General features: G+C 62.8%; 58 protein-coding genes and 1 tRNA gene (2 of these 59 cut by a window edge). 29 read left to right on the top strand and 30 right to left on the bottom strand.

What is annotated here, in order from left to right; all coding sequences use genetic code 11:
• Together AC4GYV_RS03135 and AC4GYV_RS03130 are read left to right on the top strand one after the other, a co-directional pair.
• A protein-coding gene (locus tag AC4GYV_RS03135) for a PQQ-dependent catabolism-associated beta-propeller protein (RefSeq protein ID WP_491099202.1) crosses the window boundary here: on the top strand, positions 1-303 show its 3' portion. The gene continues 597 nt to the left of window position 1, outside the view; only the last 303 of its 900 coding nucleotides appear in the window; the start codon falls outside the window, past its left edge; it ends in the stop codon at positions 301-303.
• Positions 300-1,094: a quinoprotein dehydrogenase-associated putative ABC transporter substrate-binding protein gene (locus AC4GYV_RS03130; protein WP_491099201.1), complete on the top strand. Its 795-nt coding sequence runs from the start codon at positions 300-302 to the stop codon at positions 1,092-1,094. Before AC4GYV_RS03135 ends, AC4GYV_RS03130 begins: the two co-directional genes overlap by 4 nt.
• A 49-nt stretch (positions 1,095-1,143) precedes the next feature.
• On the opposite strand, the gene AC4GYV_RS03125 is transcribed toward AC4GYV_RS03130, so the two are convergent.
• Positions 1,144-1,218, bottom strand: a tRNA-Val gene (locus tag AC4GYV_RS03125).
• Positions 1,219-1,292: 74 nt separating this feature from the next.
• Complete coding sequence (gene cpdR / locus AC4GYV_RS03120; RefSeq protein WP_491099200.1) at positions 1,293-1,670, bottom strand: cell cycle two-component system response regulator CpdR; 378 nt, start codon at positions 1,668-1,670, stop codon at positions 1,293-1,295.
• 11 nt (positions 1,671-1,681) lie between these two features.
• On the opposite strand from cpdR, the gene AC4GYV_RS03115 reads away from it, so the two are divergent.
• The gene (locus tag AC4GYV_RS03115) at positions 1,682-2,614 is read left to right on the top strand and encodes an N-formylglutamate amidohydrolase (RefSeq protein ID WP_491099199.1); all 933 of its coding nucleotides are present in this window, start codon (positions 1,682-1,684) and stop codon (positions 2,612-2,614) included.
• A gap of 9 nt (positions 2,615-2,623) precedes the next feature.
• Here AC4GYV_RS03115 and AC4GYV_RS03110 read toward each other — a convergent pair whose 3' ends face one another.
• Entirely contained in the window at positions 2,624-3,415 is a 792-nt protein-coding gene (locus AC4GYV_RS03110; RefSeq protein ID WP_491099198.1) for a SapC family protein, read from the bottom strand.
• Positions 3,416-3,805: 390 nt separating this feature from the next.
• On the opposite strand from AC4GYV_RS03110, the gene AC4GYV_RS03105 reads away from it, so the two are divergent.
• From AC4GYV_RS03105 to yghU, 3 genes are all read left to right on the top strand, one after another.
• Entirely contained in the window at positions 3,806-4,051 is a 246-nt protein-coding gene (locus AC4GYV_RS03105) for a hypothetical protein (RefSeq protein WP_491099197.1), read from the top strand.
• A 130-nt stretch (positions 4,052-4,181) separates the two neighbouring features.
• The gene (locus AC4GYV_RS03100) at positions 4,182-5,498 is read left to right on the top strand and encodes a DEAD/DEAH box helicase (RefSeq protein ID WP_491099196.1); all 1,317 of its coding nucleotides are present in this window, start codon (positions 4,182-4,184) and stop codon (positions 5,496-5,498) included.
• 70 nt (positions 5,499-5,568) lie between these two features.
• Positions 5,569-6,477, top strand: coding sequence for a glutathione-dependent disulfide-bond oxidoreductase (gene yghU / locus AC4GYV_RS03095; RefSeq protein ID WP_491099195.1), 909 nt, complete (start codon positions 5,569-5,571; stop codon positions 6,475-6,477).
• Here the strand turns inward: yghU and AC4GYV_RS03090 are convergent.
• The 3 genes from AC4GYV_RS03090 to tgt are packed head-to-tail and all read right to left on the bottom strand — an operon-like array spanning position 6,458 to position 10,587.
• Positions 6,458-7,939, bottom strand: a complete 1,482-nt coding sequence (locus AC4GYV_RS03090) for a glycosyltransferase family 39 protein (protein WP_491099194.1) — start codon at positions 7,937-7,939, stop codon at positions 6,458-6,460. The genes yghU and AC4GYV_RS03090 overlap by 20 nt on opposite strands.
• Entirely contained in the window at positions 7,936-9,423 is a 1,488-nt protein-coding gene (locus AC4GYV_RS03085; protein WP_491099193.1) for an ArnT family glycosyltransferase, read from the bottom strand. Before AC4GYV_RS03085 ends, AC4GYV_RS03090 begins: the two co-directional genes overlap by 4 nt.
• A gap of 36 nt (positions 9,424-9,459) precedes the next feature.
• The gene (gene tgt, locus AC4GYV_RS03080) at positions 9,460-10,587 is read right to left on the bottom strand and encodes a tRNA guanosine(34) transglycosylase Tgt (protein WP_491100376.1); all 1,128 of its coding nucleotides are present in this window, start codon (positions 10,585-10,587) and stop codon (positions 9,460-9,462) included.
• Positions 10,588-10,815: 228 nt separating this feature from the next.
• Between tgt and AC4GYV_RS03075 the strand changes: the two genes are divergently transcribed.
• Positions 10,816-11,079 carry a hypothetical protein gene (locus tag AC4GYV_RS03075; protein ID WP_491099192.1) on the top strand — a complete coding sequence of 88 codons (264 nt, stop codon included), beginning with the start codon at positions 10,816-10,818 and terminating at the stop codon, positions 11,077-11,079.
• On the opposite strand, the gene queA is transcribed toward AC4GYV_RS03075, so the two are convergent.
• From queA to AC4GYV_RS03035, 8 genes are all read right to left on the bottom strand, one after another.
• Positions 11,076-12,104, bottom strand: a complete 1,029-nt coding sequence (queA, locus tag AC4GYV_RS03070; RefSeq protein WP_491099191.1) for a tRNA preQ1(34) S-adenosylmethionine ribosyltransferase-isomerase QueA — start codon at positions 12,102-12,104, stop codon at positions 11,076-11,078. The genes AC4GYV_RS03075 and queA overlap by 4 nt on opposite strands.
• Before the next feature lie 10 nt (positions 12,105-12,114).
• Positions 12,115-12,720 (bottom strand): peptidylprolyl isomerase, encoded by a 606-nt coding sequence (locus tag AC4GYV_RS03065; RefSeq protein WP_491099190.1) that lies wholly within the window; start codon positions 12,718-12,720, stop codon positions 12,115-12,117.
• A gap of 46 nt (positions 12,721-12,766) precedes the next feature.
• The gene (gene coaD, locus AC4GYV_RS03060) at positions 12,767-13,273 is read right to left on the bottom strand and encodes a pantetheine-phosphate adenylyltransferase (protein WP_491099189.1); all 507 of its coding nucleotides are present in this window, start codon (positions 13,271-13,273) and stop codon (positions 12,767-12,769) included.
• On the bottom strand, positions 13,273-14,187 hold the full coding sequence (locus AC4GYV_RS03055; RefSeq protein WP_491099188.1) for a polyprenyl synthetase family protein: 915 nt from the start codon (positions 14,185-14,187) through the stop codon (positions 13,273-13,275). The genes coaD and AC4GYV_RS03055 overlap by 1 nt, the downstream gene beginning before the upstream one ends.
• A complete protein-coding gene (locus AC4GYV_RS03050; protein WP_491099187.1) occupies positions 14,177-14,425 on the bottom strand; it encodes an exodeoxyribonuclease VII small subunit in 249 nt (82 codons plus the stop codon). The genes AC4GYV_RS03055 and AC4GYV_RS03050 overlap by 11 nt, the downstream gene beginning before the upstream one ends.
• Before the next feature lie 42 nt (positions 14,426-14,467).
• Entirely contained in the window at positions 14,468-15,172 is a 705-nt protein-coding gene (locus tag AC4GYV_RS03045) for a DUF1013 domain-containing protein (protein ID WP_491099186.1), read from the bottom strand.
• A 99-nt stretch (positions 15,173-15,271) separates the two neighbouring features.
• Positions 15,272-15,892, bottom strand: a complete 621-nt coding sequence (locus AC4GYV_RS03040; RefSeq protein ID WP_491099185.1) for a glutathione S-transferase family protein — start codon at positions 15,890-15,892, stop codon at positions 15,272-15,274.
• Positions 15,889-16,866: an NAD(P)H-quinone oxidoreductase gene (locus tag AC4GYV_RS03035; protein WP_491100375.1), complete on the bottom strand. Its 978-nt coding sequence runs from the start codon at positions 16,864-16,866 to the stop codon at positions 15,889-15,891. Before AC4GYV_RS03035 ends, AC4GYV_RS03040 begins: the two co-directional genes overlap by 4 nt.
• A gap of 70 nt (positions 16,867-16,936) precedes the next feature.
• On the opposite strand from AC4GYV_RS03035, the gene AC4GYV_RS03030 reads away from it, so the two are divergent.
• From AC4GYV_RS03030 to AC4GYV_RS03010, 5 genes are all read left to right on the top strand, one after another.
• Entirely contained in the window at positions 16,937-17,137 is a 201-nt protein-coding gene (locus tag AC4GYV_RS03030; protein ID WP_491099184.1) for a DUF1192 domain-containing protein, read from the top strand.
• A gap of 147 nt (positions 17,138-17,284) precedes the next feature.
• A complete protein-coding gene (clpA, locus tag AC4GYV_RS03025) occupies positions 17,285-19,627 on the top strand; it encodes an ATP-dependent Clp protease ATP-binding subunit ClpA (RefSeq protein ID WP_491099183.1) in 2,343 nt (780 codons plus the stop codon).
• A 128-nt stretch (positions 19,628-19,755) separates the two neighbouring features.
• Entirely contained in the window at positions 19,756-20,094 is a 339-nt protein-coding gene (locus AC4GYV_RS03020; RefSeq protein ID WP_491099182.1) for a hypothetical protein, read from the top strand.
• Positions 20,095-20,180: 86 nt separating this feature from the next.
• Complete coding sequence (locus tag AC4GYV_RS03015) at positions 20,181-20,690, top strand: YybH family protein (RefSeq protein ID WP_491099181.1); 510 nt, start codon at positions 20,181-20,183, stop codon at positions 20,688-20,690.
• A 644-nt stretch (positions 20,691-21,334) separates the two neighbouring features.
• Positions 21,335-22,786, top strand: coding sequence for a helicase HerA domain-containing protein (locus AC4GYV_RS03010; RefSeq protein ID WP_491099180.1), 1,452 nt, complete (start codon positions 21,335-21,337; stop codon positions 22,784-22,786).
• Positions 22,787-22,788: 2 nt separating this feature from the next.
• Here the strand turns inward: AC4GYV_RS03010 and AC4GYV_RS03005 are convergent, their stop codons facing one another.
• The 3 genes from AC4GYV_RS03005 to AC4GYV_RS02995 form a co-directional block, all read right to left on the bottom strand.
• Positions 22,789-23,112: a hypothetical protein gene (locus tag AC4GYV_RS03005; RefSeq protein ID WP_491099179.1), complete on the bottom strand. Its 324-nt coding sequence runs from the start codon at positions 23,110-23,112 to the stop codon at positions 22,789-22,791.
• A 74-nt stretch (positions 23,113-23,186) separates the two neighbouring features.
• Complete coding sequence (locus tag AC4GYV_RS03000) at positions 23,187-24,065, bottom strand: aldo/keto reductase family oxidoreductase (RefSeq protein ID WP_491099178.1); 879 nt, start codon at positions 24,063-24,065, stop codon at positions 23,187-23,189.
• Positions 24,066-24,158: 93 nt separating this feature from the next.
• Positions 24,159-25,481, bottom strand: a complete 1,323-nt coding sequence (locus AC4GYV_RS02995; protein WP_491099177.1) for a serine hydrolase domain-containing protein — start codon at positions 25,479-25,481, stop codon at positions 24,159-24,161.
• An 89-nt stretch (positions 25,482-25,570) separates the two neighbouring features.
• On the opposite strand from AC4GYV_RS02995, the gene AC4GYV_RS02990 reads away from it, so the two are divergent.
• The 5 genes from AC4GYV_RS02990 (at position 25,571) to AC4GYV_RS02970 (ending at position 30,916) form a co-directional block, all read left to right on the top strand.
• Positions 25,571-27,229: a M28 family metallopeptidase gene (locus tag AC4GYV_RS02990; protein WP_491099176.1), complete on the top strand. Its 1,659-nt coding sequence runs from the start codon at positions 25,571-25,573 to the stop codon at positions 27,227-27,229.
• The gene (locus tag AC4GYV_RS02985) at positions 27,226-27,738 is read left to right on the top strand and encodes a CinA family protein (protein WP_491099175.1); all 513 of its coding nucleotides are present in this window, start codon (positions 27,226-27,228) and stop codon (positions 27,736-27,738) included. The genes AC4GYV_RS02990 and AC4GYV_RS02985 overlap by 4 nt, the downstream gene beginning before the upstream one ends.
• A 32-nt stretch (positions 27,739-27,770) precedes the next feature.
• Positions 27,771-28,418 carry a glutathione S-transferase family protein gene (locus tag AC4GYV_RS02980; protein WP_491099174.1) on the top strand — a complete coding sequence of 216 codons (648 nt, stop codon included), beginning with the start codon at positions 27,771-27,773 and terminating at the stop codon, positions 28,416-28,418.
• Between the two features lie 77 nt (positions 28,419-28,495).
• Positions 28,496-29,371 carry a dienelactone hydrolase family protein gene (locus tag AC4GYV_RS02975; RefSeq protein WP_491099173.1) on the top strand — a complete coding sequence of 292 codons (876 nt, stop codon included), beginning with the start codon at positions 28,496-28,498 and terminating at the stop codon, positions 29,369-29,371.
• Positions 29,372-29,443: 72 nt separating this feature from the next.
• Positions 29,444-30,916 (top strand): sensor histidine kinase, encoded by a 1,473-nt coding sequence (locus AC4GYV_RS02970; RefSeq protein ID WP_491099172.1) that lies wholly within the window; start codon positions 29,444-29,446, stop codon positions 30,914-30,916.
• A 2-nt stretch (positions 30,917-30,918) separates the two neighbouring features.
• Here AC4GYV_RS02970 and AC4GYV_RS02965 read toward each other — a convergent pair whose 3' ends face one another.
• Positions 30,919-31,269: a DUF4186 domain-containing protein gene (locus AC4GYV_RS02965; RefSeq protein WP_491099171.1), complete on the bottom strand. Its 351-nt coding sequence runs from the start codon at positions 31,267-31,269 to the stop codon at positions 30,919-30,921.
• 69 nt (positions 31,270-31,338) lie between these two features.
• Positions 31,339-32,100 carry a Bax inhibitor-1/YccA family protein gene (locus AC4GYV_RS02960; protein ID WP_491099170.1) on the bottom strand — a complete coding sequence of 254 codons (762 nt, stop codon included), beginning with the start codon at positions 32,098-32,100 and terminating at the stop codon, positions 31,339-31,341.
• A gap of 192 nt (positions 32,101-32,292) precedes the next feature.
• Here AC4GYV_RS02960 and AC4GYV_RS02955 point away from each other — a divergent pair, with 192 nt between their 5' ends.
• Both AC4GYV_RS02955 and AC4GYV_RS02950 read left to right on the top strand, forming a co-directional pair.
• On the top strand, positions 32,293-33,342 hold the full coding sequence (locus AC4GYV_RS02955) for a metallophosphoesterase (RefSeq protein WP_491099169.1): 1,050 nt from the start codon (positions 32,293-32,295) through the stop codon (positions 33,340-33,342).
• Positions 33,339-34,379, top strand: a complete 1,041-nt coding sequence (locus AC4GYV_RS02950) for a hypothetical protein (RefSeq protein ID WP_491099168.1) — start codon at positions 33,339-33,341, stop codon at positions 34,377-34,379. The genes AC4GYV_RS02955 and AC4GYV_RS02950 overlap by 4 nt, the downstream gene beginning before the upstream one ends.
• On the opposite strand, the gene AC4GYV_RS02945 is transcribed toward AC4GYV_RS02950, so the two are convergent.
• Positions 34,380-35,072 carry a DUF4956 domain-containing protein gene (locus tag AC4GYV_RS02945; RefSeq protein WP_491099167.1) on the bottom strand — a complete coding sequence of 231 codons (693 nt, stop codon included), beginning with the start codon at positions 35,070-35,072 and terminating at the stop codon, positions 34,380-34,382.
• Positions 35,073-35,083: 11 nt separating this feature from the next.
• A complete protein-coding gene (ppk2, locus tag AC4GYV_RS02940; protein ID WP_491099166.1) occupies positions 35,084-35,929 on the bottom strand; it encodes a polyphosphate kinase 2 in 846 nt (281 codons plus the stop codon).
• Positions 35,930-36,012: 83 nt separating this feature from the next.
• Here ppk2 and AC4GYV_RS02935 point away from each other — a divergent pair, with 83 nt between their 5' ends.
• Together AC4GYV_RS02935 and thpR are read left to right on the top strand one after the other, a co-directional pair.
• Complete coding sequence (locus AC4GYV_RS02935) at positions 36,013-36,432, top strand: NUDIX hydrolase (protein ID WP_491099165.1); 420 nt, start codon at positions 36,013-36,015, stop codon at positions 36,430-36,432.
• Between the two features lie 9 nt (positions 36,433-36,441).
• Positions 36,442-36,972 (top strand): RNA 2',3'-cyclic phosphodiesterase, encoded by a 531-nt coding sequence (thpR, locus tag AC4GYV_RS02930; RefSeq protein ID WP_491099164.1) that lies wholly within the window; start codon positions 36,442-36,444, stop codon positions 36,970-36,972.
• Here the strand turns inward: thpR and AC4GYV_RS02925 are convergent, their stop codons facing one another.
• From AC4GYV_RS02925 to AC4GYV_RS02915, 3 genes are all read right to left on the bottom strand, one after another.
• Complete coding sequence (locus AC4GYV_RS02925) at positions 36,973-37,425, bottom strand: hypothetical protein (protein WP_491099163.1); 453 nt, start codon at positions 37,423-37,425, stop codon at positions 36,973-36,975.
• A 137-nt stretch (positions 37,426-37,562) separates the two neighbouring features.
• Positions 37,563-39,623, bottom strand: coding sequence for a M13 family metallopeptidase (locus AC4GYV_RS02920; protein WP_491099162.1), 2,061 nt, complete (start codon positions 39,621-39,623; stop codon positions 37,563-37,565).
• Positions 39,624-39,745: 122 nt separating this feature from the next.
• Entirely contained in the window at positions 39,746-41,806 is a 2,061-nt protein-coding gene (locus AC4GYV_RS02915) for a M13 family metallopeptidase (RefSeq protein ID WP_491099161.1), read from the bottom strand.
• A gap of 212 nt (positions 41,807-42,018) precedes the next feature.
• On the opposite strand from AC4GYV_RS02915, the gene AC4GYV_RS02910 reads away from it, so the two are divergent.
• From AC4GYV_RS02910 to AC4GYV_RS02900, 3 genes are all read left to right on the top strand, one after another.
• Positions 42,019-42,657: an RcnB family protein gene (locus AC4GYV_RS02910; RefSeq protein WP_491099160.1), complete on the top strand. Its 639-nt coding sequence runs from the start codon at positions 42,019-42,021 to the stop codon at positions 42,655-42,657.
• Between the two features lie 163 nt (positions 42,658-42,820).
• Positions 42,821-45,847 (top strand): excinuclease ABC subunit UvrA, encoded by a 3,027-nt coding sequence (gene uvrA, locus AC4GYV_RS02905; RefSeq protein WP_491099159.1) that lies wholly within the window; start codon positions 42,821-42,823, stop codon positions 45,845-45,847.
• A 99-nt stretch (positions 45,848-45,946) separates the two neighbouring features.
• Entirely contained in the window at positions 45,947-47,908 is a 1,962-nt protein-coding gene (locus AC4GYV_RS02900) for an AAA family ATPase (RefSeq protein WP_491100374.1), read from the top strand.
• Positions 47,909-48,003: 95 nt separating this feature from the next.
• Here the strand turns inward: AC4GYV_RS02900 and AC4GYV_RS02895 are convergent, their stop codons facing one another.
• Positions 48,004-48,792: a hypothetical protein gene (locus AC4GYV_RS02895; RefSeq protein WP_491099158.1), complete on the bottom strand. Its 789-nt coding sequence runs from the start codon at positions 48,790-48,792 to the stop codon at positions 48,004-48,006.
• 114 nt (positions 48,793-48,906) lie between these two features.
• Here AC4GYV_RS02895 and AC4GYV_RS02890 point away from each other — a divergent pair, with 114 nt between their 5' ends.
• The 3 genes from AC4GYV_RS02890 to AC4GYV_RS02880 all read left to right on the top strand — a co-directional run bounded on the left by AC4GYV_RS02890 (position 48,907) and on the right by AC4GYV_RS02880 (position 50,660).
• Positions 48,907-49,575, top strand: coding sequence for an OB-fold protein (locus AC4GYV_RS02890; protein WP_491099157.1), 669 nt, complete (start codon positions 48,907-48,909; stop codon positions 49,573-49,575).
• 124 nt (positions 49,576-49,699) lie between these two features.
• A complete protein-coding gene (locus tag AC4GYV_RS02885; protein ID WP_491099156.1) occupies positions 49,700-50,323 on the top strand; it encodes a hypothetical protein in 624 nt (207 codons plus the stop codon).
• Between the two features lie 160 nt (positions 50,324-50,483).
• Positions 50,484-50,660, top strand: coding sequence for a hypothetical protein (locus AC4GYV_RS02880; protein WP_491099155.1), 177 nt, complete (start codon positions 50,484-50,486; stop codon positions 50,658-50,660).
• 65 nt (positions 50,661-50,725) lie between these two features.
• Here AC4GYV_RS02880 and AC4GYV_RS02875 read toward each other — a convergent pair whose 3' ends face one another.
• Positions 50,726-50,854, bottom strand: coding sequence for a hypothetical protein (locus AC4GYV_RS02875; RefSeq protein WP_491099154.1), 129 nt, complete (start codon positions 50,852-50,854; stop codon positions 50,726-50,728).
• Between the two features lie 121 nt (positions 50,855-50,975).
• A complete protein-coding gene (locus tag AC4GYV_RS02870; RefSeq protein WP_491099153.1) occupies positions 50,976-51,611 on the bottom strand; it encodes a hypothetical protein in 636 nt (211 codons plus the stop codon).
• 92 nt (positions 51,612-51,703) lie between these two features.
• On the opposite strand from AC4GYV_RS02870, the gene AC4GYV_RS02865 reads away from it, so the two are divergent.
• The gene (locus tag AC4GYV_RS02865; protein WP_491099152.1) at positions 51,704-52,312 is read left to right on the top strand and encodes an SOS response-associated peptidase; all 609 of its coding nucleotides are present in this window, start codon (positions 51,704-51,706) and stop codon (positions 52,310-52,312) included.
• A 1-nt stretch (position 52,313) separates the two neighbouring features.
• On the opposite strand, the gene AC4GYV_RS02860 is transcribed toward AC4GYV_RS02865, so the two are convergent.
• Positions 52,314-52,895, bottom strand: a complete 582-nt coding sequence (locus tag AC4GYV_RS02860) for a PilZ domain-containing protein (protein WP_491099151.1) — start codon at positions 52,893-52,895, stop codon at positions 52,314-52,316.
• Between the two features lie 216 nt (positions 52,896-53,111).
• Here AC4GYV_RS02860 and AC4GYV_RS02855 point away from each other — a divergent pair, with 216 nt between their 5' ends.
• A complete protein-coding gene (locus AC4GYV_RS02855) occupies positions 53,112-53,765 on the top strand; it encodes a hypothetical protein (RefSeq protein WP_491099150.1) in 654 nt (217 codons plus the stop codon).
• Positions 53,766-54,087: 322 nt separating this feature from the next.
• Here AC4GYV_RS02855 and AC4GYV_RS02850 read toward each other — a convergent pair whose 3' ends face one another.
• Both AC4GYV_RS02850 and AC4GYV_RS02845 read right to left on the bottom strand, forming a co-directional pair.
• Positions 54,088-54,624 carry a superoxide dismutase family protein gene (locus tag AC4GYV_RS02850; protein WP_491099149.1) on the bottom strand — a complete coding sequence of 179 codons (537 nt, stop codon included), beginning with the start codon at positions 54,622-54,624 and terminating at the stop codon, positions 54,088-54,090.
• A 37-nt stretch (positions 54,625-54,661) separates the two neighbouring features.
• Positions 54,662-54,685: the final stretch of an acetyl/propionyl/methylcrotonyl-CoA carboxylase subunit alpha gene (locus AC4GYV_RS02845; RefSeq protein ID WP_491100373.1), read on the bottom strand. It continues 1,893 nt past the right edge of the window; only the last 24 of its 1,917 coding nucleotides appear in the window; its start codon lies beyond the right edge, outside the window; it ends in the stop codon at positions 54,662-54,664.

Below are 54,685 nucleotides of genomic sequence, written 5' to 3'. Positions count from 1 at the left end.
GACATTCCCGAGCCGGTGCAGGCGATCGAGATGCGAGCGACGCACGACGAGAAGCGCGTGTTTATCGCCATGGGCCGATCGAACCGCGTCGCCGAGATCGATCCCGTTACCTATGCCGTCGTTCGTTGGTTTCCGACGGGTGAGCGAACTTGGGGCATCGGTCTCTCCCCCGATGAGACGCGCCTTTATGCAGCCAGTGGCCTTTCCGGCACGCTAACGGTCATCGACCTGACCACGAACAAGGTCGAACGTACGGTGAACCTCGGCGGTCGCCCGTGGGGAGCAATGGCGGCCCGCAAGTGAAAGGCGCCATCCACTTCGCCGCTGCCTTCCTGTTGGGTTCGTGCAACCTCATCCCACAACGCCAACTCACCGCCTGTGCCGATCCGAACAACCTGCCCTTCTCCAACCGCGCGGGGGAAGGTTTCGAAAACAAGCTGTCCGAGATGATCGCATCGGACCTGCACGCGAAGCTCAACTATGTCTGGTGGGCACAACGCCGGGGCTACGTTCGCAACACGCTGAATGAGACGAAATGTGACTTCTGGCCCGGAATCGCCAGCAACGTCGAAATGGTCGCAACCAGCCGCCCTTATTACCGCTCATCCTATATGTTCGTGACGCGCTCTGGCGCGAACCTTGGGGGCCTGTCGCTCGACGATCCTCGCCTCAAGCAATTGAAGATCGGAGTCCAAATGATCGGCGACGACGCTAGCAACTCGCCGCCATCGCACGTCCTCGCTAGCCGCGGCGTCATCGGCAACGTCCACGGATACATGCTCTACGGCGACTACAACAAGCCGAACCCACCGTCGGAGATCATGCAGGCGGTCGAGCGCGGTGACGTGGATGTGGCGCTAGTCTGGGGTCCGCTTGCCGGCTACTTCGCGGCGCGGTCTCCCGTTCCCTTGCGCCTGGAGCCGGTCACGCCATGGCTGGCGGACATGCAATTCCCGATGCAGTTCGACATCTCAGTGGGCGTCCAAAAGGACAACCAAAAACTGCTGAAGAAAGTCGACCAGATCTTGGCTCGCAGATCAGGCCAGATTCAGAAGCTCCTCGCCGCTTACCACGTACCGATTGTCGCGCCGTGATGCGCGGACATCAGCCTAAATCTGGATGAATTCCAACGGTTTGGAAAAATGGTGGGCGTGGCAAGGATTGAACTTGCGACCCCTGCGATGTCAACACAGTGCTCTACCACTGAGCTACACGCCCACCCGGTCGGAACGCGGCATTTAGGGGGGTGATGGCCGAGACGCAACCCGCGTTTGGGCGGAATTTCTCGGCGCCTACAACCGGCCGTGCTGATCCTCGGTCTGGAACATCCGGTCGACCTCCATCACGAGGTCTTTTAGGTGGAATGGCTTGGAAAGGAGCTTCGCCTCCGGCGCCGTACGTCCGCCCTGCAGAGCAACCGCGGCAAAGCCGGTGATAAACATCACGCGAATCGCGGGGTCGATCGCACTCGCTTTCTGGGCAAGCTCGATCCCGTCCATCTCGGGCATGACGATGTCGGTCAGGAGAAGATCGAATTGCTCGGTCTCAAGCAGCGGCATCGCTTCGGTGCCGCAGCCAACGGCCTGCACCTCATAACCAACCCGCTGGAGAGCGCGCTGGAGATACTCACGCATGGACGTGTCGTCTTCAGCAAGAAGGATCCGTGCCATGGCTGATACCTATGCGCTGTTCATTTATGTTTTGCCAGAAGCGAATAACGCTCTCGTGCGTTGCAGGTCCCCAAGTACGTTCTAAACTGGTACAAAATTTAACTGCGATGTCGTTGCTCGGTCCGGTCATCCATTCGCCGCGGGGCGAATTACCCGTCCTCTTATCCGTCCCCCACTCGGGGCGTGCATATCCGGAATGGCTTGTAGCCATGTCTTCGGCGGGCAAATCCTCTCTAGCGACGCTGGAAGATCCGCTCGTCGACCGCTTGGTGTGGCGAGCAATGCAACGTGGATGCGGCGCCGTCATCGCCCAGACACCGCGCGCCGCGGTCGATTGCAACCGCGCCGAAGACGAAGTCGATCCGTCGGTCGTGGATGGCGCACGTCGCGGAAGGGTCACGGCACGAGCGCGCGGAGGGCTCGGCATCGTTCCCGGCCGGACGCAGCAGCACGGCTATCTCTGGCGTCGGGCGATCAGTCTTGACCAGCTGGAGGAACGGATCGCCCTGGCGCACCGGCCATATCACGAAGCAATTGATCAGCAACTTGCGCTTCTGCTCGACCGGTTCGGCTGCGCGCTCCTGCTCGACTGTCACTCGATGCCGCCGCCACCCGAGGGCATCGCACCTGTGGTGTTCGGGGACTGTCGTGGGCGAAGTGCCGACGGATGGGTCAGCAGGGAGGCGATGGCGATCGCCAATCGGCTCGGCTTCGCCACAGGCCTCAATGATCCCTTTGCCGGCGGGCACGTCATCGAGCGGCATTCGCGGCCCGCTCGGGGCGTGCATGCGCTTCAGATCGAGCTCGACCGTCGTATTTATCTCGACGCAGGCCTCAAGGCGCCGGGAGACGGGTTCGATCGAGCTGCGTCGCTAATCGACGCGCTCGCGGTTGGTCTTGGAGAGGCGCTTCTCGGCCGCCAGTTCGCGACGGCGGCCGAGTAGACGAAAAGCTTAGGCGTCAGCGGGAGCTGGCTGCGGGACCTGCTCAGGCGCCTTGCCCTGCTGCATCTGGCGACCGAACACGTCGCGCATCTGCGACAGCGAGAAGAGGTGCGCGTAAAGGATCGGCAACATGCCGTTCTGGTTCATCTTGCGCAGCTCGTCGCCGCGGAGCTCACGCAGCTTCTCTTCGTCGATCATGCGGAAGCCGCGATAGACGAACGGCTGCTCAAAGCCCTCGGGCTGGATGGCGACTTCGCCTTCCATTAGGAGATCGCTTTTCTTGAGGTCTTCCATGAAGGCAGCCGTACGCTGGCCGGCAGCTTCGAACTGCTCGCAGAAAGCGAGGATCGCCTTGGTCGCCTCGCTGGGCTCATCGCCATCGAACAGAGGCTCGCCGTCCTCGAAATCGCCGACGCCGTTGGCGGTAGGGTCGAAGCAAAGCGAGAGCTCGTCGCTATCCGGGCGGAGGCGAGCGAGCAGGAACGGATAGCGGCGAATGTAGGCCGGGATGTAGGTCTGCGGATCGATCGGACGACCATCCTCGCCCATGAACACGTTGACGCCCTCGTTGAGGCCCATCAGCGCCATCGGGATCGAGTTCTCGCCGACCGAGAAGACGATCGGATAGTGCCGCTGAACCAGCATGAACTCATCAACCGTGAGCGGGACCGCATGTGTCTTGACCATCTCCGGGGTCGCCGGAATGGCACGCACCTTCAACTTGCCATGCTGAGTGACGTTCAGCGGCTCAAGCGACTGATAGAAAAGCGGCAAACCTTGGTTCGGGGCGGCACTCGCCATCCTGTTTCTCTCCTGGGGACGGGCGTGGCGGTCGCCGAGGAACGGGACACGCCATCAACTATTTCGAGCGCGCATCTATTGGGCTTGACCGCATTAGGCAAGCGCCGGGCGACGTTGTGCCTTCCCACAGGGCCGAGTGCAGTTCATTGATTATTCAACGCTTCACTGCGAAGCCGATCGGGGGAAGGCTAGGCGGACTTAGTGACGGCGGGGACAATTTTGAGCTTCATTCCGATGCTGCTCGGCATTTTTGCCGTGCAACCCGGAGCCGTGGAGCAAGGAGTCACGCGCCTTGTCGTGCAGGATGAAATCATTTTGCGCATACCGATCCAGCCGCGCCCCCTCCGCCCTTTTCAGTGGGATGAACGTAAGGGTCCCAAGTGCATACCCGTGAATCAACTCCGCGGCGCTTTGTTGTCGGGTCCTGAATCCGTCGATTTCATCTTCAACAACCGAGCGAGAATCCGTGCTCACTTCGACGAGGATTGCCTCGGGCTGGATTTCTACCGCGGCTTCTACGTCCAGCCGAAAGGTGACCGGCTCTGCGCAGGCAAGGACGCCATCTATTCGCGCATGGGCACGAGCTGCACCATCGAACGCTTCAAGTCGCTCGTTCCCAAATTTGCGGGCCGATAGCGCCTCTTGGATTCTGGTGTCGGAAACCCCACATTCCTTGACAAGTCCCAAGGCGTCCGCTTAGCCGCTGCTCACGCAGCCGAACGGCCTTCGAGAAGCCCGGGCTCCACTCTCATCTTCCGGATATTGCATGCCTTTTGCCGCTCTCGGCCTATCTGACGAACTAGTCCGCGCTGTCGCGGACAGCGGTTACAACGAACCCACGCCGATTCAGCGGGCCGCCATTCCGCCCGTGCTCATGGGCAAGGACCTGATCGGGATCGCCCAGACCGGCACCGGCAAGACGGCCAGCTTCGTGCTGCCGATGCTCGACATCCTGCACCACGGCCGCAGCCGCGCGCTCATGCCGCGATCGCTGATCCTCGAGCCGACGCGCGAGCTCGCACAGCAAGTCTCCGAGAATTTCGACAAATACGGCAAGTATCACCCGCTCTCGATGGCGCTGCTCATCGGCGGCGTTCAGATGGGCGACCAGATCAAGGCCCTCGAAAAGGGTGTCGATGTGCTGATCGCGACTCCGGGTCGCCTCATGGACCTGTTCCAGCGCGGCAAGATCCTGCTCACCGGCTGCGAACTGCTCGTCATCGACGAAGCTGACCGGATGCTCGACATGGGCTTCATCCCGGACATCGAGGAAATCTGCTCGAAGCTGCCGAAGTCGCGCCAGACCTTGCTCTTCTCGGCGACCATGCCGCCGCCGATCCAGAAGTTGGCCCAGAAATTCCTCAACGACCCCAAGCGGGTCGAGGTCGCGCGTCCGGCAACGGCCAACGTCAACATCGAGCAGCGACTGGTCGAGGTCCGCGGCGACAAGAAGCGCGACGTCCTGCGCGACTTGCTGCGCCACGAGGAAGTGAAGAACGCAATCATCTTCTCGAACCGCAAGACTACCGTCCGTGAGCTGACCACCAGCCTGAAGCACGCGGGCTTCGCGGTCGGCCAGATCCAGGGGGACATGGACCAGTCCGACCGCATCGCCGAGTTCGACCGCTTCAAGAAGGATGAGATCAACATCCTGGTCGCCTCGGACGTCGCCGCGCGCGGCCTCGACGTCAAAGGCGTCAGCCACGTCGTCAACTTCGACGTACCGTGGCAGCCCGACGATTATGTGCATCGCATCGGTCGCACCGGCAGGGCCGGCATGAAGGGCATCGCCATCACACTCGCAACGCGCGAGGACGGGGAAGCCGTGGATCGGATCGAGAAGCTGATCGGCCACAAGATCCCGCGCGTCGAAGCGTTAGCGAAAGAGCCCGAGCAGGCCGACCCCGCTCCTGCGAAGGCGAAGAAGCCCGCTCGTGCCGAAAAGCCGAAAGCTGCGGAACGACCTGCAAAGGCTGAGCGCCCGAAGCATGACCCGTGTCCGGATCGCTCCCCGGTGGTCGAGGACATCAAGGGCGACTGGAACGGTCCCCTGCCCTCCTTCCTCTCGGTCAGCGCGGTATAATCGCTGACACTGGAAAGCTGCGTACTCGGTTCCTAGGTCCCTCGCGGGCTGGTAAAGCAAAGGAACCTCAATGACCGACAGCAGCGAATATGTTCCGCCGAAAGTTTGGACCTGGGACCAGCCGAGCGGCGGCCAGTTCGCCAGCATCAATCGGCCCATTGCCGGCCCAACCCACGAGCTGACGCTGCCCGTCGGCAAGCATCCTCTACAGCTCTATTCGCTCGCCACGCCCAACGGCCAGAAGGCCTCGATCATGCTCGAGGAGCTGCTCGAGAAAGGTCACAAAGACGCCGAATATGACGCCTGGCCGATCCGCATCGGCGATGGCGACCAGTTCTCCAGCGGATTCGTCGACGTAAATCCCAATTCCAAGATCCCCGCGCTTGTCGACCGCAGCGGCGTCGAGCCTGTGCGGGTGTTCGAATCCGGCGCGATCCTCGTCTATCTTGCGGAGAAGTTCGGCGAGTTCCTCCCCACTTCCGGCCCGGAGCGCGCCGAAACACTCTCCTGGCTTTTCTGGCAGATGGGCAGCGCGCCCTTCCTTGGCGGCGGCTTCGGCCACTTCTTCGCCTACGCGCCCGTGAAGATCGAATATGCGATCAACCGCTACGCGATGGAGGCCAAGCGCCAGCTCGACGTCCTCAATCGGCGGCTCGCGGAAAACGAATATATCGCCGGCAAGGACTATACGATCGCCGACATCGCGATTTGGCCCTGGTACGGCGGCATCGCGCTCAACCGCACCTACGAGGGCGCCAACGAGTTCCTCGCGGTGCACGAGTATGAGCATTTGGTGCGCTGGGCAAAGCAAGTCGACGCTCGCCCCGGCGTGAAGCGCGGGCGCATCGTCAACAAGCTATCCGGCGACCCGGCAGAGCAGCTTCACGAGCGTCACGACCCCAGCGACTTTGACCTACGGACACAGGACAAGCTGATAGCTGTCGACGAGAGCGAGAGCGTCAAGGACGACGCGATTTAGCGACGCTCGGGCGTTCGGGCAGATATTCGAGCAGGCACATCGAACCCTGCACGGAGACCTCGTCGATCAGCCGCAGCTGCGGATTCGCTTCAATCAGTTGCCCGCAGCTGCCTGCGGCTGTCGTCACGAGGTAGCGCCGACCGGAGCCCGCGGCGGGCAGGCTGCGCGTGCCTGGCACAAATGTCAGGTAACTCGCGGCCCCGCGCGAAATCTCTATGTCTTGGCCGTGGCGGCTGAACCATTCTGTAGCTCTTGCCTCGACAATTGCGCTCGTCTCGTACCGACTCATCACGTAGAGGCCGGTCAGGATCGGAATCAGCAAGAGCGCGGCTGCAAGCGGTTTCCCATCGCTCCGAAGGCCGCGTGAGAGCGCCGCGCCTGACGCAATCGACACGGAGGAGATCAAGCTCAACATCATTCGCGTCTTCGGATCGATCGCCAGCACATAAACCAGGCCGATGGCAATCAAGGCCCCAGCGCAGAGAAGCCGCAGGACAGCTCGACGGTCATCAGGGTTCAAGCGGCGGCTGAACAGCACGAGCGCAAGTCCACCGCAGGCCAGTAGCCTTCCCGCTTGAGGCGAGGCCAAGAGATTCAGCCATGGATCGATCGGCCACCACACGGTGATCAGCATCTCTCGCTTCCACGAACGGATGTAATCCGCGTTCAGGAGCGGACCGCGATCCGAACGGAAATCCGGCCCGAGCTGGTTTGTCACTATGTCGGTGTGGCCCAGTGCGAGGCGCATCCGCAGGAATGGATCACCGGTGCCAATGGCGTAGACCAGCATTTCTGCAAACTCGACTGACGCAACACCGGCGACCGCCCAAAGCAATATGTTTCGCTTCGGGCCAGGCAAGGTGAACCACAAGATCGCGCTGGCGAGCAGGAACAACGAGCTGGTCTCTCGCGCCTGCAGCGCAAGTCCGGCCACCACTCCGGCGAAAACGGCGAGGACGCGCGACTGCCGCCTGTAAGCCGACGTCGCAATGGCGAGCGCCGAAAGCTGTAGTGCAAGTTCAGGGATGTCGATGTTCGGGTCGAACGCGTTGAATGCGATGACCGGCGCAGTGCCTAGCAGGGCAAGCGCAATGGCGCCGGCGCGCCAACCGAACCACCTGGTGCCGAGCCATCCAGTCATGCCCAAGGCGAGCGCCCACCACAGAGCTGGAGCGAGCTCGGCAGCTAATCGGCTGTCGCCAAATAAGTGCAGAAACGCCGCCATAGGCGCGACCAGTGGCCAGCGCGTCCACCAATGTGAGTGAGGGATGCAGGCGCCGCTGTGCGCCACCCAGCAACGAGCCGCCGCGAGATACTGCTCGTCATCCCAGCCCGCTCCGATGTAGCCGATGGGCCTGATGCCGGCCGCGGCGATCGCCATCGCAGCCGCAATAGCGAACGCCAGAACTACATATCGGCGTTCACGAACCGCACTTTCGGAAATTCCGAGTTCGATTTTCATCGAGCAGTCTTCAGCACGGTTGGGCGCTCAGGCAGATATTCGATGAGGCAGAGCTGACCTTGTTCTGCGACCTGATCGATGAGCCGGCCATTCTGTCGACCCGGCCGGTTGTCGATCATCTCCTCGCACGGAAAATTGCTGTTCGCGATCAGATAGCGCCGGCCAGAACCCATCGGCGGCAAGCCGTGCGTTTCCGGCACGAGCGCGAGAAAGGTCGCGGCACCGTGGAAAATCTCGATGTCCTGACCGTAGCGCGCAACCCATTCACGCGCGCGAGCCTCCGATCGCGCGCTCGTCGGGTACTGGCTCATGACGTAGAGACCCGTCACAACTGGCAAGGCGGTTAGCAGCACCGCAAGAATTCTCTCTTGCGAGCGCCAGGCGCAGGCGATCGCAGCGCCGGCCGAGAGCGCGACTGTGGCATATAGACTCATGAAAATGCGCGTCTTCGGATCGACTGCCAGCACGTAAATCAATCCAAACGCGATCAGCAGGCCGCCGCAAAGCAAGCGCAGGATACGTTTCTTCTCGGCCGCCTCGAGCCGACGACCGAACACCGCGATCGAGATCGTTCCGCAGACTAGCAGGAGTGCGGACCGCGGCGAAGCAAGCAGGTTGAGCCAGGGATCGATGGGCCACCAGACATTGATGTGCATCTCCCGCTTCCAAGCCCGCATGTAGTCGGGATTAAGCAATGGGCCGCGGCTCGAATGGAAGCCGTCCGGCAGCTGATCAGTCGGGACGGTCGTGTGAGCCAATGCCAGGCGCCAGCGAAGGAATGCGTCGCCTGTGCCGAGGCCATAAACGATCATTTCGGCGAGCTCGACGGATGCGACTCCGGCAATGGCCCAAAGGAGAATTTTGCGCTTGTCGGGTGGCAAGGTGAGCCACATCAATGCGCTGGCCCCAAGGAACAACATACTCGTATCGCGGGCCTGAACCGCGATGCCGGCGGATACACCTGCAATCACGGCTAAAAGAGCAGATTGCCGACGATAAGCGGATGTTGCGAGCGCCAGCGCGGACAACTGCAGCGCCACCTCTGGGACATCGATCGCTAAATCGAACGCACCGAATGAAGTGACCGGCGCTGTGCCCAGTAGCGCGACCGCGATTGCGCCAGCTCGCCAGCCGAACCATGCACGACCAACCCATCCTGTCATGACCAGCGCAAGTGCCCACCAGAGCGCCGGGGCGAGTTGAACGCTGAAGCGGCTCTCCCCAAGCAAGCTGCTGAACGCTGCAACTGGCGCGATGAGCGGCCAACGCGTCCACCAATGAGCAGTGGGAACGCAGGGACCGCCCTGCGCCACCCAGCATCGAGCAGCCGCGAGATATTGCTCGTCGTCCCAACCGGCGCCCCTGTAACCGACCGGGCTGATGCTCGCGGCCGCAATCGCAACCAGAGCTGCCAAGGCAAATGCAGCGAACATGGCGCGCCTCTCGCGCGCCGCCCGCTCGGCAATTCCCAGGTCCATCTTCATGGGTGCCTTGGCTAGAACGCCAAAGCAAAATTACGGTTAACGGCGGCTCAAGTAACGATCGAGGAAAGCGGTCGCGAAAGCCTCTAGCCGCTGCGACGATATGGCGTCGCGCAGTCCCTGCATCACCCGCTGGTAGAACCACAGATTGTGTTGCGTCATCAGCATGGCGCCCAGAATCTCGCCCGACTTCACGAGATGGTGCACGTAAGCCCGCTCAAAACGAACGCATGCCGGGCATGGGCAGCCGGGCTCGATCGGATCGGTGTCCTCGGCAAACCGTGCGTTGCGCATGTTGATCGGGCCGTCGGCGGTGAATGCCTGGCCAGTCCGCCCAGAACGCGTCGGAAGGACGCAGTCGAACATGTCGATCCCGCGCCTTACAGCCTCCACAAGGTCGTCCGGCTTGCCGACACCCATCAGATAGCGGGGCTTGTCCGCAGGCAGCATGTCGACCGCAAAGTCGAGGCAGGCGAGCATCGCCTCCTGTCCCTCCCCCACCGCAAGGCCGCCGACTGCATATCCGTCGAACCCGATCTTGATCAGGCCGTCTGCCGAAGCGCGCCGCAGACCCTGATCCAGCGCGCCTTGCTGGATTCCGAAAATGGCCGCTTTCTCGGCATGTTCGCCGCCGCGGTCGAACTCCTCACGCGAACGCCTCGCCCAGCGGATCGACCGCTCCATTGCCTCGCGCTGTGCGTCCGGCGTCGATGTCGTCGGCACCAATTGGTCGAACTGCATGATGATGTCGGAGCCGAGCAGGCGCTGCACCTCGATAGATCGCTCCGGCGACAGCATATGTCGTGAACCGTCGAGATGGCTGGCGAACGAGACCCCCTCTTCCGTCACCTTGGTCAACTCGGACAGGCTCATCACCTGATAGCCGCCGCTGTCGGTGAGGATCGGCCGGTCCCAGCCCATGAACTTGTGCAAGCCACCAAGCTTCGCCACCCGCTCCGCACCGGGCCGGAGCATCAAATGGTAGGTGTTGCCGAGGATGATATCCGCGCCGCTCGCCCGCACCTCTTCCGGCCGCATCGCCTTTACCGTCGCCGCGGTGCCGACCGGCATGAAGGCAGGCGTGCGGATCTCGCCTCGCTGCATCGTGATCGTGCCTGTGCGGGCCGCGCCGTCGGTTGCGGCAATTTCAAAAGCGAAGCGGGTCATGGAAGCCGCGCCCTTAGCAACCGCACACCGGTTCACAAAGCCTTCCGCACGCTGGTCTAGCCGCTCGGTCATCAACCAACATCAAGGAATCGCTAACCAGATTCCTCAACGCGATCCTCATTGGCTCAAAGCGAAAAGGCGGGTGATTGGTTAAGGGATCGATCGAAAATGGCTTCTGCTGCTCAAGACCTTCAGTCCCCAAGCAGAGGGCCGCGCAAACGCGTATTGATGCGTGGAACCCTGTTCACCCCGGACGGTGCATTTAACGTCTGGGTCCGGGATGTTTCATCCACGACAGCGCAGATCTCGTGCAAGGAGCGGTTGCCTGTCGGCTGCGACGTGATCTTCAAGCGCGGTGAGATCTTCGCGGCGGCGCACGTCGCTTCCGCGAATGAGGCGGGCGCCAGCGTGAAATTCTATCGCAAGCTCTCCAACGATGAGATCGTCGCCGCGACCGCTGCTCAGCCAGGTTTGACTCCGCCCCTGCGCTAGCGCGGCAGCAAAAGGCTCGCGTCGCCGTAGGAATAGAAACGGTACCCGGCCGCGATCGCGTGAGCGTAGGCCGCCTGCATTACGTCCAAACCCATCAGCGCGCTGACCAGCATGAACAAGGTCGACTTAGGCAGGTGGAAGTTGGTGATCAGGCCGTCGATTGCTTTGAAACGATAGCCGGGGGTGATGAAGATCGCCGTGTCGCCCTCAAACGGCTTCATCACGCCATCGTCGCCGGCCGCACTTTCGAGCAAGCGCAGACTGGTGGTCCCGACGGCAATCAGCCGCCCGCCGCATTTCCGGACATTGTTGAGCCGATCGGCGGTAGCTTCGTCGATTCGGCCCCATTCGGCGTGCATCCTGTGGTCTGAAGTGTCGTCCACCTTCACCGGCAGGAACGTGCCGGCACCGACGTGCAGGGTAAGGGTCTCGCGTCCAATGCCACGCTCATCCAACGCGTCGATCAGGCGATCGGTGAAGTGCAGCGCCGCCGTCGGCGCCGCTACCGCACCTTCTTCCCGCGCGAACATCGTCTGATAGTCGGCGCGGTCTTCCACATCCGTGGCGCGACGAGACGCGATGTATGGCGGCAAGGGCATCCGACCGGCGCGCTCCAGCAAGACCTCGACCGGCTCCTCGCCGTAGAAGTGAAGCAGAGCGGAACCGTCCGGGGCTTTCTCGACCACCGACGCGGCCACGTCCGCACCGAAATCGATCATGTCGCCGACCCGGGCTCGTTTGGCATTGCGGAGGAACGCCTGCCATTCGCGCGGCCCCTCGCGCTTGTGCAGTGTCGCGCCGATGCTTGCGTCGCCGCGCTTGCCCTCCAGCTGGGCTGGGATGACCTTCGTGTCGTTGAACACGAGCACGTCGCCCGGCTCCAGCAACTTGGGAAGGTCCAGAACCTCGCGGTCGGCGATCTCCGAGCCGCGGACGGACAGCAGCCGCGCACTGTCGCGCGGCCTCGCCGGCCTCAGCGCGATGCGCTCCGGCGGGAGGTCGAAATCGAACAGATCGACGCGCATCGCGCGCGCCTTAGTTCGACGCGGTGGTCGCCGTGTCCCCGATGGACGCGTGAACGATCTTCGTCGGCTCGGCCGGCGGCTCGCCGGGCGCGATGGCGTCGACCGCATCCATCCCCGAGATCACCCGGCCCCAGACCGTATATTCGCCCCTGATGCCGGCGTTCGGGGCGAACATGATGAAGAACTGGCTGTTGGCGCTGTCAGGATCGTTGGCACGCGCGGCAGCTGCTGTCCCGCGAAGGAACGGCATCTTCGTGAATTCGGCTTTCAGGTCAGGCAGGTTGGAACCGCCTTCGCCTGTCCCCTTCGGATCGCCGCCCTGGGCCATGAAGCCCGGGATCACGCGATGAAAAGTCAGCCCGTCGTAGAAACCCTGGCGAACCAGCGCCTGGATCCGCTCCACGTGGTGAGGCGCGAGATCCGGCCGCATCTGGATCACAACCGTTCCGCCGTTCGACAGCTGCAACGTGAGCTTGTTCGCCGGATTGGCGACGACGTCGGCCGGTGCAGCGATGCTCAGCTCGGGTGCGGGCGGCGGGGTGGTGGGCTTCGCCGGCTTGGCCGCAATCAGTGCGAAGGCTGCGATCGGCAATGCGATCAAGGCTTTACGGAACATATCACTCCCCGAATGGCGGAACCGGCATGAAGCGGCGCGCCTGTCTTTAGTCTGAATTTTGCGAGTTTGAACCGCCATTTAGATGGCGGCGCACGTCTTCCGCTACCGTCGGCGTCACGAACTTGTCGATCGACCCACCATAGCGAGCGATTTCCTTCACGAGCTTCGACGCAATGGGCTGGAGCGAGACGTCGGCCATCAAGAAGACGGTTTCGATGTCGTCGTTAAGCTGCTGGTTCATGCCAGCCATCTGGAATTCATATTCGAAATCCGCGACGGCCCGCAGGCCGCGAAGGATCGCGGTCGCGCCTTGCTGCTCCGCGAAGTCCATCAGCAGGCTGTCGAACTCGACGACGACGACGTTGCCGGGGATACCAGCGACCTCACGCTGGACCATCGCCATCCGTTCCTGGACCGAGAACATCGGCTCCTTGGAAGGATTGGTCGTCACGCCGATCACCAGCTTGTCGACAAGGTGTGCACCGCGCCGGATGATGTCGAGGTGGCCGAGTGTTATGGGATCGAACGTACCGGGATAGACCGCGACCTTCATCAATGATCCCTCTCGATGGCGAAGCGCGCGATGGCGCGGAGCAGGTCCGCTTCGCTGCCGTGACTGCCTAAATGCTCGATTGCCTGGTTGACCAGGAAGTCCGCCTGCTGGCGCGCGCGATCTTCACCCAGCAGAGAGACGAAGGTCGCCTTGCCGGCGTTGGCATCCCTGCCGGTCGGCTTGCCCGCCGCCGCCTCGTCGCCGCTATGGTCGATCAAGTCGTCGGCAATCTGGAAAGCCAGTCCGATATTGCGTGCATAGCCGCGATAAGGCGTCCGCGCCTCTACAGGGAGCCGGGCCATGATGCAGGCCGCATCGACGGCATATTCGATCAACGCACCCGTTTTCAGCTGCTGCAGCCGCGTGATCGCCGGAAGGTCGAGTTGCTGCCCTTCCGCAGCCAGATCCATCATCTGGCCTCCGGCCATTCCCTGCGGGCCAGCGGCGCGCGCCAACTCGAGCACAAGCTCGTTGCGGACGAAAGGATCGTCATGGGTCGACGGATGCGCGAGAATGTCGAAAGCCAGTGCATGCAGGCTGTCGCCAGCGAGCACGGCTTCGGCTTCCCCGAACGCTTTGTGCACCGTCAGCTTGCCGCGGCGCAGGTCCGCATTGTCCATGCATGGCAGATCGTCGTGGATCAGCGAATAGACGTGGATCGCCTCGATCGCGCAGCCGGCCCGCAGCGCACGCTCGGCATCGATCGCAAACAGGCGCGAAGCCGCGATCGTAAGCAGTGGCCGAAGTCGCTTTCCTCCGCCAATCGCCGCGTGGCGCATGGCCTCGTAGAGTCGCTCGCGGCTGTCGCCGGTCGGGGCAAGCAGGCGCGCAAAGAAATTGTCGACATCCGCGCGGACTTGCGCGCTTTCCGCTCTCAGCTCTTCCGCCAGGCGGTCGATGGTCTCAACCGGCATCGAACGGCTTGAGGCCGGCCGGCTTGCCGTCGCTTCCGAAAGCGATCTGCTCGATGCGCGCCTGAGCATCCTTGAGGCGCGCCTCGCAGTGCCGCTTGAGCCGGTCGCCTTCCTGGTAGAGCTCGATCGATTGGTCGAGCGGAGCCTCGCCGCGCTCGAGCGTCCGCACGATCTCTTCGAGCCGCGCAAGCGCCGCTTCGAAACTCAACTGGCTGACGTCTTCAACACTAGTGGCCATAACGCTGTTTCGCCCTCGCCGAGCCGCGAATCAAGGCAGCGCTTATTCGACCGGCGTGTTCTTGAACGGATCGCGGATGCCCGGAACGACTTCGTCTCGAAGCGCTTCGTCGCCCGCGTTCGCAAGTGCAGCCTCGGCATCGCGCGCATGCTGCTCACGCTCGTGACGAAGCTGCTCGATCAGCGCCTCGCGGTCGCTGTCGAAGCGGGTGTCGGTCGGCGCCTGCATACCGGCAGCCTTGGCCGCCTTGGCGACCGCCGCGTCGAGTTCGCGCTGCGTGGTGAGGCCGAGCGTCACCGGATCCTTCGGCGTGATGTTCGCCATGTTCCAGTGCGTCCGGTCGCGGATCGCGGCGATGGTCGTGCGGGTCGTGCCGATCAGCTTGCCGATCTGGCCATCGCTGACCTCAGGGTGGTTCTTGATGATCCAGGCGATCCCGTCCGGCTTGTCCTGGCGCTTGCTGACCGGCGTGTAGCGCGGTCCGCGCGTGCGACGGACTTCTTCCGGAGCCCGGTGCATCTGGAGGCGATAGTCCGGATCGCGCTGACCCTTTTCGATCTCCTCGTGCGTCAGCTCGCCCGCGCGAACCGGATCGCGTCCCGTCAGCTTCGTCGCCGCGGTATCGTCGGCAATCGCCTGAACTTCGAGGATGTGCAGGCCGCAAAACTCAGCGATCTGCTCGAACGTCAGCGAACTATTGTCGACCAGCCAGGCGGCGGTCGCGTGGGGCATCAGGGGCTGGGCCACTGCGATGTCTCCGTTTCTAGAAATAAATTGGGCCGCCCCTCACGGAGCGGCCGGCCTGTCGGGCGATGTAAACCTGCGCCGCCGTTGGGGCAAGGCTGCTCACGCGCTCATCGGGATATATCCGGGCTGCGACTTCACGCGTTCGATCCAGGAGAGGACGTGCGGATAGGATCCAAGGTCGAAGCCGCCATCCTCAGCGACGTGCGTGTAGGCGAAGAGGCAGATATCGGCTAGGGTCAGAGCATCGCCGACAAACCAGCTTCGGCTCTCCAGATGCTCATCCATCAGTTTCAGGGCAGCCTCACCCGCTGCCCGCTTGCCGGGCATGTTCAGCCGCTGGACCTCGTTGAGGTTGTCGAGCCCAACCCAGCCGATCCAGAACCGAACCGTCGCGATGTTCGGTTCGTGATTATACTGCTCCCAGAACATCCAGCGCAGCATGTCGGCGTGATCGAAGGCGTCGCTCGGGATCAGCGCCGAGCCAACGGCGAGAAAATGGCATGCGGCGTTGCTCTCGGGGATGAAGCGGTGGCCGACCTGTAGCGTCGGAATGCGGCCGTTGGCGTTGACGTTGGCGAGAAACTCGGGCGTCCGCGTTTCTCCCCTCATGATGTCATATTCGCGCCGCTCGATTGGCACGCCCAGCGAGGCGGCCGTCAGCCTGACTTTGTAGCAATTTCCCGACGCGGCATATTCGTGAAGGATGAGCCGCTCGCTCATGCGACCTCGAGCACGATCTTGCCGACATGGTCGCCCGATTCCATCCGAGCATGCGCTTCGGCCGCCTGGTCGAGCGGAAAGGTACTGTCGATTACCGGCCGCAGCCGTCCGCCCTCAACATAGGGCCAGACCGTGTGCGCAATCTCACCCGCGACCATCGTTTTGAACTCCACCGGTCGTGGCCGGAGCGTCGATCCCGTCAGGGTCAGCCGCCGCCGCATCACGTCGGCGATCTGGATCTCGGTCTTAGGCCCCCGCTGGAAAGCGATCGAAACGTGTCGTCCATCTTCGCTCAGCGCAGCAAGATTGCGCGGCACATAATCGCCGCCCACCATGTCGAGTACAACCGAGACGCCCCTGCCCTCGGTCAACTCCTTCGCAGCCTCGACGAAGTCCTGCGTGCGGTAATTCACCGCCCTTATCGCCCCCAGCTCCTCGGCACGCGTGCACTTCTCGTCCGTGCCGCAGGTCACAATGACGTTCAGGTTGAAAAGCTGGCCGAGCGCGATTGCCATCGTGCCGATCCCGCTGGTGCCGCCGTGGATCAGGACCCAATCCCCGTCGGCTGCGAAGCCGCGTTCGAACAGGTTAACCCAGACGGTGAACAAGGTCTCTGGCATCGCCGCCGCTTCCACGAGCGACAAGGCGCTCGGCACGAGCAGGCACGTACCCGAAGGCGCGACGCAATATTCGGCATAGCCGCCGCCGGCCACCAGCGCGCAGACCATCTGCCCCCTCAGCGCTTCGGCGCCCTCGCCCGCTTCCACGACCTCTCCCGACACCTCGAGTCCCAGGATGTCGGGCGCGCCGGGCGGCGGCGGGTAAAGCCCGCGGCGCTGCAAGATATCCGGCCGGTTCACCCCCGCCGCGGCGACTTCAATGAGAACTTCGCCGGGTCCCGGCCGCGGCACTCTCCGCTCGACCAGCGCCAGCTCCTCGGCGCCGTCGGGCTGCGGAGCGACCGCAGCCAGCATGGAGTGTGGGATACTCGACACAGCGCGGCGCTTATTGACTTGCCCCGCCGGAGGGTCAACGATTCGCTCCATGGACTTGGAAGACCTGTTCCCCAGCAAGCCCGGCGACCCGCTGGTGGAGCTTGCAAAACAGGACCTCGACCCCATGTCTATCGAGGAGCTGCAGGCGCGAATCGAAGCGCTGAAGGCCGAGATCGCCCGCGTCGAATCGCACATGCAGCGGGCCCAGACGCACCGCTCCGCCGCCGAAGAGCTGTTCAAAAAGCCGTGACCGGCTCGGCCGTTCACCTGCCGACAACCTCTTCACGCGATAATCTGTTGAAAAGCCGGGCGTCGGCCCTTGATTGCCGCGTTCGAGCGTATGACATTCTAAGAAAGCCCGTGGGGCTCCTCCCTCGGGCATGGAGTATCCAGCTAAATGCCTAGTTTTGCTCGCGAACTCGAACAGACCCTCCACAACGCGCTTGGGGAGGCCAGCCGCCGCAGGCACGAGTATGCGACCCTTGAACATCTTTTGATTGCCCTCATCGATGACGAGCACGCCTCCAAGGTGATGACCGCTTGCGGCGTCAGCCGTGACGAGCTTCGCGCATCGGTGAAGCAATATCTCGACAACGAACTTGGAGCGCTCGTAGCCGACAGCGCCACGGATCCGACTCCGACGAGCGGGTTTCAGCGCGTCGTCCAGCGCGCAATCCTCCACGTCCAGTCATCCGGTCGCGACGAAGTGACCGGTGCAAACGTGCTCGTCGCTCTCTTCTCGGAGCGCGAGAGCTACGCCGTCTATTTCCTGCAGCAGCAGGACATGAGCCGCCTCGATGCCGTGACTTACATCAGCCATGGTGTCGGCAAGGGCGAAGGAGCGCCCGAAACTCGGGCCCCAGAAGGCGCCGAGGAAAAGACCGAAAAGGACGCCGGAAAGAAGGAATCTGCCCTCAAGCAGTTCACCATCGATCTCAATGAGAAGGCGCGGACCGGCAAGGTCGACCCGCTGATCGGCCGCATGCCGGAGGTCGAGCGCACCGTGCAGATCCTTTGCCGCCGGTCAAAGAACAATCCGCTCTACGTCGGTGAGCCGGGCGTCGGTAAGACCGCAATCGCCGAGGGCCTCGCCCGCAAGATCATCGAGGGTGACGTTCCGGATGTGCTCAAGCCCGCGACGATCTACTCGCTCGACATGGGCGCGCTGCTGGCCGGCACCCGCTATCGCGGCGACTTCGAAGAGCGTTTGAAGTCGGTCGTCTCGGAGCTTGAGAAGCTTCCGAACGCAATCCTCTTCATCGATGAGATCCACACCGTGATCGGCGCCGGCGCTACTTCGGGCGGCGCGATGGATGCGTCGAACCTGCTGAAGCCGGCGCTCTCCTCAGGCGCGATCCGTTGCATCGGGTCGACGACCTACAAGGAGTTCCGCAACCACTTCGAGAAGGACCGGGCGCTGCTCCGTCGCTTCCAGAAGATCGACGTGAACGAGCCGACGATCGAGGACACGATTAAGATCATCGCTGGCCTGCGCTCGTCGTTCGAAGGCCACCACAACGTCAAATACACGCAGGACGCGATCAAGTCGGCGGTCGAGCTTTCGGCGCGCTACATCCACGACCGGAAGCTGCCGGACAAGGCGATCGACGTGATCGACGAGGTCGGTGCGATGCAGATGCTGGTGCCGCCGAGCCGCCGGAAGAAGATCATCACGCCGAAGGAAATCGAGGCGGTGGTCGCCACGATGGCGCGCATCCCGCCGAAGTCGGTTTCGGCTGACGACAAGCAGGTGCTCGAGCATCTCGAAGCGGACCTGAAGCGTGTCGTGTTCGGACAGGACCTTGCGATCGAGAAGCTCGCCTCGGCGATCAAGCTCAGCCGCGCGGGCCTTCGCGATCCCGACAAGCCGATCGGCAACTATCTGTTCTCGGGGCCGACGGGCGTCGGCAAGACCGAGGTGGCGCGCCAGCTCGCCTCGATCCTCGGCATCCCGCTGCAGCGGTTCGACATGTCCGAATATATGGAGCGTCACTCGGTCAGCCGGCTGATCGGCGCGCCTCCGGGCTATGTCGGCTACGACCAGGGCGGTCTTCTGACCGACGCGGTCGACCAGCACCCGCACAGCGTGCTCCTGCTCGACGAGATCGAAAAGGCGCACCCGGACCTGTTCAACATCCTGCTGCAGGTGATGGACAACGGGAAGCTGACCGACCACCACGGCAAGACCGTCGATTTCCGCAACACGATCCTCATCATGACCACCAATGCCGGCGCGTCCGACATGGCGCGTGAGAGCATCGGTTTCGGCGCCGCCTCGCGAGAGGATGCGCAGGAAGATGCGGTCAAGAAGATGTTCACGCCGGAATTCCGCAACCGCCTCGATGCGATCGTGCCGTTCAGCTACCTGCCGCCGGCAGTCGTTGCGCGGGTTGTCGACAAGTTCATCCTGCAGCTCGAGCTGCAGCTTGCCGACCGCAACGTGCACATCGAGCTCGACGACGAGGCACGCGAGTGGCTCACCAGCCGCGGCTACGACAAGCTCTACGGCGCGCGCCCAATGGGCCGCCTCGTGCAGGAGAAGATCAAGCAGCCGCTCGCCGAGGAGCTATTGTTCGGCAAGCTGGTCAACGGCGGCGAGGTCAAGGTCCGCATCAAGGACAATGCCCCGGCGTTCGAGATCGTGCCTGCTGCTCCAAAGCCGACCAAGGCCAAGAAGCCGAAGGCCGACAAGCCCGCGGCGAAGAAAAAGGCTGGCGGAGAAGCTCCAGCCGCGGAGTAAGGTCACAACATCGTGAAACTGAGGGCCGGAGGGAAACTTCCGGCCCTTTTCGTATGGCGGGCTTATGTCGGCTTTGGGTGGAAAGAAGACATTCCGCCGGATACCTTAGCTGACGAAAGGGGGCCGTGGTGATTGCTCTTGTCATGGCTCAGATGAGCCGCTGCGCGGTACCGTCGTTATGCCCAACTGACGGTGAGCTAAGGAGCGCGATCTACAATCGGACTGAAGCTTCTATTCCAGCAATCACCAGAGAGAATCCGGACGAAGTGATTCTCATCCACCCCACTACGATCAAGGCGATACAGGGTGTGCATTGCGGCGAGGCTACTTCCGAAGAGCCGAACACGATTTCGTGCAGTTTCACGGTCATCTATCCGAGTGCAGTCTACTATGAGATCGCTAAACTCACCCGAAGAAACGGCGAGTGGACGATAGTCGATGCTAAGGCCGTCGTTCGTAAACGCTAATGTCCGCAATGGGTGGAAAGCGGACATTGGTGAACTGGCGCGAAGCGCGTGGCCAGTGCTACGGGAGGAACAGCAAAAGAGGGCCTATGACGAGATCCCTGTTGCTACTTTCTGTCACGGCGCTGCTGCTGCTTGCGTGCCAGGCGGACGAGAAGTCCGGAAACAACATCGCCGAAGGGAATGCTGCCGCTGTCCACGCTGGCGCGGAGGAGCAGGCAATCCGCGGACAAGTCGATCGTTGGCTCCAATTGGTGAAAGCCAAGGACGCGGCAGGGATTGCCGCACTCTACGCCGAGGACGGCGCAGTGATGCCGCCAAACGCGCCGATCGGCAAAGGACGTAGCGCAATCCAGCAAACTTGGGCGTCGATGATGCAGACGCCCCGCTTTGAGCTGACCTTCGTCCCGGAGCAGATCATCGTGTCATCGTCGGGTGACATGGCACTCGACCGCGGGACTTACAGGCTAGCGGTCGCGCCAAACGGCACCGCGAAAACCGACACCGGCAAGTATGTGGTTGTGTGGCGTAAGATCGGCAGCGAGTGGAAAGCCGCGGCGGACATCTTCAACAGTGATCTGCCGGCCAGCGGAGCCTAGGGCGCCGCGGGTACAGCATTGTCGTGACATTCCAGGCCACCAATTCAAGTTAGAGGAACCGGCGCGCAACGGTGCTAGTTCGTCGGCATCGCCGGCATCTGCCTTAGCGCGTCGGCGGCCGAGGGACATTCGTCGTGCTCCCGCTACAGAGGAGCACCAAATTTCCCCGCATCAAACAGAAGTGCGAACTCGCGCGCGCGTCCACCGAGACTGCGGCACATGTCCTTCGCTCACAGATTTCATGCGAGCAGTCTGAGAGGGATATCCTGGCATCACGCCGCGCAATCAGCCGTTCACTCGAGCTACTTCTGACGACATCGTCTATGGTGTTTGCTCAAAGAGTCTGAGCGCCGCGTCTGGAAGTCTTGAGCAGCGCCCGACGTTCGGCGGCGACCGTCACATATTGATGAGCAATTTGAAGCAGCAACTCGCGTGTTTCTCGATTTGAGGCCAAGCCAGCCTGCTGCCTAGCGACGCGCCCCAGTCGCTCCAACTCAGCAACGCGCTTCATTCCACCTTTGGTAGCAAATTCCCTACCACCGGCCATGACGTGGATTAGCTCGTCGGAATATTCCTTACCGACGGCCAGAATGGGTCGAAGGCGGACGGTTGCAGCGACCGCCCCTTCCTTTAATGACCGACAGGTGAGTGCTTCAGTTGTGATCGGCGCCGCTCCGGGCGGGGCCGAGGTCAAGATCGACATCGAGGAATTGCTGGCCACCCGCTTGCTCGTTCAGGGCAATAGCGGGTCCGGCAAGTCGCACCTGCTGCGTCGCCTGCTCGAGGAGAGCGCTGCGCTGGTGCAGCAGGTCGTGATCGACCCCGAAGGCGATTTCGTCACCCTCGCCGAGCCGTTTGGGCACGTGGTAGTCGACGGCTCCGCGTACGGTGGTGCCGAGATCGGCCGCCTCGCCGCGCGAATCCGCAAGCATCGCGCTTCCGTCGTGCTCGCGCTCGAAGGTCTCGAGGTCGAGGCGCAGATGCGCTGCGCCGCTCAGTTCCTCGGCGCTTTGTTCGATGCGCCGCGCGACGAATGGTATCCGGCGCTGGTCGTCGTCGACGAAGCGCAGGTCTTCGCTCCGGCAGCCGCTGGCGAAGTCAGCGACGAGGCGCGGCGCCTATCGCTCGCCGCAATGACCAACCTGATGTGCCGCGGCCGCAAGCGCGGGCTGGCGGGCGTCATCGCCACCCAGCGCCTCGCGAAGCTCGCGAAGAACGTCGCTGCGGAAGCGTCCAACTTCCTGATGGGCCGCACCTTCCTCGACATCGACATGGCCCGCGCCGCCGACCTCCTCGGCATGGAGCGCAAGCAGGCCGAGCAGATCCGTGACCTGGAGCGCGGACATTTCCTCGCGCTCGGCCCGGCGATCAGCCGTCGTCCTCTCGGCGTAAAGATCGGCTCCGTCCAAACCTCGACGCGCACCGCCTCGCACGGGCTGCTGCCGATGCCCACAGCCTCGACTGAAGACCTGCACGCGCTGCTCCACGCGGACTGGGTTGGAGAAGAAGCAGTCAGGCGCGAACCTGAGCCGGAACCGGTCAAGGCTGAGGAATTGCTCGAGCAAATCGCCAGTCACGGGGTAGACGACAGCCAGGACGAGGCGCCCTCGCCTGCCGCCGTCGACATCGAGCAGCCGCTCGCGGAAATCCTGGCGGAAATGGCCGCGGAGGAAGGCTGCACCTTCCAGCCGACCGCCTCGCTCTACCAGGACTTCACTGTGCGCTGCCGAATGCGCCGCATCCCCGGCAACTCGCTCGATCTCGCAAACTTTCGTCGCCGCTTCGCCATGGCGGTCGCGGGCATCGCCGACACGTCGGACGAGCGCCGCGCGGATATCCTCCGGCTTGGGCGCAGCGTGCCCGACGACGTGCTCGGCCCATTCCTCCTCCTCGCGCGCGCGGCGCAGGACGGGGAGCCCTGTCCCGCCGATGACGAACTTGCTCGCGTCTACGGCACGAGTTCCCCTGGCCGCATTCGCCGCCTGATCGAACATCTGGAAAAGAGCGGCCTGATCGTCGTCCGCACCGATTTCGGAGGGAGGCGATCGATCGGCATCCCCGAACTGGGTCTCGCGACCGCCCCGATGGAAGCGTGAGGCTAGTAAGCGGCGTTGGGCCGCTTGCGGTACCAGCCGACGGTCCCCGGCTCTGCAATCTTCTGCGCGAACAGTTGCGCATCCCCGGACGCTAAGGCTTGCTGTGATTCCTCCATGCGCGCGACGTCCCGCACGCTGATCCGGCCCGCACCGTAAGAGGCGCAGGCATCGACAGCCACCAGCACGAATCCCAGTGCTACCATCCTGCCGCTTAGGTGCCGCTGAACACGCCGCGGCTCATCGATCAGCCACGGCAGGCGATCCAATTCGTCTAGTGTTGGACCGGCTACGGCCAGCCTCGGTTCGAACGTCGACTCATGCTTCACAAAAGTTAACGTAGCCAGCTGCCCAACAACCGCAGAGTCGAATCTGCGGATACCGATATTCAGTTGGGGATAAGTTAAGCGGGCACGCTGGCACCGATCTCATCAAGCTGTTCGAGCACTTCTTCCGATAGCTCGATCTCGGCCGCAGCGAGGTTCTCGCGCAGGTGGCCGAGCGAGGACGTACCGGGGATCAGCAGGATGTTCGGCGAGCGCTGCAGCAACCATGCGAGCGCCGTCCGCATCGGCGTCGCGCCGATAGAGTACGCGATGCGCGACAGTTCGTCCGACTGCAGCGGCGAGAAGCCGCCGAGCGGGAAGAACGCCGAATAAGCGATGCCCTGCCCAGCCAGCCAGTCGATCAGCTCATCGTCGTGGCGGTGGACGAGATTGTAGTGGTTCTGGACGCAGACGATCGGCGCGATCGACTGCGCTTCCTCGACCTGGCTCTTCGTCACGTTGCTGAGGCCGAGGTGCCGGACCAGGCCCTGCCGCTGAAGCTCAGCCATCGCTTCAACCTGGTCGGCGATCGACCCTTCCGCCGGCGCGTGCACCGCACCCATGATGCGCAGGTTCACGACCTCCATCGCCTCGAGGCCCAACCGGGCGAGATTGTCGCGCAGACCTTGCGCAAGCTCGTCAGGCTTGTTCCACGGCAGCCACGACCCATCGTCGCCTCGCCGCGCACCCAGCTTTGTCACCAGCACGAGATTGTCCGGATAGGGCGACAACGCCTCGCGGATGATCTCGTTGACGACATGCGGACCGTAATAGTCGCTGGTGTCGATGTGATTGACGCCACTCGCCACCGCTTCCCGCAGCACGGCGATCGCCTGCTCGCGATCCTTGGGCGGTCCAAACACGCCCGGCCCAGCGAGCTGCATCGCGCCATAGCCCATGCGGTTCACCGTGCGTTCGCCGAGCTTGTAGGTTCCAGCCTTGCTGATGTCGGTCATTTGGTTCTCCCTTTCGAAGGGATGTCGTGCTGCTGCCGCAACGGTTGAAGGCGTGCTGCGCTCAACCGTAGCAGTCGGGCGACCGACTGCTGTTCAGGACAGCTTCTTGAGGCTGAAGCTGCCGCCGCCTTCCTCCCAAGTTATCGACGTCACCGGAGCAGGCGCGGTGGGAAAGCTCATCTTCGCGTAACGCAGCCGCATGAAAAAGCTGTCCGGTTTGATGGCGATCAGCGGATGGAAGTCCTCGCCCGCGCTGACTTCGAGGCGGTCGCCCGAACGGCGGATCATTAGCGGTGCACCGGGACGAAGATCGTAGCGCCCGACGAAATCGCGCCAGCGTTCGATTGGCGGAAGTTCCGGCGTGCGTCGCACCAACGGTGGATCGACTGCCTCCCCCGCCAGCAGCTTTCGCATGTCCTTCTTGAGCGACATGAACAGGCCGGACTGGATGTTGCCCAGCAATACCAGCCGCGTGTCCTCGCCGGGAAACGCATAAGCGAGGTTCGCAAACCCGTTCCCGAAGCCATCATGCCCGACGATCTTACGGAATTTTAGGTCGTTCCCTGCTCCGGGTGCATCCTCCACATCGCCTGGCTCCAGGGGGAGCGCGCGCAGAAACAGCGCGAGATCGGACGGACTGGTGAAGAACGAAGCCGCTCCCCGCGAGTTCGAGAAGTCCCATGGCGGGCTCTTCTGGATGCTGCCCCAGCCCGGGCCGGGGATGTAGCCCGTTGCTCGACCAGGCATCGGCTCTCCCGGACCGCCGCCGAACACCGTGTCGCGCATGTGGCGCGGCTCGAACACAAGCTCACGCACCAATCCGTCGAATGATCCCTTGCCGGCGACTTCGATCACCCGCGCCAGAAGCCTGTATCCGTTATTCGAGTACGCCTCCTTGCCCGGCGGCCCGTTCTGCGTGTCCGCGATCAACTCCACCAGCTGCGCGGTGGTCCGCGTACGCACGGCGTCCGCGCCCTGCAAAGCGAGGTCGCGCGAGATGCCCGCCTTGTGACCGACAAGCTGCCGGATCGTGATTTCCTTTGCTCGCGGGAACGTCGGAATGAACCGCGCCAGCGGATCGCTGAGCTGTAGCTTTCCCGCCGACTGCAGCGCCAGCACCGCGGCATGGGTGAACATCTTGCTGATCGACTCCGCCGCATATCGCGTGTGGACGGTGTGCGGGCTCTCCTGCTCAAAGCTCGCCCGGCCCCAGGCTCGAAGCAGCCGCTCCTGCCCGCGTTCGATCAAGATGATGCCGCTGAAATCACGTTCTTTCGCGAATGGCGTGAAATAGCGTTCGAGCGCATCTGCCAACGGCGTTGACGCTGCGGGAACCGCGAGAGCAGGCGCAGCTGCGGCCGCCGCTCCCAAGCCAACAACAAACTCCCGGCGATCGAGCATGACGGTTACTCGCAAGATTCGCTACATTTGTAGCGCTGATCCATGCAGTTGCAAGCGCCTGGCGTGTTCGCCACTGATGACTCGTCGAGTTGAGGGGAGTGCACGTGAAGAATTTGGGCAAGACTCTGGCCGTCCTGCTGGCCGCCGCATCCGTTCCGGCGCTGGCTCAAACCACCGGCTCATTCGATCCCGCGCGGCTTGCGGAGCATGTCCGTGTCCTGAGTTCGGATGCGTATGAGGGGCGCGGCCCCAACACGCCCGCCGAGACCAAGACGATCGACTACATCGTCAGCCAGTTCAAGGCGGCCGGCGTCCAGCCGGGCGGCGACAAGGTCAACGGCAAGCGCAAGTGGACGCAGGACGTGCCGCTGCTGCAGTCGAACTTCGCCGCGGCGCCCCAAGTCACGCTCAACCTCGGCAACGGCCAGACCATTCCGTTGACGCAGGGCGACCAGATCTCGGTCCGCTCACCGATGAACGGCCAGACCAAGGTCAACCTCGCCAACGCCCCGCTCCTTTTCGTCGGCTATGGCGTCAGCGCACCCGAACGCCAGTGGGACGACTTCAAGAACCAGGACGTGAAGGGCAAACTGCTCGTCGTCCTCGTCAACGATCCGGACTTCGAGGGCGGCGAAGGAAGCTTCGGCGGCAAGGCCATGACCTATTATGGCCGCTGGACTTACAAATATGAGGAAGCGGCTCGTCGCGGCGCGGCGGGCGTCCTCATCGTGCATGAGACGGTCCCCGCCTCCTACGGCTGGAACACGGTCAAGAATTCCAACACCAACACGATGTTCGACATCGTCCGCAAGGACCCGGCCGCCTCGCACACTGGTTTCGAAAGCTGGATTCAGCGCCCGCTCGCAGAGCAGATCTTCGCCGCCTCGGGCCTCGACTTCGAGAAAGCGAAAGCCACGGCACGCCGCAAGGACTTCCAGCCCGTGCCGCTCAAGGCGACGCTCAGTGCCGACCTTCAAGCAAAGGTCGCGACGATCACTTCGCACAACGTCGTCGGGCTGCTGCCCGGCAAGAAGTATCCGGACGAGACCGTCATCTACTCAGCACACTGGGACCATCTCGGCATCGGCAAGCCCGACGCACGAGGCGACAAGATCTACAACGGCGCCGTCGACAACGCGACCGGCGTCAGCATGATCATCGAGCAGGCACGCGCCTTCGCTCAAGGTCCGCGGCCCGACCGCTCGATCGTGTTCCTCGCAGTGACGGCTGAGGAGAAGGGCCTCCTAGGGAGCGAATATTATGCGACCCACCCGCTCTATCCCATCGGGAAGACGGTGGCCGTCCTCAACACCGATGCGATGAATGTCTGGGGGCGCACGAAGAACTTCAGCATCTCCGGCACCGCTCGGCTCGATCTCCTCGACGATCTGATCGCCGAAGCACAGAAAAAGGGTCGCACCTTCACGCCGGATCCCCATCCGGAAACCGGCGGCTTCTACCGCTCCGACCATTTCACCTTCGCCAAGCAAGGCGTCCCGGCGCTCAGCTTCGACGCCGGGAACGATATGGTGAACGGCGGGACGGCGCGCGGCGAGGCATTGGGCAAGGAATATGTCGAGAAGGCGTATCACCAGCCCGCGGACGAGTTCAGCACCGCCTGGGACCTCAGCGGCATGGCAGAGGACGATGAGCTGCTGCACATCGTCGGCCTGCGTCTCGCCAACTCACGCGAATGGCCGAACTGGAGCAGCGACAGCGAATTCCGCGCCAAGCGCGACCAGACGGCGAGCGAGCGGCGTTGAGCGAAACTCTCCAGCCTGCGCTTCCCGATAATCTCGACGAGCAGGCGGAGCGGCTCATGCGCCGGCTTTGCGACGACGAACTCACCATCGCCACGGCGGAAAGCTGCACGGGTGGGATGTTGGCGGCGCTGCTGACCGACATCGAAGGCGCCGGGCATGCTTTCGATCGTGGCTTCGTGACCTACAGCAACGAAGCGAAGACCGAGCTGCTCGGGATCGAGCCCAGCCTGCTCCAGCAGAACCAGGCGGTCTCCGAAGTCGTGTCGCGCGCTATGGCTGAAGGTGCATTGAAGCGCTCGAAGTCATACCTCGCACTCGGCATCACCGGCTTCGCCGGGCCGGCTGGTCCCGGCAATGAAGAAGGCCTCGTCCACATCGCACTCGCGAGACGCGACGGCCGCACAATCCACCGCGAAAATCACTTCGGCGCCATCGGGCGTGGCGCCATTCGGGTGAAGAGCCTGAAGGCGATGCTGGACATGCTTGAGCAGTGTCTCGAAGAGGAGTAGTTCGCCTTTTGTTCTAACCAGGGAGTCGAACCATGGCTGACCTCATTTTCTATACCAACCCGATGTCTCGCGGTCAGACGATCCGCTGGATGCTGGAGGAAGTCGGACAGCCCTACGACACCGAGATTCTCGATTACGCCTCGACGATGAAACAGGAGCCGTACCTGTCGATCAATCCGATGGGGAAGGTTCCGGCGATCAAGCACAAGGGCAAGGTCGTCACCGAAGTCGCGGCGATCTGCTGCTACCTCGCCGACGCCTTCCCGAAGGCAAATCTCGCGCCGCCGGTCGACGATCGCGCCGATTATTACCGATGGATCTTTTTCACCTCGGGCCCGGTCGAAGCCGCGTTCAGCAACAAGGCCGCAGGGTGGGAACCGACGCCGGAGCGCCAGCGCATGTTCGGGTACGGCAATTACGATCTCGCCATCAACAATCTCGAAAAGGCAGTGAGCGGCCGCGAATATATTGCGGCCGATCACTTCACCGCAGCCGATCTGTTCGTTGGTGCCAACATCAACTTCATGCTGGCGTTCAACCTGCTCGATCCGCGCCCCGCGTTCGTGGATTACGCGCGCCGCATGACCGACCGCCCGGCCTATGAGCGGGCAAAGGAGATCGACGCCAAGCTGATCGAGCAAGCGCAGGCAGCACAACCGCCGCAGCCGCAACCGGCCTAAGCTTCATCGTCATTGCGAGCGCCGCTGGCGCGTGGCAATCCAGCGCAACAATCTGGATCACATAGCTGCGCTCGCAAATGACGGAGGCTGCGTTGGACGAGATCACCCGCCAGAAGGCCATCAACCTCTACGATCGCTTCACCCACGAAGGCATGGAACGCCGGGCCTTCATGGGAGAGATGGTCAAGCTCGCCGGAAGTGTCGCTGCGGCCGAGTTGCTGATCGCCGGCATCGCCGCTTCCCCCGCCTCAGCAGCGGTCATCGCGGCCGATGACCCTCGCCTCACGACGCGCACGCAAGACCTCACCGGCGGTTACAAAACTTATGTCGCCGAACCGCGCACGCGTTCGCTCAAACCCACTGTGCTCGTCATCCACGAGAACCGCGGCCTCAACGACCATATCCGCGACGTTGCGCGCCGCGTGGCGATCGCGGGCTATCGCGCCGTCGCGCCCGATATGCTCTCGCCATCCGGCGGCACGCCCTCGAACGAGGACGCCGCGCGCGACGCGATCGGCAAGCTCGACCTCAACAAATCCGTCTCAGATGCAGTAGCGATGGTTAGCGAGCTCAGGGGTTCGAGCCGCAGCGGAAAGGTTGGTGCGGTGGGCTTCTGCTGGGGCGGCGGCTTCGTGAACCGGCTCGCCGTGGCCGCGGGCGACAAACTCAATGCCGCCGTTGTCTATTACGGCCCTGCGCCGGACCCGTCGGAGGCGTCCAAGGTCCAGGCGCCGATCATGATCCACGACGCCGGCCTCGACGAACGCGTCAACGCGACTTCGTTCCCGTGGGTCACGGCGCTCCGCAACGCCGGCAAGACCGTGAAATTCTACCTCTACGACGGCGTCAATCACGCCTTCAACAACGATACGTCGGCCGAACGCTACAACAAGGAAGCAGCCGAGCTGGCATGGAAACGGTCGCTGGATTTCTTCCACAAGCATCTGAGATAAAAACTGTTTTTTGTAACCCAGGTGAACGCGTTCCCCTTGTGAAGCCAGCGTAATGGGTCCACTAGGCCCGTAATGGATGCGTTCGCTGTACGTAGCGGGTCGGATCATGATTTCCTGACTCGCGGCGGCGAACTTGGACGTCTGATCAGGGACTTCGATTGGGCCTCGACCTCGCTCGGGCCAATCGATTCCTGGCCCCAGGTCGTGAAGACCACAATTGCCCTGATCCTGCGATCGCCCCTTCCGATCGTCACCCTGTGGGGTGAGCAGGGCGTGATGATCTACAATGACGGCTACGCCCGTTTCGCCGGTGCCCGGCATCCCGAGATCCTCGGCATGGATGTGCTCGATGCCTGGCCCGAAGCTGCTGACTGGAACGCGCGAGTGATGGAAACCGTCTTCCGTCAGGGGCAGACGCTCTCTGTCGAAGACATGGAGCTGACGCTTTACCGCCACGGCAGCGGCGAGCCGGTTTGGATGACCCTCGACTACTCACAGGTTCTTAGCGAGGACGGCTCCCCTGCAGCGGTCATCGCGATCGTGGTCGAAACGACGGCCAAGGTCCGGGCCGAGAAACGCCTGAGCGGCGAACGCGAGCGTCTTCGCCAGATGTTCGACGAAGCGCCGGGTTTCATGGCCCTCCTCGAAGGGCCCGACCACGTCTTCACAATGGCCAACCGCGCCTATCACGACCTGGTCGGCGGGCGGGATGTGATCGGGAAGACCATCGCGGAGGCGCTTCCGGAGGTGGTCGAGCAGGGTTTCGTCCAGCTCCTGGATACGGTCTATCAAACCGGCGAGCGACATGTCGGACGTGCGACGCCGGTCACACTCGATAGGGATGGAGCGGTCGAGCTGAGATATGTCGACTTCATATTCCAGCCGATGGCGAGCGTTGCCGACGACCAACGAGCCATCTTCGTGCAGGGTCACGACGTCACCGACCACAAGAGGATCGAGCGCCAACAGGAACTGCTCGTCGGAGAGCTCAACCACAGGGTGAAGAACACCCTGGCGATCGTTCAAAGCCTGACTCACCAGAGCTTTCATTCAGCGACGCCCGCACCGGACGCGATCCGCCTCTTCGAAGGCCGCCTGCAGGCTCTCGCTGCCGCCCACAGCCTGCTCACTCGCAAGAATTGGGACGCGGCAACCATTGCCGATGTCGCGCTGACCGCGCTCACTCCCTTCTGCCCGGAGGATCGTCGCGAGATCGCGGGTCCCGACGTCGAGGTGCGTCCTCAGACCGCCGTCGGCCTGGCGCTGGCGCTTCACGAGCTTGCAACCAACGCTACCAAATACGGCGCGCTATCGACGCCAGAAGGACGGATCTCCGTGCGCTGGACGGTCGATGGAGATCAGCTCCGGCTCGAATGGCGCGAACAAGGCGGGCCGCCTGTATCGCCGCCGCAGCATCGCGGCTTCGGCAGCCGCATGATCGAGCGGACGCTGGCAGCTGAATTCGGCGGTAAGGTCGACCTTCAGTTCCAGCCTGAAGGCGTCGTCTGCACCGTGATCGCGCCGATACCGGACGCGCGCGCCTGACCTCAGTCGCGTTGGCGCAACCAGCGCTCGATCGCGGCCAGCACATACGCCTGCTCGTCGGCGGTAAGTTCTCGACCCGCGGGAATGCCGTGCCACTTCGCGAGGCACGACCTGCAGCACGTCGCGGTTGCGTGCTGCGCTACGAACACCGGATGTCCCCGCCACGGCGTCTGCCGTCCGTCGTTCGCGGGCTCCGCCGGGGCGAGACGCTTGGCGATGAAGTCGCGTCCATGCTCCGCCACGGTGCCGATGCCGCGGCTGTCGAGATAGGCGCGGTCTTTCGGGCCCAATCGGAACTTCGCCCGGAACGGCGACGTCCGGAGCTTCGCAAAGACGGTATCGAGGTCACGCATACAGAATACCCAAGCAAAAGGGCCGGAGGATCGCTCCCCCGGCCCTTCTATGTTCAGCTCCGTTCGAGCTTAGCGGCGGTCACCCATGAACCGCAGCAGGAACAGGAACATGTTGATGAAGTCGATATACAGGTTCAGCGCGCCCATGACCGCAGTCTTGGCCATCGCTTCGCCGTGGCCAGCCACTGCGAAGTAGATGCTTTTGATCTTCTGCGTGTCGTAGGCAACCAGGCCCGCGAACACCAACACGCCGATGGCGCTAACCGCGAGGTCAAGCGCAGGCGAGCGCAGGAACAGGTTGATCAGCAGCGCGACGAAAATGCCGACGACGCCCATGATCAGGAACGAACCCATCCCCGAAAGATCGCGCTTGGTCGTGTATCCGAACAGGCTCAGACCCAGGAACGCCGCAGCGACCGCGAAGAAAGTCTGGGCGATGGAAACGCCGGTGTAGACCAGGAACAAGCTGGAGAACTGCACGCCGATCAGGGCGGCATAGACCCAGAACAGCAGCTGCGCTGTGCCGGCCGAAATCCGGTTGATGCCGAAGCTCAGCGCGAACACCACTGCAAGCGGCGCAAACAGCGCAATCCAGAACAGCGGCGTCGCCGCCCCGGTCGCCGGATTGACGATCAGGTTGATGAGGCTGCTGTTAGCGACGCCCAGCGCGATGATGCCCGTGAGCAGCACGCCCGACGCCATGTAGTTGTAAACCGAAAGCATGTACGACCGAAGGCCCGCATCGCGGGATACGGTCGGAACACCAACCGTGGCCGCATTCACGCCGCCGACCCTGTCGGTGTCGGTGCGCGGGTCTTGCCAAATGGCCATTTCATCTCCTCTCGCGCGGGCAAAAGGCCCGTTCGCTACCGCAAATATATCGTTGATGCCCGAGGGGACTTCAAGCGAAACCAGTCGATAGCAGCCGCACGTTGGTCGACGCGTCCCAAACGGGAGATTAACGGCATTGCCGTTCCGCCCCTTCGGTGCGACAGTGCGGACCTCGTCGATCGAGGGGGACCGATGGCTTTGGTTCGACGGCTTGCATGCCTCATGGCGCTGCTTTTCGCCCTGGCTCTTGGCGCGCCTGCAATGGCAGCACCCTCACGCATTGTGGCTGTCGGAGACCTCCACGGGGACTTCGAGGCGTGGCAAGCGATTGCCCAAGCGGCGGGGCTGATCGATACGCGCGGGCACTGGACCGGCGGCAAGACGACGCTTGTCCAGCTCGGCGACATTCTCGATCGCCAGCCCAACTCGCTCCTCATCGTCAAAAGCCTGCAGCAGCTGCAAAAGGAAGCGCCGCGCAAGGGTGGAAAGGTCATCGTGGTTCTCGGCAATCACGAGGCGATGAACCTGCTCGGTGACTTCCGCTACACGACACCGGGCGAATATGCCGCCTTTGCCGATGCTCAGTCCGCCGCCCGGCGGGACCGTATCTTCGCCCTCAACAAGGCCGCGATCGAAGCCGCCTACCGCGCCAAGGATCCGAAGCTCACCGATGACGCGATCCGCCAGCAGTGGCTCGCCGTCACACCGCTCGGCTGGGTCGAGCATAAGCTCGCATGGTCGCCTTCAGGCGAATACGGCCAGTGGGCCACGCGCAATCCGGCCGTCGTGAAGGTCGGTGACACGCTCTTCGCCCACGGCGGCATAAGCGCCGAAATGTCGGCTACAAGCATCGACGAGCTCAATCGGCGGGTAGCAGCTGCGATGGCCGCGGGCGACGACAGCCCGAAATCGATCCTTACCGATCCGCTCGGACCGCTCTGGTATCGCGGGCTGGTCGGCAAGGACGCGGACGCCGAGGCAGAGCGCGCCAACGCGCCGAACGCAACCGCCAAGCCGCGCCCGACCATCGATCAGGAGCTAGCTACAATCCTCGCAGCGTATGGCGCCAAGCGGATCATCATCGGTCACACGCCAATCCTCACGGGCATCTCGATCACCAATGACGGCAAGCTGGTGCGCGTCGATACGGGCAACTCGCGCTACTACAACGGCCAGCTCAGCTGGCTGGAGATCGTGGGCGATCAGGTGACGCCGCACAGCGTGCCGAGGCCGGCTCAATGAAGTTGAAGCTGTTCCCAGCGTTCGCCGGCCTTCTGTTTGCGATGGTTGGTCCCGCGAGAGCCGCGGAGAAGCCGCTGTTCGCGTCGTCCGACCCGATCCGCATCGCGATTCAGGCGCCGCTCAAGACCCTGATCAGCAATCGCCAGTTCGAAGGAAAAGTGCCGGGGACGCTCACCGGCCCCGATGGGCAGGCGCTTCCGATCACGCTTCAACTGCGAGGAATCACGCGACGTACGTCGGAAGTCTGCGACTTCCCGCCGCTCCGCGTCGATTTTACGACGCCGCCTCCTGCCAACTCGATCTTCGCCGGGCAAAAGAAGCTCAAGCTCATCACGCACTGCCACAACAACGCTGCGTTCCGGCAATATGTGCTGCTCGAATATTCCGCCTACCAGATGTACAACCTGCTGACGCCGAAGAGCTTTCGGGCGAAGCTAGCCAACATCGACTACAAGGAAGCGGACGGAAAGCCCGTCACGTCGCAGGTCGGCTTCTTCCTCGAAGACTTGGACGATGTCGCGCACCGCAACGGCATGAAGCAGGTCCACGCCGGCGATCGCATTCCGTTCAACTGGTTAAGCCCGCCTGACGCTGCCCGTTACGCTTTGTTCGAGCATATGATCGGCAACCATGACTGGTCGATGCGCGCGGGGCCCGTCGGCAAGGACTGCTGCCACAATGCGGAGTTGATCGGCGTCGGCGCGCCCGGCCAGACCATACCGGTCCCCTATGACTTCGACTTCTCCGGGCTGGTGAACGCGCCGTATGCAACGCCACCCGGCGAGCTCGATATCGCCGACGTGAAGCAGCGCTTCTACCGCGGCTATTGCATGCACAATTCGGACGTCACGGCCACCGCCGGGCAGATGCGGAGGGATCAAGCGCAAATCATCGGCGTGCTGTCGCGGGTTCCTGGTCTGGACGCCGCAAGCCAGCAGAAGGCAGCCGCCTATCTCGGCCGCTTTTTCGCCGACATCGGCAGTGACGCCGACGTCAACTCGAAAGTCCTCAATCGCTGTGTCGGCAAGCAGCCCTGATCAGGGCTTCTTCGCCTCCTCCACGACAACCGCAGCGACGGCGACCGCAGCTGGCGGCGGCTCTGGATGGGTGTTTGGATCGTAGTCGCTGAGGAAGCGCTTCATTCCGGCCCGCTCGCCATATTCGGTCATCCACAAGGCGACGAACGTGTAGCTGAAAGCGATCGTGACGAGCGCCGCAAGCTCGACCGCGCCAATGCCGGATGAAAGCCCGATCGCCACCGCAAGCAAGATGAACAGCGCATCGCCTGAGCTCTTCAGCGAATTGCGGAACCTGACGGCGCCCGCGATACCTGCCAGAGAGAATGCGAGAGCCAGCGAATTCTGCACGATGATCACGATGCCGGTGACGACCATTGGCAGGACGATGATCGTGTTGATCAGCGACTGGTCGTATTCGTCATCGTTGCGGATCCCCATGTAGACCCAGCTCACGGGAAGCGAGAGCAGCAGTGCTGAAATCAGCGCAACGCTCAGCCAAAAGAGGCTCTGGCCGAGATTGTTGACGTGCGCCGCGCGCGCAACCTCGCTCGCCTCCAAGGGGTTCTTTGCCGGCTGCGAAATCAGCTGCTCGACACCGCCGACTGGCAGCCAGTTCCTGGCTTCCGGCCAGATCCTGATCATCGCGAACACGACGATCGCGATGACGGCATAATAGATCGTAAGCTTTGCCAGCAGCTTCAGCCCGCGCATGCCCTACCCCCTCAATGCTCGTGATGCTTGTGCTTATGGTGATGCTTGTGATCGTCGTCCTTTTCGGCGTCCTTCACGTCGTAGGACGGGATCGGCTTCAGGACGCCATAATGTTCCTTTGAAGGCTCATGCGGCAGCGGCGGCCAGGCGATGTCGTCGAGCGGAAGCTCCGTATCCGGCACCCGGTCGAGCAAGTCGCGCAGCAATGTCAGTCGCCCAACCGGCTGGTCGTTGAAGTCGACCAGCGTCCACGGCGCGAAATCGGTGTGCGTCGCCTTAAGCATATGCTCGCGCGCATCCGTGTAGTCGTCGTAATGCTTGCGCGCCTGGATATCGATCGGCGACAGCTTCCAGCGCTTCATCGGATTTTCGAGCCGGTTCTGGAACCGCTCTTCCTGCACCTCCTGATCGCAGCACAGCCAATATTTGAAGAACAGGATACCATCGTTGGTGAACTGCCGCTCGAACTCCGGCACCGCACGCAGGAATGCCTCGGCCTGCTCGGGCGTGCAGAAGCCCATCACTTTCTCGACGCCCGCGCGGTTGTACCAGCTGCGGTCGAACAGCACGATCTCGCCCTCGGCCGGGAAGTGCTCGACGTAACGCTGGAAATACCATTGCGTCTTCTCGCGCTCGGTCGGCGTCGGAAGCGCGACCACGCGGCACTGGCGCGGATTGAGCACGTGGGCGAACATGTCGATCGACCCGCCCTTGCCGGCCGTATCGCGTCCCTCGAACACGATCACCATCCGCTGCTTGGTCTCGGACACCCAGCGCGCCATGGCGCTGAGCTCTCGCGCCAAAGGTTTCAGGAGATCGTCATATTCGTCGTCGCTGAGAACGCTCTTGCCGCTCATTGCCGGCCCCCGCTGCAATGCAACAACTGTACACGGCGAATTCCGGATTGGAACTCCCGCCGCCGCCGGAGAGTCAGCAAGGCGTGCAGAGACTCATCAACAGCGCCCTCCGATCAATTCTCACCGCCGGCTTCTCGCTGTTCAAGCGGCGCGCCCGGAGCAGACCCGGCGTGCACGCGGTCGCTCTGACTCCGGAGCTGAAGATTGTGCTCGTGAAGCTCCGTTATGCCAGCGGTTGGCGATTACCTGGCGGCGGCCGAGATGAAAGCGAGGATCCTGCGGAAGCCGCGCTTCGCGAGCTGCGTGAGGAGATCGGCATGACCTCGCACGGGAATGTCCGGAAAGTTTCCTCCGAACTGCTGATTGTCGACGAAGTCCGCTACCAGCCGCGGCGCTGGTCCTGGGAAGTCGAACGGGTCATGGAGGCCGCAGCGGACGACCTGCCAAGCGACCTCTCTCCCATCGCCGCGCGATGGCTCGCATCCACGAGGGGCACGATCTAAAATCCGACCATGCACCGCTTGTTCGTCGCCATCCGCCCCCCTGAGCCGATAAGCGACCTGCTGATCGACGCGATGGACGACAGCGCCGACTTCCGTTGGCAGGATGACGAGCAGCTGCACATCACCCTGCGCTTCATCGGCGAAGTCGACAGGCCCGTTGCAAACGATCTCGCCGACGCACTCAGCCGTATCCATTCCGCCCCCTTTACCCTGCGCATCAGCGGCGTCGGCCGCTTCGAGCAGCGCAGCTCAGGCGCGCTCTGGGCCGGCGTCGAACCCAAGGAACCGCTCGCGGCCCTCGCCGCCAAGATCGAGCGCGTCTGCCAGCAGGTCGGGCTCGAGCCCGAGCGCCGGGCCTACCACCCGCACATAACCCTCGCCCGCTGGAAAGGACGGCGCTCCCGCGAGGTCGCCGACTACATAGACCGCACGCGTGGCCTCGCTTCCGAACCGTTCGAAGTCGACAGGTTCATCCTTTTCGAAAGCCGCCTCTCGCGGCACGGCGCCCACTATGAAGAGGTCGCCTCCTACCCCCTCTGATTACGCAACGTTCGCGGTGTCCTCGTAGTCGATGTCCATCGGCGACAGGCAGTCCTTGTCGACGCCGTCGCTGATCGCCGCAATCTCAGGGTGCGTCGACAGCCATTGGCCGACCATAAGCCGTCCCTGGATCGAAGGATCGTCCTCGAAGTCCTCGTCATCGAACGCGCTGAACCGCAGCAGCGAGCGGCGATTGTCCACGCGCTGCAACGTCCCGCACGCGTCGCGATCGAACTTCATCCAGTCCTTGTTGTCGGTTCGATGCGAATGGTCTCGGAGAAGGACAGTCGGCCCCCCATCGGACAGCAACGGCATTAGGTCGCCGGCGTCCGATGCCGGAACGAAATAACCGCGGATTCGGTGCTCCGTATTAGCGTGCCATGTCGGTGAAGGGGTCGCCAGCGTAGCAACCACGCAAATCGCGACCAACGCCGGATTGATCCACCGAGCCATGCCGCAAAGGATGCTCTCCCGGCGTGTCGCGAAACATCGGGTGTCTCACCAATGTCCGGCTCGGAAAAAGCCGCATCGCCCAAACGAAAAGGGGAGCCGCCTTTCGGCAGCTCCCCCTGGCGCTCATCTCCGGCAGCTCACCAGATGTGGGCGCGTTTCTCGGGCGGAATGTACATTGTGCTCTGCGGCGTGATGCCGAAGGCGTCGTACCAGGCCTGCACGTTGCGGATCGGGCCGAGCACGCGGAAGCGGCCGGGGCTGTGTGGGTCGGTCGTGACCTGGCTGCGCGCGGTGTCCTCACGCTGCTTCTCCCGCCACACCTGCGCGTAGGCGAGGAAGAAGCGCTGGTCGCCGGTGAGGCCGTCGATCACCGGTGCCGGCTTGCCGCCTAGCGAGCGGTGGTAGGCGTCGAGCGCGACCTGGATGCCGGCGAAATCGGCGATGTTCTCGCCCATCGTCAGCTGCGGGTTCACGAACGCTCCGGGCGCCGCCTCGAACTTGGCGTACTGGTCGCCGAACACCTTGGCCTCGGCATCGAAGCGCTTGCCGTCTTCCGCAGTCCACCAGTCACGGACGTTGCCGCTGGCATCGATCTTGCGGCCCTGATCGTCGAAGCCGTGGCTGATCTCATGGCCGATCACCGCGGCGATTCCGCCATAGTTCACCGCGTCGTCCGCTGCAGGGTCGAAGAACGGCGCCTGGAGGATGCCGGCCGGGAAGACGATCTTGTTCTCGCCGCCGCCGTTATAGGCGTTCACTTCCTGCGGGTTCATGCCCCACTTCTTGCGGTTCACGGGCTTGCCGAGATCTTCCATCTCGTAGTCGGCGTTGAACCGGCTCGCCCGCTTCACGTTGCCGTACAGGTCGTCGGCCTTGATCTCGAGAGCGCTATAGTCGCGGAACTTGTCCGGATAGCCGACCATGACTTCCATCTTCGACAGCTTCTCGAGGGCTGCCTTCTTGGTCGGGGCGCTCATCCAGCTATTGCCTTCGATACGTGCAGCCATGGCTGCCTTCACGTTGGCAACCAGCTCCACCATCTTGGCCTTGGATGCCGGCGGGAAATAGCGTTGGACGTAATCCTGCCCAACCAGCTCGCCGAGCTGGCCGTCGACGAGGGTCACCGCACGCTTCCACCGCGGGCGCTGCTCCGTGACGCCGCTGATCGTCTTCACGTAGTCGAACCGGCTGTCGACCATCGCCTTGTTGAGATAGGGGGCCGCCTGGTCGGCAGTGTGGAACGCTTCCCACTCTTTCAGCGTCGACAGCGGCGTCTTCGCATAGATCGCTGCAAGATCACGGATTGCGGTCTTCTCGTTGACGATCATCCGCTTCTGAGCCGGGATTTTTGCCGCTTCGAGGAAGGCAGCCCACTCGAAGCCCGGAGCATATTTCTCCAGCTGGGCCGTGCTCATCGGATTGTTGGTCTTGTCGATGTCGCGACGATCCGCGCTAGCCCAGCTCTTCTGCGCAATGGCCGTCTCGAAGGCCATCACGCGGTTCGCGGCGGCGGCCGGGTTCGGCTGGCCGATCGCCTTGAAGGTCCGCTCGACATAGGCGCGATAGGCATCGCGCTGCTTCTTGAACTCGGGCTTCAGATAATATTCGCGGTTCGGCAGGCCGAGCCCACTCTGATTGAGGTTCAGCGCGTTGATCGTCGCGTCGGCGGTGTCCGGCTCCAGATGGAACGAGAAGATCGAGCTTCCGAACGTGCCGTCGGTGATGCCCATGTGCCGGGCCATGTCGGTCTTGGTCTTGATCGCCGCGACGGTCGCGAGGTCCTGCTTCAGCGGCGTGATACCGAGCGCCTCGACCCGGGCCTCGTCCATCATGCTCTGGTACATGGCGCCATATTTGCTGCTCGCCGGGGCGCTGGTGATCAGCGATTTCAGCTGTTCCTGCGTCAGGTCATAGACGTCGTAGAACGAACCGGCTTCGGGCTTGTCGGCGGGGATCTGCGTCTTCGCGAGCCAATTGCCGGACGCAAATTTCTGGAAGTCGTCCCCCGGTTTCACCGATGGGTCGCGTGCCGTCAGGTCGATGCCCCAGGTGCCGAGGCGCGGCTTCGCCGGAGCGACGCTCGCCGTGGCTGCAGCTGGCGCCGTCTGGGCAAGAACGCTGACTGGCACCAAGGCCGACGACGCGACGAGCATGACGCCTGCCGCGCGCATAAACGCGTGAACATACTGATTCCGCATGAAATTCCCCGCTAAAGCAATGAGATGCGCACTCTGGTGCACTCATGCGCCAGAGTCCAGCCAACGCTGATCGACAAGCGTCGGGAATCCGTCGACGAACTCCCGGCTGTGGTTTCAACGGCTCACCAGATGCGGACGCGCTTGTCCGGCGGCACGTAGAATTTCGAATCCGGCGTGATCCCGAAGGCCTGGTACCAGGCATCGAGGTTTCGCAGCGGCCCAATGACGCGATAGCGGCGCGGGCTGTGCGGATCGGACGCGACCTGCGTCTTGATCGCATCGTCCCGCTGCTTGCCGCGCCACGCCTGCGCGAACGACAGAAAGAAGCGCTGGTCGCCGGTCAGACCGTCGATCACCCGGGCGGGCTTGCCGTTCAGCGACATCTTGTAGGCAGTGTAAGCGACCTCCAGCCCGGACATGTCGCCGATATTCTCGCCCATCGTCAGCGAGCCGTTGATGAACACGCCCGGCGCCGCTTCGTAGGACGAATATTGCTTGCCGAGTTCGTCGGTCAGCGCCTTGAAGCGCGCGGCGTCTTCCTTCGTCCACCAGTCGCGCAAGCCCCCATTCTCGTCGATCTTGCGGCCCTGGTCGTCGAAGCCGTGCATGATCTCGTGACCGATGATCGCGCCCGCCGCGCCATAGTTCACTGCGGGGTCGGCGGTCGGATCGAAGAATGGCGGCTGCAAGATGCCGGCCGGGAAAACGATCTTGTTCTCAAGCCCGCCGTTGTACGCGTCGACCGTCGCCGGACTCATCGCCCACTTCTTGCGATCGACCGGCTTGTTGAGATCCTCGAGCTGGTAGTTCCATTCGAAGAGCGCGCTGCGCTTGATGTTGCCGTAAAGGTCGTCGCTCTTGAGTTCGAGCTTTGAATAGTCGCGGAACTTGTCGGGATAGCCGACCATCACGTCCATCTTGGCAAGCTTGATGAGCGCCGCCTTTTTGGTGGCTTGCGACATCCAGCTGTTTTCCTGGATACGCTGCGCGGCCGCCTTCTTCAGGTTGGCGACCAATTCTTCCATCATGGTCTTGGACTGGGCTGGAAAGTAGCGGTCGACGTAAGTCTTGCCGAGCAGCTCACCCAGGCGCCCGTCGACTTCGGCGATGCCGCGGCGCCAGCGCGGACGCAGTTCCTTCTGGCCGGTCAGCGTCTTCGCATATTCGAATTTGCTGTCGACGAAGCGCTTCGAAAGATAGTTCGACGCATCGTTCGTCACCTTGAACTTCTGCCAGGTCTTGAGCGTGTCCAGCGGCGTCTTGGCATAGAGCGCCGCCATCTTCTGGATGGCCGTATTGTCGGCGACCAGCATGTGCGGCGAAATCACCTTGGTGTCGCCAAGATAGGCGGCCCAGTCGAATTGCGGCGCATATTTCTTGAGCTGCGCCAGCGACATTGGATTGTTGAGCTTGTCCAGATCGCGGAGGTCCGCCTGCGGCCACGACAGCTTCGCAATCTCCGTCTCGAACGCCATCACCTTCTCGGTCGCCGCCGTTGGGTGCGGCTCGCCGATCAGTTCGAACGTGCGCTGGATGTAGGCGCGATAAGCGTCCCTCTGCGGCTTGTACTTGGGCAGCAGGTAGTAATCGCGGTCCGGCATACCGAGCCCGGTTGTGCCGATATAAGCGATGTTGATCTTGGGGTTGGCCGGATCCGGGATCGTGCCGAGCCCGAAGATCGTCGAGCCATAGTCGCCGAAGGTCTGCGCCATGTAGTGCGTAAACTGCGCCTTGGTCTTGATTTCATCGACGCGCGCGAGGTCCGCCTTGAGCGGCGCGGCATCGAGCTGCTCCAGCCGCGCCTCATCCATGTAACTCGCGTAAAAGGCGCCGAGTTGGCTGTCCTTCGGCGAGCTCATTACGATCGCGCGCAGCTGCTCCTGATTGCGGTCGTTGAGCTCGGAGCCAACGCCATTCCCCGGCTTGTCGGCGGGGATCTCGTGCGTATCCATCCACTTGCCGCTGGCATAGCGCTGGAAGTCGTCTCCGGGTCGGACCGACAGGTCGCGCGTGGAGATGTCGACGCCCCAGGTGCCGAAGTGAACCACTGACGGCGCAGCGCCGGCCTCGGGAATGCTGCCCGACATGACCTGCTGCGCCGCAGAAGGCGCAACGTAGAGCGCGCTGCCTGCAAGAAAAGCGGCCGCCAGGCGAGCCGTGCCGCGATTGAAGAAATAAGCCATCATCTGCCCCCAAATGATTGATTGCGAACGCTACCTTGCCTCTGGCCCGCCGCACAACCACTGCGCATCGACCAAGCCACCTCGGCGGTCGATCAATTGCAGAGTTCGTCCACCACCCCCGCGGGTCATCGCATTTTTGGATTTCAGGGGATTTGTCCTGATGTCGTGCCGCCCGACCGAGGACTAGCGGAGGCCTTTCTGCGGAGGTCGACATGGCTAGCAAAACGCAACGGATCGCCAAATTCTTGCTCCTGGCGCTTCTCGCCGGTTCAGCGACTGACGCGCTCGCGCAGCGGGGCGGCCGCGCCGGTGGCGGCGGGGGAGCACATGCCAGCGGGCGCGCTCAGGCAGGTGGTCGCGCCCAAACAACTCACCGTCAGCACGCCAGTCATCAAACTGCCAACCGGTCCAGCGCCAACCGTAATCAGACGGCGCAGAGGAACCATAGCGGCAACTATAACCGGCAGGCGAATGCGAGCCGGAACACCAACCGGAACGTGCACAAGAACACCAATCGGAACGTAAACCGGAACGTCAATCGCAACACGAACGTGAACCGAAACGTGAACGTCAATCGCAACGTGCACTGGAACGGCAACACCTGGGGCGGGACGCGGGTCTACGCGGGACGTTATGCCTGGCCGCACGGCTATGCGTATGTGCGCCGGCCGGTGGGTTACATCATGCCACGCCCGTTCCTGACCTCGGCTTATTACTACTCGGGCTGGGGGGCGCTCGGCCTGGCGGCGCCGATGGCCGGCTACCAATGGGTCCGCTACGGTTCGGACCTGATGCTCGTGCAGATCGGCACCGGCCGCGTCGTGGACGTGAGGTACGGCGTCTTCGGCTAAGCCCGTCGCCTCGCAGGGCGGCCCATCAGACTCGCAATTCCAACGCGCGCACCCATATTGCTGATGCCCGCGTTGACCTCGCGTGCCCCCTCACGTAACAAGAACATAAACGGAACGAAGCCGATCCGATGATGACACATATTCGTCAGCTTAGGTGTACCGTATGCTGACCCACATAAGCGTCCGTGGTGCGCGCGAACACAATCTGAAGGCCGTCGACGTGGATATCCCGCGCGAGAGCCTGACCGTCATCACGGGCCTGTCCGGTTCGGGCAAGTCGTCGCTCGCCTTCGACACGATCTACGCCGAGGGCCAGCGCCGCTACGTCGAGAGCCTCAGCGCCTACGCGCGCCAGTTCCTCGAGATGATGCAGAAGCCGGACGTCGAGCATATCGACGGCCTCTCGCCGGCCATTTCGATCGAACAGAAGACCACGAGCCGGAACCCGCGCTCCACCGTCGCCACCGTTACCGAGATCTACGACTACATGCGTCTGCTCTGGGCGCGCGTCGGCATCCCCTATTCGCCCGCCACCGGCCTGCCGATCGAGGCGCAGCAGGTCAGCCAGATGGTCGACCGCGTGATGGCCCTCCCCGAAGGCAGCCGCCATTACCTGCTCGCGCCTGTCGTCCGCGGCCGCAAGGGCGAGTACCGCAAGGAGCTTGCCGAGTGGCAGAAGGCGGGCTTCACCCGCGTCCGCATCGACGGCCAGTTCTACGCCATCGAAGAGGCGCCGGCGCTCGACAAGAAGTACAAGCACGACATCGAGGTCGTCGTCGACCGCATCGTCGTGCGCGAAGGCATCGAGCCGCGCCTCGCCGACAGCTTCGAGACCGCGCTGAAGCTCGCCGAGGGCCTCGCCTACCTCGACCCCGCCGATCCGCCGCAGGATCCGCCCGGCGCCGAGAATGTCGGCGTCGCCAAGGTGCTCAAGAAGGCCGCCGACCGCGAGATCCTCGCCGACAACGCGCCTCCCGGCCGCATCATCTTCTCCGAGAAGTTCGCCTGCCCCGTTAGCGGCTTCACCATCGCCGAGATCGAGCCGCGCCTCTTCTCCTTCAACGCGCCGCAGGGCGCCTGCCCGGCCTGCGACGGCCTCGGCGAGAAGCTCGTGTTCGACGAGGACCTCGTCGTCCCCAACCACAACCTCAGCCTGAAGAAGGGCGCCGTCGTCCCCTGGGCCAAGTCGCAGCCGCCAAGCCCTTATTACATGCAGGTGCTGGCCAGCCTCGCCCGCGCCTACGGCTTCGACCTCGACACCGAATGGCGCAACCTGCCGGAGGAAGCACGCCGCGTCATCCTCCACGGCACCGGCGGCAAGCCCGTCACCCTCCGCTTCATCGACGGCAAGCGCAGCTATGAGGTGAAGAAGCCGTTCGAAGGCGTCATCGGCAACCTCAACCGCCGCATGCAGACCACCGAGTCCGCGTGGATGCGGGAGGAGCTCAGCCGCTACCAGGGCAGCCGCCCGTGCGAAGTCTGCCACGGCGCCCGCCTCCGCCCCGAAGCGCTGGCGGTGAAGATCGCCGGCGAAGACATCTCCATGTCCACCCGCCGCAGCGTCGCCGACGCCTTCGCCTGGTTCGGCAGCCTCGAAGCCAAGCTCACCGCCACGCAGCAGGCGATCGCGCACGTCATCCTCAAGGAGATCAACGAGCGCCTCGGCTTCCTCCACAATGTCGGCCTCGACTATCTCCACCTCGACCGCACCAGCGGCACGCTCTCCGGCGGCGAGAGCCAGCGCATCCGCCTCGCCTCGCAGATCGGCTCAGGCCTCTCCGGCGTCCTCTACGTCCTTGACGAGCCGTCCATCGGCCTTCACCAGAAGGACAACGACCGCCTCCTCGAAACCCTCAAGCGCCTGAAGTCGCTCGGCAACACCGTGCTCGTCGTCGAGCATGACGAGGACGCGATCCGCCACGCCGACCATGTCATCGACATGGGCCCGGGCGCCGGCGTCCACGGCGGCGAGGTCGTGTGCCAGGGCACGCTCGAAGAGCTGCTCGCCTGCACCGACAGCATCACTGCCGATTACCTCTCCGGCCGCCGCGAGATCCCGCTGCTCAAGACCCGCCGCAAGGGCTCGGGTAAGTTCATCACCGTGCAGGACGCCACCGCCAACAACCTCCAGAACGTCACCGTGAAGTTCCCGCTCGGCACCTTCACCTGCGTCACCGGGGTCAGCGGCAGCGGCAAGTCCTCGCTCACGATCGACACGCTCTACGCCGGCGCCGCTCGGCAGCTGAACGGCGCGCGCATTCCCTGCGGCCCCTGCGCGGGCATCAAGGGGCTGGAGCAGCTCGACAAGGTCATCGACATCGACCAGTCGCCGATCGGCCGCACCCCGCGTTCCAACCCCGCGACCTACACCGGCGCCTTCACCCAGATCCGCGACTGGTTCGCCGGCCTGCCGGAGGCGCAGGCGCGCGGCTACAAGCCCGGCCGCTTCTCCTTCAACGTCAAGGGCGGCCGATGCGAGGCGTGCCAGGGCGACGGCCTGCTGAAGATCGAGATGCACTTCCTGCCCGACGTCTACGTCACCTGCGACGTCTGCCACGGCGCCCGCTACAACCGCGAGACGCTGGAGGTGAAGTTCAAGGGCAAGTCGATCGCCGACGTGCTCGACATGACGGTCGAGGACGCGGCGGAATTCTTCAAGGCGGTCCCCGGCATCCGCGACAAGATGGAGATGCTGAAGGAAGTCGGCCTCGGCTACGTCAAGGTCGGCCAGCCCGCGACCACGCTCAGCGGCGGTGAGGCGCAGCGCGTCAAGCTGTCGAAGGAGCTGTCCCGCCGCGCCACCGGCAAGACGCTCTACATCCTCGACGAGCCCACCACCGGCCTCCATTTCGAGGACGTGCGCAAGCTCCTCGAAGTCCTCCACCGCCTCGCCGACCAGGGCAACACGGTGGTCGTGATCGAACACAACCTCGACGTCATCAAGACGGCGGATTGGGTCATCGACCTCGGCCCCGGCGGAGGCGTCAACGGCGGCAGGATCGTGGTCGAAGGAACGCCGGAAACGGTCGCGGCGTCACCGGAGAGCTTCACCGGCCAATATCTGAAGCCGCTGCTGGAGCGGGCTTCGGTCAAGCCGACGGTCGTGGAGTCAAAGCCGAAGAAGGTATCGCGGGCACGCAGAGCCGCTGCGGCCGACGAGGATGAATTGGGGCTGGTTGCGGCGAAGTAGCTGCTAGCATCACAATGGTCGCTGCCCGTTTTTGTTAACGCCAGTTGAACGCGCTTCCGTCCTTGTTACATTGGGGATTGCCGGGTCGAAGGGGGCGTGATGCAACTAATCTCAGCGTACGTAACGAATTTTCGGTCAGCAGAAGACAGCGATCGGTTTGATGTAGATCAGGTCACCTGCCTCGTTGGCAAGAACGAGGCCGGCAAAAGCGCAATCCTTTTGGCGTTGGCTGCCCTCAACCCCCACGAAGCCACGCCGGCCAGTCTAGACAAGGAGCGCGATTACCCTCGCCGGCTCCTCACTAGCTACGCGGACAAGCACCCGAAAGAAGAAGCGGTTGCGGTGTCCACGACTTGGAAACTGACAGCAAATGAGCGTCAGCAGATCGAGCAAATGGCTGGGGCCGGCGTTCTTAAGTCTGACACAGTGAATATTCTCCGCCGCTATGGCAAGAATCCGGAAGTCTCAGTAGGCTTGGACTTGGCCGCCGGAATTGAGGCTCTCTATAAAAAATTTGCGTTAGACGCTTCCGAACGCTCGGTCATCAAGTCTGCTGGTAACTCCCAAGAGCTCAGGGACGCTCTTGTTGCGCTGACGTCGCCGACGGAAAAACATGAACAGCTCAAGGCGCATTTGGACACAATCGGGAGCATCACTCACCAGATAAATCAGGCGATACTGAGCTACCTTCCGAAGTTCATGTACTTCTCGTCTTACGACAGAATGGAAGGCGCTATTCAGCTTGAGCATGTCCAGAAGCTAATCTCAAACGGGCAGATAGACGACGACGACAATAAGGGGATCAGGCTATTCTTGGATTTCCTAGAATTCGCCGGAGTCTCCCTTGATGATTTGACGTCTACCGATACCTACGAGACCTTCAATGCGAAGCTTCAAGGCGCATCTAACAACATTACTGATCAGATCCTCGAATACTGGACGCAAAACCCCGACCTGAGTGTGGTCGTGAGGGTTGAACCAGGGCGTTCGGGTGACAAACCGCCATTCAACACGGGAACCGTAGCCCGAGCTCGCGTTCACAATTCCCTACACCGCGTGGACACTCCGTTCTCCGAGCGAAGCGCGGGCTTCGTCTGGTTTTTCTCGTTTCTCGTCAAATTCGCGCAGGTTAAGGACGAGGAGACTCCCGTCATTCTTTTGCTAGACGAACCGGGACTTACTCTTCACGGTAAGGCGCAAGCAGACTTGCTTCGATACTTCAAAGAAAAGCTCGCGCCGCACCATCAGGTTATTTATTCCAGCCATTCACCCTTTATGGTGCCGGCAGATCATCTTGCATCTGTTCGCATCGTTGAAGATCAAGTTGAGCTTAAGAATAATCGTCGGGTCCCTATCGGAACGAAAGTTCGGGACGATGTTCTAAGCACCGACCCCGACACGTTGTTTCCCCTGCAAGGAGCGCTTGGCTACGATATCAGTCAGTCCCTCTTCGTCGGTAAGAACACGCTGGTGGTCGAGGGTCCCGGCGACATCTTATACCTCCAGGCGCTGTCCGATGCCCTCAAGCGCAAGGGCAAGAGTGGCTTAGATCAGCGGTGGACGCTCTGCCCTTCCGGCGGCATCGATAAGCTGCATCCGTTCATGGCGCTGTTCGCAGGTAATGCGCTGAACGTCGCCGTGCTCTCCGACCAGGCAAAGGGCGATAAGGCTAAGATCGAGAGGCTAAAACGATCCGAGATACTGAAGTCTGGTCACTTCTATACGATGGCGGACTTCCTGAGCCGAGATGAAGGCGACATTGAGGACATTTTCGAGCCTGATCTATTCGCAACTATATTGAATGGAGCATATGGCCTGAAGGATACGAATGAGCTCACGGCAAAGAAGCTTATCTCCGCCGATGAGACGACGGAACGGCTTTTAAAGAAGGCCGAAGCCGCATTCAGGGTCATGCCTGCCGACGTTCAAGAATTCGACCATTTCACGCCGGCCGCTTGGCTGATCCGCAATCCGAAAGTTTTGGACGGCAAATCGGCTGAAGTGACTAAGACGCTGGAGCGAGCTGAGACGGTTATTGAAGCATATAATAAGCTTCTCTGACCCGATGGCCGCGCGCTGCAGTCTGTTCAACGCGTCGCGCGCGGCGGTCGCCTTCGCGCCTTGAAGTTGGCTCCGCCCGAAGGGTCTTGGATGGCTTACAACGCCAGGGTCGCGACGAGCAGGACCGCTCCCAACATTGGTGGGATGACACTCACCGCTGGCCACGGTGACTGCGTTGGCTCAATCGAATGACCAGGCCGTTCGGAATCAACGCGCACTGCCAGGGCACTCCCAAGCGGGTGATTTTCGTGGATTGGGCAGCTGACGAAGGAGTCCTCGTACCTTTGCCCCTTCCAAACATAGGCGTACCGAACTTGGCATTGCTGCTTGGACGTCGGCTGAATCACAGTTGCTGACACAGTTTGTCCGTGCAGCGCGCGAACGTTATTCCGATAACCCCAGGCGCTTAGGCCCGAGAAAAAGGCGAACATCGCCCAGCAAAGCGCCAACTGCCGAACAAGGACTTTGCGCGGCGGAAGGTTCGCCCACGCGGGCTTAGAGCCTTTTACGCCCCGAAGCTTGCGGACGTTGAGGTTGAGCAACCGCCGTCGAAGCAGTCGTGTCGCCGACATGGTCGCCCAAAAGTAGAATATGAAAGAGAAATAGACCGCCGCGAACCAGGCAAGGGCTGTCCAGTATCGCTCGTGGACCAGGACTTGCACATACACCCACCCGCTCGCGCCGAGGATCACAGTCCACGACAGCGCCGTCGCGATCTTGAACCGTAGCCGGAAGCTCTCCTCCGCCTCATTCACTTGCGCTTCGCTAACCGGCAAGCCGACCAGCATGTCCCTCGTCTTGAACGACCACTGACCATTCTCATCGCAGGTGAAGGGCCGCATGAAATCGTCCACGCGATCCTGCATCCCAACAATTAGCCCCATTTCGCGGACCTCCCCTGGCGCTCAGACAAGCCTGTTCACGACGACTGTGCAAGATGGAAGACCTTCTCTATCTGTGCCGTCGAACGGCTGATTGCAGCCGGCAAGGAGGGGCGATTGCGTTGTACGGAATGCGCTGCCGACGTGGATCCGCTGCGGGAATTCTGCCCGCATTGCGGAACGCCGACCAACTCCGCCTTGCGCCAGAGCCGCATCGACCGCGACCAGCAGCGCTCGCCGCAGGAGCTCAAGAGCAATCGCAAGACGGTCCTGATCGTCTGCGCCGGGATCGCGGCATTCCTCGTTGTTGCCGGCAGGATCCACGCGCCCTTCGGGCCCGTGCACATCAACTGGGACGATGACGCCAGGGCCCCGGTGGAGACCACCGCCACCGACTTCGCCCGCGCCTTCGCCGCCGACCCCGCCGCCGCCGAAAAGAAGTTCGGCGGGCGGGAGATCACCGTGACCGGGGAATTCCTGCGCACCGTGCCAGACGGCTACGGTCAGATCGACCTGCGCCTGAAGACCCCGAACCCCAATACCCCGCTCGGCGTCGACCTCGTCAGCGACGCCATCGACGACGCGAAGGAGCTGCGCCCCGGCCAGCAGGTAACCGTCAGCTGCCGCGAGGTCGCCGGCTCCGGCGACCAGCGCTGGCTGAAGGAATGCGCGATCCAGTCCGACGAAGACGCCGACGACAGCGACGCCCCCACGCCGCCCGCCGTACCCACACCGCCGGCACCACCCCCGCCGCCGGCACCGCCAGCCCCGCCTGCGACGAAGTAGCTTTCCTACACCGCCCGCTTTGTGGCTTTGTGGCTACGTGACGCTGTGCCCCTCCCGCCAACTGACTCTGCGTTCAATTTTTGTTATTAACGCCGCCGATCCGGTCAGCAGGGGGTGAGTCATCATGGCCACGGGTGCTGTCACGCAAAGAAGGCGTTCACGGGTACCGCGTCCTCGCAAGCCTTGGTGGGAAAGGTACTTCCTCTTTCCCGCCGGCGCCGCCGCCATCGCAGCGGCCTTCATCACTGCGGGCCCGCAGTGGATGGACCTGGCCACGCGCTGGATGAACGATATCCCGGTGTTCCACACGCCGGAACGGGAGGACCTTTCCGCTCTGTGGGTCAAGAACTACGACTGCACCACGTCCCCCGGCCCGTGGTTCTCGCGAGCCAGCAACGTGAAGATCTCGTCGGTGATCTGCAATTCGGGCGACGTCTTCGTGCACGCCACCACGCCCGGCCACGACTATTTCAAATGGCTGCCGCTGGAGACCATCATCCCGGCGCCAAGCTCCGGCGGTGGAGTCATTCCGGCTGCCAATGCGGCGACCTTGCCCCCCGGCATGGTTCATCAGGCGCAGGCCCAGCAGACGCCGTCGGACCAGAACATCATCTGCCACCGCTTCGTCGACAAGCGCTACCTGCTCCGCCGCGTCCAGACGCCCGAAGGCTGCTTCGACGAAACCATCGACATGTTCAAAGGCGAAGTGGTGTCGCGAAAGCAGGCCCCCTGTACGCCGCAATGCTGAGAGACTGATCTCGCGCCGCGACGCTGCTCGTCACTGCGAACTTCAGTGAAGATACGGACCCGAGGAACCGCGCGCCGCGACCCATGAAACCGAAAACCGAGATGATCGTTTCGGGGACAAATCGGCCGCTTGGCGGTCAGGGAAATCGGGATTTGTTCGCGTGGCGGACTACAGGCTTTATGGCCTCGACGGGGTCAATAAGGTCGCGTCCGGCGAGTGGTTTGACGCCGAGGATGACCTTCAAGCGATCGAGGTCGCGAAGACAATGATGGACGGACACGACTGCGAGCTTTGGCAGGGCCGCCGGCTCGTGGCGCGTATTCCGCGGCGGCGCTAACCGGTGAGGCGCTCGGCTTCGAGCCGTGCGACCAGGCGCTTTCCGTCCCAGATCTCGCACTTGGATCAGAAGCCGTCCGCTTCGGCCTTGGCGATCGCGGCTTCGTCGTTCTCGGCTTCGAGCCAGTCGGCGCTGACGATCTTCATCACCGCATCGAAGCAATAGATGCGGTACATCTTTTTGGGGGTGGACATCGGTGGCTCCCTGATACGCAGCGGGAGCACATCCATTGTCTCTCAGTCACCGCTGCGCTGAGGCAAGGGGCGGTGATGGCGTCCTTGTACACCTATTGCGATGAACCCAGCATAACCTCGGTTAAGTACTTGGTTCATTAGGCTTCAGATAGCGCTGCGCGTCTGCATTGGGGTCGGTGGTCGGCGCGGTCGCTCGATATTCACGATATTCCTGCACTTCCTTCTGCTTGTCCGGCGGCAGCGAGGACTCCCAGTCGGCCTGCGACGGAGCGCTGTCGCCCATCGTCACCTGCTCCCCACCCTCGATCTGCTGCGCCCATTGCTGGAGCAGCGGCCGGACGGTGAGGAGATTGAGCATCCAGTCCGGAGCATACGCCAGCCGAGCCCGCGACGTCCCGGCAAGCGCGTTGGACAGCACAGCCTTCTCGCCATGGGCCCGCACCGTCACCAGCGTCTGGCTGCCGTCGCCCTGCGGCGTGAAGTTGATCTGCGCCCGGCCGCCTTCCTGGCCGTCGAAGAACAGGTGGACGATCAGCTGCTTGTCGAGTTCGCGATCGACTCGAACTTCGAACGGCACCGGCTTTCCGCCCTCGATGTCGGTGGTCCCGCTCTGCGGCATGTTGTCGATGGCTTGGGAAATGCCGATGTAAGTGGCGTCCGTACCCTTATGGACGAGCTGCTGGGCACTCGACCCATAATAGCTGCCCGCAAGCCAACCCGCCCCGGTCAGCACCGGGCCAATCAGATACTTAAGCATTCCGTCCCCTGCCCTACGCCAAGCAGAGGTTCCAATAAGCCGCTGGTCCTAAGGAGGATTTAAGCGAAGTCGCGCTGTGTTATGGCCGGCCTATGTGCAACCTCTACACCCAGACCAAATCCGTCGACGAGATCGCCAGAGTGTTCAGCGAATTGCAGATGCCGCTGACCTTTCCCGAAGGAATTCCGAACCTCCAGGCCACCGACGTCCGCATCACCGATCCAGGTCCGATCGTCCGGGCAAGCGAAGGAAAGCCGGGATCTTACGAGCTGGTTGTGCGGCGCTGGAGCTGGCCCGGATCCGGCGGCAAGCCGGTGTACAATTTCCGTTCCGACGGTCGTGAGTTCGAGAACGGCCGTTGCCTGATCGTCGCCGACGGCTTCTACGAGTTCACCGCGCCGAAGGATCCGAAGCAGAAGCGCAAGGATCGCTGGTTGTTCAGCTGGTCCGAAAGCGGAATGATCGGGATCGCCGGCCTGTCGCGAACCGTCCCCGAGCTGGGCGAAGCGTTCACGATGCTGACGACGGAGCCCGGCGAGGACATCGCGCCCTATCACAACCGCCAAGTGGCGGTCGTCCCACCCTCGGATTGGCGGGACTGGCTCGACTATCGCCAACCAGCGCGAGAATTGCTCAAACCATTGCCAAGCGGGTCGCTGAGCGTCTGCGCCTCAATGGTGGACGCCGGGACATTGCTCTGAATCAACCCTGGAGGCGAGCGAGCAGCAGATCGAACACGGCAGGGTGAAGCGGCCGTTCGAACTTCAGGCCGGCGATGAAGTCGTCGACCCAACAAACTTCCGCCTGGAGAACCTCCAGCCCGTCGAATTTCACCAGTAACTGCTCGCCGATGCGGGGCCGCTCGACGACCTCGATCTTGGCACCATCGGGTGACAAGTCGAAGATGCGCACGCTGTAGTTGTTCTGGCCGATGCGGCGCACCCTCACCTCGGTCGCCAGGTTTGCGCGATCCTTGTTGCGTTGCACCTGCTGTGGCGGCGCAGGCTCTTCGATCCCGAAGCGAAGGCCGGCCTTGCCGTCCTTGCACCAGCGCACTTCCGCATCGATCAACCCGCGTCCGACGACGGACAGCTTCAGCTTCTCGCCGGGCTCGAGCTCAATCGGCGTCTTAACCCCGCAACCGTCATACGCGAGGTCGAGGAGGCCGATGTCGACTGAGGTCCCATCGGAACGCAGCGCACGGCCTTCCAGGTCTACGGTTTTGCGCGTTTGGCGCCTGGGCTTCGGTGCCGGCTCAGGCCTCGGCGCCTCAGGGGTTGTCATCGAGGGGCCCAATTAATCGGCATACGAGCAGCCTCCATCGCGGCCACTCTAACCCAGGTTATTCCAACACTCGACACGAAATGTCGCCTGACGGACATTTCGGCACCGCTGATAGTTGTGACTAATTGCCGTCGCCGGACGATTGGACCATGTTGGTTTGGCCGCCGCTCCTGGCGACTCCCGGCGTGTATGCCGGGCAAGACGAGGAGCTCTGCCATGACGTATCTGGCGAGACTGTTCACCACCGCTGCGTTGATTGGCTCAATCGCTGGTCCGGCTTCGGCCCAGTACCAGGACCCGCAGTCCTACCCGCAGCAATATCCTCCGCAGGGTCAGTACCCGCAGCAGTATCCGCAAGGTCAGTATCCGCCGGGGCAGTACCCCCAAGGCCAATATCCGCAGGGCCAGTATCCGCAGCAGGGATACGGCTACCCGAATCAGCAATATGGAACGACGGAGAGCGCCGTCGGTGCGATCGTCGATTCCCTCATCGGCGGCCGCTACGCAGTCAGCGACCGCCAGGCGATCCACAGTTGCGCCTGGGCCGCGGTTCAGCGTGCCCAGCAATATCAACCAATGCCCTACCCGTATCAGGGCTATCCTGGGCAGTATCAGGGGCAGCGTTATCCCGGCTACAACAATGCGATACGCGTCACGGCGATTACCGACGTGCAGCGACGTTCGAGCGGCGTTCGCGTCCGCGGACTGCTCGCCACCGGCCTCTACCGCAATCAGCCCTATGACCCGCGCTACGGATATAATGGCGGCTATCCGGGCGGCTACGGAGGCAACCTAAGCTTCCGGTGCGACGTGGATTACCGCGGGTACGTCTATAACGTGCGATTGGACCCAGGCTACCGGGCTTACTAAGGGCTGCCAACCCCGCGCTTAGTGCGTGCTAGCGTAGCCCCGTCGTGATCATGCCCCGCCCTTTTAGATAGGCGATGCTAGGACGAACGGCCTGCGATCCTAGAGCGGACTAATCTGCTCCTCGAGCTCGCGCTCGGTCAGCAGTTTTTCACGGGCGGGCCTAGTGGGGGCCGGTGATTGAGGCCATCGAAAGATGGACGAACTTCGAGGGTTTGGCAAAATGCTCGTCGTCCGCGGAAAGTCATCATTCGCGGCTGGCTTCGGTATCATCGGCACGCCTCCTCGGCGGGTCCCAACGCGTTACTTCCCAGAGTGTTTCGACTCAGCGCATTTCGGCAGCGGGCTGGATGACTGCGCAGGCAATCCGCGCGCCGCTGTTGCCGCTGGGATCGGTCACATTGTCGTCTGCTGATGCATGTATGACAAGAGCCGCGCCATCGGCATCCAGAAGAACCCGGGGATCGCCCGCGGGGCCGGTGAGCATGGCGTTCGGCAGCGTCACCATCTTTCCGAGCACGCCATTCGCCGCGACTTCGACATTAGGCAGGTCGCCGGCGTGCGGACCCGCCGGATTGCTGAGCCCGTGTTTCTTGGCGAGCGGGTTCCAATGCGAACCGGCGCTGGTGAAGTCGGGGCCTTCGCAGCGTCCCACGCTGTGGACGTGAATGCCGTGAACACCGTGCGGCAGGTCGGTGGCATCGACCCGGAACGTAACGCCGCCGGCTGTCTGCCAGGCTCGGACGGTTCCGATCGTCTGGCCGCCGGCATTGACCAGCGGCATCGGAGCGCCGCCCTGGGGTTCATGCGCAGGCGCGCAGGCCGCGGCGAGGATCGGCAGCAGAAGAGTGTGTTTACGCATACATCCTCCTTTGTTCCCCTGCGAAAGAGGGGTCCAGTCACTGCGCTCCTGCCTCCGCAGA

Source organism: Sphingomonas sp. SP4, from assembly GCF_058313375.1.
The sequence above is the reverse complement of the archived record's forward strand: the minus strand, read 5'-3'. Positions and strand labels throughout refer to the sequence as shown.

What these genes read in the sequence shown, in the direction of transcription:
- cpdR (WP_491099200.1), bottom strand. Translation starts at nt 1,670, where the DNA reads ATGGCACGGATCCTTCTTGCTGAAGACGACACGTCCATGCGTGAGTAT.
- AC4GYV_RS03115 (WP_491099199.1), top strand. Translation starts at nt 1,682, where the DNA reads ATGCGCTGTTCATTTATGTTTTGCCAGAAGCGAATAACGCTCTCGTGC.
- AC4GYV_RS03110 (WP_491099198.1), bottom strand. Translation starts at nt 3,415, where the DNA reads ATGGCGAGTGCCGCCCCGAACCAAGGTTTGCCGCTTTTCTATCAGTCG.
- AC4GYV_RS03100 (WP_491099196.1), top strand. Translation starts at nt 4,182, where the DNA reads ATGCCTTTTGCCGCTCTCGGCCTATCTGACGAACTAGTCCGCGCTGTC.
- yghU (WP_491099195.1), top strand. Translation starts at nt 5,569, where the DNA reads ATGACCGACAGCAGCGAATATGTTCCGCCGAAAGTTTGGACCTGGGAC.
- AC4GYV_RS03090 (WP_491099194.1), bottom strand. Translation starts at nt 7,939, where the DNA reads ATGAAAATCGAACTCGGAATTTCCGAAAGTGCGGTTCGTGAACGCCGA.
- AC4GYV_RS03085 (WP_491099193.1), bottom strand. Translation starts at nt 9,423, where the DNA reads ATGAAGATGGACCTGGGAATTGCCGAGCGGGCGGCGCGCGAGAGGCGC.
- tgt (WP_491100376.1), bottom strand. Translation starts at nt 10,587, where the DNA reads ATGACCCGCTTCGCTTTTGAAATTGCCGCAACCGACGGCGCGGCCCGC.
- AC4GYV_RS03075 (WP_491099192.1), top strand. Translation starts at nt 10,816, where the DNA reads ATGCGTGGAACCCTGTTCACCCCGGACGGTGCATTTAACGTCTGGGTC.
- queA (WP_491099191.1), bottom strand. Translation starts at nt 12,104, where the DNA reads ATGCGCGTCGATCTGTTCGATTTCGACCTCCCGCCGGAGCGCATCGCG.
- AC4GYV_RS03065 (WP_491099190.1), bottom strand. Translation starts at nt 12,720, where the DNA reads ATGTTCCGTAAAGCCTTGATCGCATTGCCGATCGCAGCCTTCGCACTG.
- coaD (WP_491099189.1), bottom strand. Translation starts at nt 13,273, where the DNA reads ATGAAGGTCGCGGTCTATCCCGGTACGTTCGATCCCATAACACTCGGC.
- AC4GYV_RS03055 (WP_491099188.1), bottom strand. Translation starts at nt 14,187, where the DNA reads ATGCCGGTTGAGACCATCGACCGCCTGGCGGAAGAGCTGAGAGCGGAA.
- AC4GYV_RS03050 (WP_491099187.1), bottom strand. Translation starts at nt 14,425, where the DNA reads ATGGCCACTAGTGTTGAAGACGTCAGCCAGTTGAGTTTCGAAGCGGCG.
- AC4GYV_RS03040 (WP_491099185.1), bottom strand. Translation starts at nt 15,892, where the DNA reads ATGAGCGAGCGGCTCATCCTTCACGAATATGCCGCGTCGGGAAATTGC.
- AC4GYV_RS03035 (WP_491100375.1), bottom strand. Translation starts at nt 16,866, where the DNA reads ATGCTGGCTGCGGTCGCTCCGCAGCCCGACGGCGCCGAGGAGCTGGCG.
- AC4GYV_RS03030 (WP_491099184.1), top strand. Translation starts at nt 16,937, where the DNA reads ATGGACTTGGAAGACCTGTTCCCCAGCAAGCCCGGCGACCCGCTGGTG.
- clpA (WP_491099183.1), top strand. Translation starts at nt 17,285, where the DNA reads ATGCCTAGTTTTGCTCGCGAACTCGAACAGACCCTCCACAACGCGCTT.
- AC4GYV_RS03015 (WP_491099181.1), top strand. Translation starts at nt 20,181, where the DNA reads ATGACGAGATCCCTGTTGCTACTTTCTGTCACGGCGCTGCTGCTGCTT.
- AC4GYV_RS03000 (WP_491099178.1), bottom strand. Translation starts at nt 24,065, where the DNA reads ATGACCGACATCAGCAAGGCTGGAACCTACAAGCTCGGCGAACGCACG.
- AC4GYV_RS02980 (WP_491099174.1), top strand. Translation starts at nt 27,771, where the DNA reads ATGGCTGACCTCATTTTCTATACCAACCCGATGTCTCGCGGTCAGACG.
- AC4GYV_RS02975 (WP_491099173.1), top strand. Translation starts at nt 28,496, where the DNA reads ATGACGGAGGCTGCGTTGGACGAGATCACCCGCCAGAAGGCCATCAAC.
- AC4GYV_RS02970 (WP_491099172.1), top strand. Translation starts at nt 29,444, where the DNA reads ATGGATGCGTTCGCTGTACGTAGCGGGTCGGATCATGATTTCCTGACT.
- AC4GYV_RS02965 (WP_491099171.1), bottom strand. Translation starts at nt 31,269, where the DNA reads ATGCGTGACCTCGATACCGTCTTTGCGAAGCTCCGGACGTCGCCGTTC.
- AC4GYV_RS02960 (WP_491099170.1), bottom strand. Translation starts at nt 32,100, where the DNA reads ATGGCCATTTGGCAAGACCCGCGCACCGACACCGACAGGGTCGGCGGC.
- AC4GYV_RS02955 (WP_491099169.1), top strand. Translation starts at nt 32,293, where the DNA reads ATGGCTTTGGTTCGACGGCTTGCATGCCTCATGGCGCTGCTTTTCGCC.
- AC4GYV_RS02950 (WP_491099168.1), top strand. Translation starts at nt 33,339, where the DNA reads ATGAAGTTGAAGCTGTTCCCAGCGTTCGCCGGCCTTCTGTTTGCGATG.
- AC4GYV_RS02945 (WP_491099167.1), bottom strand. Translation starts at nt 35,072, where the DNA reads ATGCGCGGGCTGAAGCTGCTGGCAAAGCTTACGATCTATTATGCCGTC.
- ppk2 (WP_491099166.1), bottom strand. Translation starts at nt 35,929, where the DNA reads ATGAGCGGCAAGAGCGTTCTCAGCGACGACGAATATGACGATCTCCTG.
- thpR (WP_491099164.1), top strand. Translation starts at nt 36,442, where the DNA reads ATGCACCGCTTGTTCGTCGCCATCCGCCCCCCTGAGCCGATAAGCGAC.
- AC4GYV_RS02925 (WP_491099163.1), bottom strand. Translation starts at nt 37,425, where the DNA reads ATGGCTCGGTGGATCAATCCGGCGTTGGTCGCGATTTGCGTGGTTGCT.
- AC4GYV_RS02920 (WP_491099162.1), bottom strand. Translation starts at nt 39,623, where the DNA reads ATGCGGAATCAGTATGTTCACGCGTTTATGCGCGCGGCAGGCGTCATG.
- AC4GYV_RS02915 (WP_491099161.1), bottom strand. Translation starts at nt 41,806, where the DNA reads ATGGCTTATTTCTTCAATCGCGGCACGGCTCGCCTGGCGGCCGCTTTT.
- AC4GYV_RS02910 (WP_491099160.1), top strand. Translation starts at nt 42,019, where the DNA reads ATGGCTAGCAAAACGCAACGGATCGCCAAATTCTTGCTCCTGGCGCTT.
- uvrA (WP_491099159.1), top strand. Translation starts at nt 42,821, where the DNA reads ATGCTGACCCACATAAGCGTCCGTGGTGCGCGCGAACACAATCTGAAG.
- AC4GYV_RS02900 (WP_491100374.1), top strand. Translation starts at nt 45,947, where the DNA reads ATGCAACTAATCTCAGCGTACGTAACGAATTTTCGGTCAGCAGAAGAC.
- AC4GYV_RS02895 (WP_491099158.1), bottom strand. Translation starts at nt 48,792, where the DNA reads ATGGGGCTAATTGTTGGGATGCAGGATCGCGTGGACGATTTCATGCGG.
- AC4GYV_RS02885 (WP_491099156.1), top strand. Translation starts at nt 49,700, where the DNA reads ATGGCCACGGGTGCTGTCACGCAAAGAAGGCGTTCACGGGTACCGCGT.
- AC4GYV_RS02875 (WP_491099154.1), bottom strand. Translation starts at nt 50,854, where the DNA reads ATGTCCACCCCCAAAAAGATGTACCGCATCTATTGCTTCGATGCGGTG.
- AC4GYV_RS02870 (WP_491099153.1), bottom strand. Translation starts at nt 51,611, where the DNA reads ATGCTTAAGTATCTGATTGGCCCGGTGCTGACCGGGGCGGGTTGGCTT.
- AC4GYV_RS02865 (WP_491099152.1), top strand. Translation starts at nt 51,704, where the DNA reads ATGTGCAACCTCTACACCCAGACCAAATCCGTCGACGAGATCGCCAGA.
- AC4GYV_RS02860 (WP_491099151.1), bottom strand. Translation starts at nt 52,895, where the DNA reads ATGACAACCCCTGAGGCGCCGAGGCCTGAGCCGGCACCGAAGCCCAGG.
- AC4GYV_RS02855 (WP_491099150.1), top strand. Translation starts at nt 53,112, where the DNA reads ATGACGTATCTGGCGAGACTGTTCACCACCGCTGCGTTGATTGGCTCA.
- AC4GYV_RS02850 (WP_491099149.1), bottom strand. Translation starts at nt 54,624, where the DNA reads ATGCGTAAACACACTCTTCTGCTGCCGATCCTCGCCGCGGCCTGCGCG.